Annotated in this window: 51 protein-coding genes, 1 pseudogene and 2 riboswitches (2 of these 54 only partly in view); of the genes and pseudogenes, 19 read left to right on the forward strand and 33 right to left on the reverse strand. The window is 73.8% G+C overall.

The window, feature by feature from the left end; all coding sequences use genetic code 11:
- Together ACN20G_RS05735 and ACN20G_RS05740 are read right to left on the reverse strand one after the other, a co-directional pair.
- Window positions 1-2350 carry the 5' portion of a diguanylate cyclase domain-containing protein gene (locus tag ACN20G_RS05735; protein WP_424211628.1) on the reverse strand. It extends 671 nt beyond the left edge of the window, so 2350 of the gene's 3021 nt are visible here — the first part of the coding sequence; the start codon lies at window positions 2348-2350; its stop codon lies beyond the left edge, outside the window.
- A gap of 341 nt (window positions 2351-2691) precedes the next feature.
- Window positions 2692-3672 (reverse strand): 2-hydroxyacid dehydrogenase, encoded by a 981-nt coding sequence (locus ACN20G_RS05740; protein ID WP_424211629.1) that lies wholly within the window; start codon window positions 3670-3672, stop codon window positions 2692-2694.
- A gap of 119 nt (window positions 3673-3791) precedes the next feature.
- On the opposite strand from ACN20G_RS05740, the gene ACN20G_RS05745 reads away from it, so the two are divergent.
- The 3 genes from ACN20G_RS05745 to ACN20G_RS05755 all read left to right on the forward strand — a co-directional run bounded on the left by ACN20G_RS05745 (window position 3792) and on the right by ACN20G_RS05755 (window position 6479).
- Window positions 3792-4805, forward strand: a complete 1014-nt coding sequence (locus ACN20G_RS05745) for an aldo/keto reductase (RefSeq protein ID WP_424211630.1) — start codon at window positions 3792-3794, stop codon at window positions 4803-4805.
- 234 nt (window positions 4806-5039) lie between these two features.
- Window positions 5040-6182, forward strand: a complete 1143-nt coding sequence (locus ACN20G_RS05750; RefSeq protein WP_424215384.1) for a PQQ-dependent sugar dehydrogenase — start codon at window positions 5040-5042, stop codon at window positions 6180-6182.
- 72 nt (window positions 6183-6254) lie between these two features.
- Window positions 6255-6479 carry a DUF6191 domain-containing protein gene (locus ACN20G_RS05755; RefSeq protein ID WP_424211631.1) on the forward strand — a complete coding sequence of 75 codons (225 nt, stop codon included), beginning with the start codon at window positions 6255-6257 and terminating at the stop codon, window positions 6477-6479.
- A gap of 19 nt (window positions 6480-6498) precedes the next feature.
- Here ACN20G_RS05755 and ACN20G_RS05760 read toward each other — a convergent pair whose 3' ends face one another.
- The 6 genes and pseudogenes from ACN20G_RS05760 to ACN20G_RS05785 all read right to left on the reverse strand — a co-directional run.
- The gene (locus ACN20G_RS05760; RefSeq protein WP_424211632.1) at window positions 6499-9522 is read right to left on the reverse strand and encodes a helix-turn-helix transcriptional regulator; all 3024 of its coding nucleotides are present in this window, start codon (window positions 9520-9522) and stop codon (window positions 6499-6501) included.
- 109 nt (window positions 9523-9631) lie between these two features.
- On the reverse strand, window positions 9632-9811 hold the full coding sequence (locus ACN20G_RS05765) for a hypothetical protein (RefSeq protein ID WP_424211633.1): 180 nt from the start codon (window positions 9809-9811) through the stop codon (window positions 9632-9634).
- A gap of 263 nt (window positions 9812-10074) precedes the next feature.
- Window positions 10075-10668 carry a hypothetical protein gene (locus ACN20G_RS05770; protein WP_424211634.1) on the reverse strand — a complete coding sequence of 198 codons (594 nt, stop codon included), beginning with the start codon at window positions 10666-10668 and terminating at the stop codon, window positions 10075-10077.
- 82 nt (window positions 10669-10750) lie between these two features.
- On the reverse strand, window positions 10751-11305 hold the full coding sequence (locus ACN20G_RS05775; protein WP_424211635.1) for a GNAT family N-acetyltransferase: 555 nt from the start codon (window positions 11303-11305) through the stop codon (window positions 10751-10753).
- A gap of 29 nt (window positions 11306-11334) precedes the next feature.
- A complete protein-coding gene (locus ACN20G_RS05780) occupies window positions 11335-13605 on the reverse strand; it encodes an MMPL family transporter (protein WP_424211636.1) in 2271 nt (756 codons plus the stop codon).
- Window positions 13606-13879: 274 nt separating this feature from the next.
- Window positions 13880-14245 (reverse strand): annotated as a pseudogene (locus ACN20G_RS05785) (signal peptidase I); the annotation flags it as partial.
- 55 nt (window positions 14246-14300) lie between these two features.
- On the opposite strand from ACN20G_RS05785, the gene ACN20G_RS05790 reads away from it, so the two are divergent.
- The 3 genes from ACN20G_RS05790 (at window position 14301) to ACN20G_RS05800 (ending at window position 16341) form a co-directional block, all read left to right on the forward strand.
- On the forward strand, window positions 14301-15140 hold the full coding sequence (locus tag ACN20G_RS05790; protein ID WP_424211637.1) for a GNAT family N-acetyltransferase: 840 nt from the start codon (window positions 14301-14303) through the stop codon (window positions 15138-15140).
- A gap of 98 nt (window positions 15141-15238) precedes the next feature.
- A complete protein-coding gene (locus ACN20G_RS05795; protein ID WP_424211638.1) occupies window positions 15239-15778 on the forward strand; it encodes a DinB family protein in 540 nt (179 codons plus the stop codon).
- Window positions 15775-16341, forward strand: a complete 567-nt coding sequence (locus tag ACN20G_RS05800) for a hypothetical protein (RefSeq protein WP_424211639.1) — start codon at window positions 15775-15777, stop codon at window positions 16339-16341. Before ACN20G_RS05795 ends, ACN20G_RS05800 begins: the two co-directional genes overlap by 4 nt.
- A 14-nt stretch (window positions 16342-16355) precedes the next feature.
- Here the strand turns inward: ACN20G_RS05800 and ACN20G_RS05805 are convergent, their stop codons facing one another.
- From ACN20G_RS05805 to ACN20G_RS05865, 13 genes are all read right to left on the reverse strand, one after another.
- Window positions 16356-17156 carry an alpha/beta fold hydrolase gene (locus ACN20G_RS05805; RefSeq protein WP_424211640.1) on the reverse strand — a complete coding sequence of 267 codons (801 nt, stop codon included), beginning with the start codon at window positions 17154-17156 and terminating at the stop codon, window positions 16356-16358.
- Between the two features lie 92 nt (window positions 17157-17248).
- Window positions 17249-17608 carry a MerR family transcriptional regulator gene (locus ACN20G_RS05810; RefSeq protein WP_424211641.1) on the reverse strand — a complete coding sequence of 120 codons (360 nt, stop codon included), beginning with the start codon at window positions 17606-17608 and terminating at the stop codon, window positions 17249-17251.
- Between the two features lie 24 nt (window positions 17609-17632).
- On the reverse strand, window positions 17633-18406 hold the full coding sequence (locus ACN20G_RS05815) for an SDR family NAD(P)-dependent oxidoreductase (RefSeq protein ID WP_424211642.1): 774 nt from the start codon (window positions 18404-18406) through the stop codon (window positions 17633-17635).
- Window positions 18407-18524: 118 nt separating this feature from the next.
- Complete coding sequence (gene gatB / locus ACN20G_RS05820) at window positions 18525-20039, reverse strand: Asp-tRNA(Asn)/Glu-tRNA(Gln) amidotransferase subunit GatB (protein WP_424211643.1); 1515 nt, start codon at window positions 20037-20039, stop codon at window positions 18525-18527.
- Between the two features lie 16 nt (window positions 20040-20055).
- Entirely contained in the window at window positions 20056-20304 is a 249-nt protein-coding gene (locus tag ACN20G_RS05825) for a hypothetical protein (RefSeq protein ID WP_424211644.1), read from the reverse strand.
- Window positions 20301-21794, reverse strand: a complete 1494-nt coding sequence (gatA, locus tag ACN20G_RS05830) for an Asp-tRNA(Asn)/Glu-tRNA(Gln) amidotransferase subunit GatA (protein WP_424211645.1) — start codon at window positions 21792-21794, stop codon at window positions 20301-20303. Before gatA ends, ACN20G_RS05825 begins: the two co-directional genes overlap by 4 nt.
- Window positions 21795-21799: 5 nt before the next feature.
- Complete coding sequence (gatC, locus tag ACN20G_RS05835; RefSeq protein WP_424211646.1) at window positions 21800-22096, reverse strand: Asp-tRNA(Asn)/Glu-tRNA(Gln) amidotransferase subunit GatC; 297 nt, start codon at window positions 22094-22096, stop codon at window positions 21800-21802.
- Window positions 22097-22245: 149 nt separating this feature from the next.
- Window positions 22246-24438 carry a putative bifunctional diguanylate cyclase/phosphodiesterase gene (locus ACN20G_RS05840; protein WP_424211647.1) on the reverse strand — a complete coding sequence of 731 codons (2193 nt, stop codon included), beginning with the start codon at window positions 24436-24438 and terminating at the stop codon, window positions 22246-22248.
- A 323-nt stretch (window positions 24439-24761) separates the two neighbouring features.
- Window positions 24762-26972, reverse strand: a complete 2211-nt coding sequence (gene ligA, locus ACN20G_RS05845; protein WP_424211648.1) for an NAD-dependent DNA ligase LigA — start codon at window positions 26970-26972, stop codon at window positions 24762-24764.
- A 41-nt stretch (window positions 26973-27013) separates the two neighbouring features.
- Complete coding sequence (locus ACN20G_RS05850) at window positions 27014-28000, reverse strand: methionine synthase (protein ID WP_424211649.1); 987 nt, start codon at window positions 27998-28000, stop codon at window positions 27014-27016.
- Entirely contained in the window at window positions 27997-28689 is a 693-nt protein-coding gene (locus tag ACN20G_RS05855) for an SDR family oxidoreductase (RefSeq protein WP_424211650.1), read from the reverse strand. The genes ACN20G_RS05850 and ACN20G_RS05855 overlap by 4 nt, the downstream gene beginning before the upstream one ends.
- Window positions 28690-28741: 52 nt before the next feature.
- Window positions 28742-29089, reverse strand: a complete 348-nt coding sequence (locus tag ACN20G_RS05860; RefSeq protein ID WP_424211651.1) for a DUF1330 domain-containing protein — start codon at window positions 29087-29089, stop codon at window positions 28742-28744.
- Between the two features lie 107 nt (window positions 29090-29196).
- The gene (locus tag ACN20G_RS05865; RefSeq protein ID WP_424211652.1) at window positions 29197-30261 is read right to left on the reverse strand and encodes a GlxA family transcriptional regulator; all 1065 of its coding nucleotides are present in this window, start codon (window positions 30259-30261) and stop codon (window positions 29197-29199) included.
- Window positions 30262-30385: 124 nt separating this feature from the next.
- Between ACN20G_RS05865 and ACN20G_RS05870 the strand changes: the two genes are divergently transcribed.
- On the forward strand, window positions 30386-31312 hold the full coding sequence (locus tag ACN20G_RS05870) for an NADP-dependent oxidoreductase (protein ID WP_424211653.1): 927 nt from the start codon (window positions 30386-30388) through the stop codon (window positions 31310-31312).
- Between the two features lie 47 nt (window positions 31313-31359).
- On the opposite strand, the gene mnmA is transcribed toward ACN20G_RS05870, so the two are convergent.
- Complete coding sequence (mnmA, locus tag ACN20G_RS05875; protein WP_424211654.1) at window positions 31360-32490, reverse strand: tRNA 2-thiouridine(34) synthase MnmA; 1131 nt, start codon at window positions 32488-32490, stop codon at window positions 31360-31362.
- 68 nt (window positions 32491-32558) lie between these two features.
- Here mnmA and ACN20G_RS05880 point away from each other — a divergent pair, with 68 nt between their 5' ends.
- Window positions 32559-33257 (forward strand): N-acetylmuramoyl-L-alanine amidase, encoded by a 699-nt coding sequence (locus tag ACN20G_RS05880; RefSeq protein WP_424211655.1) that lies wholly within the window; start codon window positions 32559-32561, stop codon window positions 33255-33257.
- 34 nt (window positions 33258-33291) lie between these two features.
- Here the strand turns inward: ACN20G_RS05880 and ACN20G_RS05885 are convergent, their stop codons facing one another.
- The 11 genes from ACN20G_RS05885 to ACN20G_RS05935 form a co-directional block, all read right to left on the reverse strand.
- Window positions 33292-34455, reverse strand: coding sequence for a cysteine desulfurase family protein (locus ACN20G_RS05885; protein WP_424211656.1), 1164 nt, complete (start codon window positions 34453-34455; stop codon window positions 33292-33294).
- 85 nt (window positions 34456-34540) lie between these two features.
- Window positions 34541-35404 carry a thioesterase family protein gene (locus tag ACN20G_RS05890; RefSeq protein ID WP_424211657.1) on the reverse strand — a complete coding sequence of 288 codons (864 nt, stop codon included), beginning with the start codon at window positions 35402-35404 and terminating at the stop codon, window positions 34541-34543.
- 39 nt (window positions 35405-35443) lie between these two features.
- Window positions 35444-36118: a trimeric intracellular cation channel family protein gene (locus tag ACN20G_RS05895; RefSeq protein WP_424211658.1), complete on the reverse strand. Its 675-nt coding sequence runs from the start codon at window positions 36116-36118 to the stop codon at window positions 35444-35446.
- A gap of 86 nt (window positions 36119-36204) precedes the next feature.
- Complete coding sequence (locus ACN20G_RS05900; RefSeq protein ID WP_424215385.1) at window positions 36205-37365, reverse strand: ABC transporter ATP-binding protein; 1161 nt, start codon at window positions 37363-37365, stop codon at window positions 36205-36207.
- Window positions 37335-38396: an ABC transporter ATP-binding protein gene (locus ACN20G_RS05905; protein WP_424215386.1), complete on the reverse strand. Its 1062-nt coding sequence runs from the start codon at window positions 38394-38396 to the stop codon at window positions 37335-37337. The genes ACN20G_RS05900 and ACN20G_RS05905 overlap by 31 nt, the downstream gene beginning before the upstream one ends.
- Before the next feature lie 26 nt (window positions 38397-38422).
- Window positions 38423-39424 (reverse strand): ABC transporter permease, encoded by a 1002-nt coding sequence (locus ACN20G_RS05910; RefSeq protein ID WP_424211659.1) that lies wholly within the window; start codon window positions 39422-39424, stop codon window positions 38423-38425.
- 222 nt (window positions 39425-39646) lie between these two features.
- Entirely contained in the window at window positions 39647-41422 is a 1776-nt protein-coding gene (locus ACN20G_RS05915) for an ABC transporter substrate-binding protein (RefSeq protein ID WP_424211660.1), read from the reverse strand.
- 132 nt (window positions 41423-41554) lie between these two features.
- Complete coding sequence (locus ACN20G_RS05920; protein WP_424211661.1) at window positions 41555-42547, reverse strand: ABC transporter permease; 993 nt, start codon at window positions 42545-42547, stop codon at window positions 41555-41557.
- A gap of 660 nt (window positions 42548-43207) precedes the next feature.
- Window positions 43208-43948, reverse strand: coding sequence for an enhanced serine sensitivity protein SseB C-terminal domain-containing protein (locus ACN20G_RS05925; protein ID WP_424211662.1), 741 nt, complete (start codon window positions 43946-43948; stop codon window positions 43208-43210).
- 86 nt (window positions 43949-44034) lie between these two features.
- On the reverse strand, window positions 44035-44772 hold the full coding sequence (locus ACN20G_RS05930; protein WP_424211663.1) for an enhanced serine sensitivity protein SseB: 738 nt from the start codon (window positions 44770-44772) through the stop codon (window positions 44035-44037).
- Between the two features lie 88 nt (window positions 44773-44860).
- Window positions 44861-45619 carry an AAA family ATPase gene (locus ACN20G_RS05935; RefSeq protein WP_424211664.1) on the reverse strand — a complete coding sequence of 253 codons (759 nt, stop codon included), beginning with the start codon at window positions 45617-45619 and terminating at the stop codon, window positions 44861-44863.
- 197 nt (window positions 45620-45816) lie between these two features.
- Window positions 45817-45916: riboswitch (glycine riboswitch) on the forward strand.
- 162 nt (window positions 45917-46078) lie between these two features.
- Here ACN20G_RS05935 and gcvT point away from each other — a divergent pair.
- The 11 genes from gcvT to ACN20G_RS05990 form a co-directional block, all read left to right on the forward strand.
- A complete protein-coding gene (gene gcvT, locus ACN20G_RS05940) occupies window positions 46079-47194 on the forward strand; it encodes a glycine cleavage system aminomethyltransferase GcvT (protein WP_424211665.1) in 1116 nt (371 codons plus the stop codon).
- Window positions 47195-47285: 91 nt separating this feature from the next.
- On the forward strand, window positions 47286-47669 hold the full coding sequence (gcvH, locus tag ACN20G_RS05945; protein WP_424211666.1) for a glycine cleavage system protein GcvH: 384 nt from the start codon (window positions 47286-47288) through the stop codon (window positions 47667-47669).
- 183 nt (window positions 47670-47852) lie between these two features.
- Window positions 47853-49109 carry a serine hydroxymethyltransferase gene (glyA, locus tag ACN20G_RS05950; protein ID WP_424211667.1) on the forward strand — a complete coding sequence of 419 codons (1257 nt, stop codon included), beginning with the start codon at window positions 47853-47855 and terminating at the stop codon, window positions 49107-49109.
- A gap of 261 nt (window positions 49110-49370) precedes the next feature.
- Entirely contained in the window at window positions 49371-51047 is a 1677-nt protein-coding gene (locus ACN20G_RS05955) for an APC family permease (protein WP_424211668.1), read from the forward strand.
- Between the two features lie 182 nt (window positions 51048-51229).
- Window positions 51230-52612 (forward strand): L-serine ammonia-lyase, encoded by a 1383-nt coding sequence (locus ACN20G_RS05960; RefSeq protein ID WP_424211669.1) that lies wholly within the window; start codon window positions 51230-51232, stop codon window positions 52610-52612.
- Between the two features lie 542 nt (window positions 52613-53154).
- A complete protein-coding gene (locus ACN20G_RS05965) occupies window positions 53155-53463 on the forward strand; it encodes a hypothetical protein (RefSeq protein ID WP_424211670.1) in 309 nt (102 codons plus the stop codon).
- Window positions 53464-53794: 331 nt separating this feature from the next.
- Window positions 53795-54340 (forward strand): AMIN-like domain-containing (lipo)protein, encoded by a 546-nt coding sequence (locus ACN20G_RS05970; protein ID WP_424211671.1) that lies wholly within the window; start codon window positions 53795-53797, stop codon window positions 54338-54340.
- Window positions 54341-54446: 106 nt separating this feature from the next.
- Window positions 54447-54642, forward strand: a riboswitch (cobalamin riboswitch).
- Window positions 54643-54672: 30 nt separating this feature from the next.
- Window positions 54673-55389: an energy-coupling factor ABC transporter permease gene (locus ACN20G_RS05975; RefSeq protein ID WP_424211672.1), complete on the forward strand. Its 717-nt coding sequence runs from the start codon at window positions 54673-54675 to the stop codon at window positions 55387-55389.
- The gene (locus tag ACN20G_RS05980) at window positions 55386-55754 is read left to right on the forward strand and encodes an energy-coupling factor ABC transporter substrate-binding protein (protein ID WP_424211673.1); all 369 of its coding nucleotides are present in this window, start codon (window positions 55386-55388) and stop codon (window positions 55752-55754) included. The genes ACN20G_RS05975 and ACN20G_RS05980 overlap by 4 nt, the downstream gene beginning before the upstream one ends.
- Window positions 55755-55757: 3 nt before the next feature.
- Complete coding sequence (cbiQ, locus tag ACN20G_RS05985; protein ID WP_424211674.1) at window positions 55758-56510, forward strand: cobalt ECF transporter T component CbiQ; 753 nt, start codon at window positions 55758-55760, stop codon at window positions 56508-56510.
- Window positions 56507-57075, forward strand: partial view of an energy-coupling factor ABC transporter ATP-binding protein gene (locus ACN20G_RS05990; RefSeq protein ID WP_424211675.1) — the 5' portion only. The gene runs 271 nt beyond the window's last position; 569 of the gene's 840 nt are visible here — the first part of the coding sequence; the start codon lies at window positions 56507-56509; the stop codon falls past the right edge of the window. Before cbiQ ends, ACN20G_RS05990 begins: the two co-directional genes overlap by 4 nt.

Raw genomic sequence — 57075 nt, forward strand, 5'->3', positions numbered from 1 at the left:
GGCGGGCCAGTTCGGAGGCATCGCGCGGGAAGCCGGCGGGAGGGTCGGGCGAGGGCTCGGGGGCGAGCGACCGGCCGGAGCGGTCCTGGGAGCGCAGGAAGTCGGCGGGGGTGAAGAGGATGCCCTGGGTGGAGCGCCACCGGGGCTGGGCGGCGATCGCGGTGACCTGCCCGTCGGCGAGGGCGACCACCGGCTGGTGCAGCAGCGTGAACTCGCCCTCGGGCAAGGGTGGTCGGCCGGGGGCGGGACGGACCCGGGCCACCGTGCCGGCGCCCCCGTGACCGGTGGGGCCGCCGGGGCCCGGCCGGCCCGGCAGGCGGGAGGCGGAGCGGCCGACGGCCGCGAGGGCGGGGCCGCGGGCCGCGCCGCGCTCGGGGACCCGGGGCAGGGTTTCGGCGCCGAGGCCGGGCCGGTGCATCTCCACCCGGTCCTTGCCGCCGGCCTTGGCCCGGTACATGGCGAGGTCGGCGTTGCGCATGAGGTCTGCGGGGGTGATGCCGGGGTCGGCGAACGCGACGCCGATGCTGGCGGCGACCCGGACCTCGGTGCCGGCGATCCGGTACGGGCGGGAGAGGGCCAGCCGGAGCCGGTCGGCGATCTCCCCGACCTGCGCCTCGCGGGCCGGCCGGTCGGTGCCCGGGTCGCCGAGGACCAGGGCGGCGAACTCGTCGCCGCCGAGCCGGGCGGCGGTGTCCCCGGTGCGCAGGGAGTCCTGGAGCCGGCGGGCGGCCTCGACGAGGAGTTCGTCCCCGGCCTGGTGGCCGATCGTGTCGTTGACGGCCTTGAAGCCGTCGAGGTCGATGAAGAGCACCGCCGTGTGCGCGTCCCCGGCCCGGCGGCCCGAGAGGGCCCCGCGCACCCGCCGGGTGAACAGGGAGCGGTTGGGCAGGTCGGTGAGGGCGTCGTGTTCGGCGCTGTGCTGGAGCTGGGCCTGGAGGCGGACCCGTTCGGTGACGTCACGACTGTTGAGGAGCAGCCCGCCCTGGTGCCGGTTGATGGTGGATTCCACGTGCAACCAGGCGCCCGCGCCCGATTCGAAGCGGCACTCGACGCGGGTGGTCGGCTCCTCCGCGGCGGGGGCGGCGAGGAAGCGGCGGATCTCGTGGACGAAGGGGCCGAGGTCCTCGGGATGGATCAGCGCGGACAGTTCGGTCCCGACCAGGTCCTCGGCCTCGCGCCCGTAGACCCCGGCGGCGGCCGGGCTCACGTAGCGCAGGGTGCCGGTGGGCGCGGCGATCATGATGACGTCGCTGGAGCCCTGCACCAGGGAGCGGAAGTGGTTCTCCTTCTGCGCCAGCTCGTGGGCCAGGCCCATGTTCTCGAACAGGGTGATGCCCTGCCGCACCAGCAGGGCGAGCACCACGGTGCCGGCCGCGAAGAGCACCACCCGGTCGATCTTGCGGCCCTCCACGGCGTTGAAGAGGATCCCCAGGACGCACACGGCGGCGGCCGCGTAGGGGGTGAGGGCGGCGGGCGAGAACCGGCGCGGGTGCGGCACCGGGCGCGAATGGGGCCGCTCCACCGGCACGAGCGGACCGGCCGGGTGTCGGCGGGCCCCCCAGGGGGCGTAGGCGAGCAGCAGGGCCCCCGCGAACCAGCCGGCGTCGAGGAACTGGCCCGAGTGGTAGGAGGCGCGCAGCAGCGGCGAGGTGAACAGGGCGTCGCTGAGCACGGTGAGGGCGAGGGCGGCGATGGCGGTGTTCACGGCGGAGCGGTTGGCGGCGGAGCGCCGGAAGTGCAGCACGAGCACGGTGGAGACCAGCGCGATGTCGAGGATCGGATAGGCCAGGCCGAGGGCGGCCTGGGGGACGCTGCCGGTGAGTTCCTCGCTCGCGGTGCGGGCCGTCTGCGCGAGGGCCAGGCTCCAGGACAGCGTGATCAGGGAGCCGGCGATGAGCCAGGAGTCGAGGGCCAGGCAGACCCAACCGGAGCGGCTGACCGGGCGTTTGGCCAGCATGAGCAGGCCGACGATGGCGGGGGGCGCGAAGCAGAGGAAGGCGAAGTCGGCGAGCGAGGGCGAGGGCACGGCCTCGTCGAGGATCACCTCGTGCCAGCCCCAGACCGCGTTGCCGAGGCTGCCCATGAGGGAGGAGAACGAGAAGAGCAGCCAGGCGGGTTGTTCGCGCCCGGGGCGGGTGCGCGCGTACACCCCGCACGAGACGGCGGCCAGCAGGCCGGCGGCACTGAGCCCGAAGTCGCCCATGACCTGGGCCAGGTCCCGGGAGCCCCAGCCGACCGCGGCGCCGACCGCGTAGCCGGCGCTGACCACGGCGAGGGCGAGCTGGACGGCGATCCCCTTGGAGCCCGCCGTGAGGGGCGAGGGGGCCGACAGCGCCCCTGGGGCGCTCACCGGGTCTCCCCCGCCGGATTCGGCCCACCCCATCGCTGCCTCCGACGCCCGTGCCGTGTCGGGTTGTTCGTCCATTGGCCGTGCATCCGTTGGCCGCGCATCGCCCGTCGCCCCCAAGCTGTTCGATCATCCGCGCCCGGTGTGCAGGGCGCGGCCCCTGAACCGGACGATACACCACTTTCGTCACTCAGGGACATAGCGTCTCTACGCTCCGTGACGATCAGCGGAGTCGTGGACACGCCCTGCGCACGTTCGCACACGCATGGTGCGCACGGCGTCCCGTTTCGATCCGAAACGGTCCGACCGGGTGATTCGCGAGGTTCGTCGGGCCGGCCGGCGGATCAGCCGGTCACGTGCACGACGTGCTCGGGCTCCAGCCCCTCGGCGAACCGGGTCAGCTGGCGGGCGATCAGCCGCTTGGCGCGCGGTTCGAAGGCGGAGCTGCTGCCGCCGACGTGCGGGGTGATCAGCACGCCCGGGGCCGACCACAGCGGGTGGCCCGGGGGCAGCGGCTCGGGGTCGGTCACGTCGAGCGCGGCCCGCAGCCGGCCCGAGCCCAGCTCCGCGAGCAGGGCGCCGGTGTCCGCCACCGGGCCCCGGGCCACGTTCACCAGCAGGGCCCCGTCGCGCATCGCGGCCAGGAACCGCGCGTCGGCCAGTCCCCGGGTCGCCTCGGTGAGCGGGGTGGAGAGGATCACCACGTCGGCGCGCGGCAGCAGATCGGGGAGGTCCGCGAGCGCGTGCACGGGCCCGTGCGCGCCGGTGCGCGCGCTCCGGGCGACTCGAAGCACTTCGGCGCATTCGAAGGGGCGCAGACGCTCCTCGATGGCCTCGCCGATGGCCCCGTACCCCACGATCAGGACGGTGCGGTCGGCCAGCGCCCCGTAGAAGCCCCCGCGCCACTCCTCGCGGTCCTGGCCGCGCACGAGCTCCGGCAGCTCGCGCAGGGCGGCGAGGGTGAGCAACAGCGCGAGTTCGGCGGTGCTCGCCTCGTGCACCCCCCGGGCGTTGCAGAGCCGCACGCCGGCGTGCACGTCCCCGAGTCCGTCGCGGACGTGGTCCACGCCCGCCGTGAGGGTCTGGATCACCGACAGGCGGGACATCCCGGCCACCGGGCGCAGCGTGGTCTCGGGGGACTTCATGTAGGGGGTGACGTAGAAGACGCAGTCGGCGGGATCGGCGGGGAACTCGGGCTCGCCGTCCCAGGTGCGGTACGCGAAGCCCGCCGGCAGGCCGGGGACCTCGGCGGCGGGATAGGGCAGCCAGACCTCGGGGAGGCGGGCCGGGTCGGCGGGCGGCGGGGCGGGGTGCGTCGCGTTCATGATCACGAGGCTATGCGAGGCCCGGGACGCACAGCGGTTAGTTTTGACCCCCGAGACGGTGGGGCCCGGGACGCGCGCGTCCGTGCGCGGCCCCCGGGGCCGGTGGACGAGGGGACGCGGTGGAGCGCAGGTCGGTCGGTGCGGGCGCGCTGCGAGTGGGGGCGATCGGCCTCGGCTGCATGCCGATGAGCTGGGCGTACGCGGCCGACGAGCGCGACGGCGAGGAATCGGTGCGGGCCGTGCACCGCGCCCTGGACCTGGGCATGAACCTGCTGGACACGGCCGACATGTACGGCCCGTTCACCAACGAGCTGCTGCTGGGCCGGGTGCTGCGCGAACGCCGCGCCGACGCCTTCCTCGCCACGAAGGTGGGGCTGCGGGTCGGGGAGGCGCACGTGGTGGCCACCGGCCGGCCCGGGTACGTGCGCCGGGCCTGCGATTCCTCGCTGCGCCGGCTGCGGACCGACGTCATCGACCTCTACCAGTTGCACCGGGTGGATCCCGAGGTGCCGGTGGAGGAGACCTGGGGGGCGATGGCGGAGCTGGTGGCGGCGGGCAAGGTCCGCGCCCTGGGCTACAGCGCGCTCGGCGCGGGCGCCGGGCCGGGGACCGGGCGGACCGGGGACCGGCGGTACGGGGCCACGCTGCGGGTCCTGGAGCGGATGCAGCAGGTGTTCCCGGTCTCGGCCGTGCAGGCCGAGCTGTCGGTGTGGTCCCCGGAGGCCCGGGAGGCGCTGTTGCCGTGGTGCGCGGCGCGCGGGGTGGGGGTGCTGGCCGCGATGCCGCTGGGCAGCGGGTTCCTGGCCGGGCGGCTGCGGCCGGGCGCGGGTTTCGAGCACCGCGACGTGCGGGCCCGGCACCCGCGTTTCACGGCGGACGCGATGGCGGGCAACCAGGTGGTGATAGCGGGGCTGCGGCGGGTGGCCCGCCGGCACGGGCCGCGGGTGACGGCGGCGCAGGTGGCGCTGGCGTGGGTGCTGGCGCAGGGGCCGCACGTGGTGCCGGTGGCGGGGAGCGGGCGGGAGCGGTGGGTCGCGGAGAACGCGGAGGCGGCGGGGCTCGCGCTGACGGGGGCCGATCTGGACGAGATAGCGGCGTTGCCGATCGACGGCTGGGGGTACGGGTGGGACTGAGGGCGCGGGCGCCCTACCCCGGCGATCCGGGCGCGAACTCACTCGATCGAGTGTACGAACACCGGAACCGCGGGCCGGGCCCCTGGTGTTGAACGGTTACGGGTCGACGGGGCCCGGGACGTGAGGGGAGCGGTCGTGGACCAGGGCGTGCGGTGGAGGGTGGGCCCGCCGGCGGGGGCGGCGCGCGGGCTCGGGGGGCCGGGCCTGGCCCGGTGGGCGCGCGGGGCGGCGGGCGTGGTGGCCCTGCTGCTGTGCGGGGCGCTGGTGGCGGGCTGCGCGTCGGGGAGCGACGGTCCCCGGGCGGGGGCGGGGACCTCCTCGGGCGGGGCCCCGCCGCCGGATCCCTCGGGCGGTACGGCGCGCACCCCGTCCGCACCGCCCGCGCGGGGCGCGGTGACGGTGCTCGGGGAGACGGCGAAGGGGCTGTCCTCGCCGTGGGGCCTGGCCCCGCTGCCGGACGGGGACCTGCTGGTGGGTTCCCGGGACCGGGGCACCATCTCGCGGGTGGCCCGGGAGGGCGGGGCGGTGGAGGTGGTCGGCGAGGTCACCGGGGTCGCGCCGGCCGGTGAGGGCGGTCTGCTGGGCTTGGCGCTGTCCCCCTCGTTCGCGGCGGACCGGCTGGTGTACGCGTACTTCACCACCGAGTCCGACAACCGGATCGCGCGGCTGCGCTACGACGAGCGGCGGCCGGCGGGGCAGCGGCTGGGGGCGCCGGACGTGGTGTTGCGGGGAATCCCCAAGGGGTTCACGCACAACGGGGGCCGGTTGGCCTTCGGCCCGGACGGGATGCTGTACGCGGGCACGGGCGAGACCGGGAACCGGGCCCTGGCCCGTGATCCGAGGTCCCTGGCGGGCAAGATCCTGCGGATGACCCCGGACGGGCGGCCCGCGAAGGGCAATCCGGACGCCGGCTCGCTCGTCTGGTCCCGGGGGCACCGGAACGTGCAGGGGCTGGCCTGGGACCCCGAGGGGCGGCTGTGGGCGTCGGAGTTCGGCCAGGACACGTGGGACGAACTGAACCTGATCGAGCCCGGCGGGGACTACGGGTGGCCGGAGGTCGAGGGCACGGCGGGCCGACCCGGTTTGCGGGACCCGGTGGCGCGGTGGCGCACCTCGGAGGCATCGCCGAGCGGGATCGCCTGGGCGAACGGGTCGATCTGGGTGGCCGGGCTGCGGGGCGAGCGCCTGTGGCGGGTGCCCTTGGCGGGGACCCGGGCGGCGGCCCCGCCGCAGCCCTTCCTCCAGGGCGAGTACGGCCGACTGCGGACCGTGCTCGCGGTGGGGCCGGAGGAGCTGCTGCTGGTCACGAGCGAGACCGACGGCCGCGGCTCCCCCGGCCCGGAGGACGACCGGATCCTGCGGCTGACCGTCCGCTGACCCCGCGCGGGCGCAGAATGGAACGCAGGCACGAACGCAGGCACCGGCACACGGCGAGGGACGGGGTTTGGGATGTTCAACCTGATCAACGAGCTGTTCGCGCCCGGACGGCGGCACACCGACGAGGAACACAAGCGCCTGGAGCTGACCCGGGTGGACGTCAACGACGGCGACCCGGGGCGCGGACCGATAAACCTGGACTCCGGCCAGGTCGTCATACGCCTGACCCCGGACACCCCGGCCACCCCGGAACCCCCCACGGTCCCCACCAAACGCGACACACCACCCCCGAAGTGACCCACCCCCGGCCCCGGACTCAGGCGGCGGGGGTGAAGAGGCGGAGGCGGTGGGCCAGGGCGGCGGCTTCGCCTCGGCCGGAGACGCCGAGTTTGGCCATCATGTTGGAGACGTGCACGCTGGCCGTCTTCGGGGAGATGAACAGTTCCTCGGCGATCTGCCGGTTGCTGTAGCCGGTGGAGACCAGGCGGAGCACCTCGCGTTCGCGGCCGGTGAGGCCGAGTTCGGCGGCCGGGTCCGGGATCGGGTCCCGGACGGGCCGGGGGTCGGCTTCCGCGGTGAGGGAGAGGCGGGCCCGGGCCGCGAGGAGGTCGAGTTCCTCGGCGAGGGTGCGGGCGCCCAGGGTCTCGGCCGCGCGGCGGGCACGGCGCAGCAGGTCGGCGGCGCGGTCCCGGTCGATTCCGGCCGTCAGCAGGGCCTCGCCGAGTCGGCGGCGGGCCCTGGCGTGGAGGTAGGGGCGTTCCAGGGGGCGGACGGCGAGTTCGACGGCCTCCCAGTCGGCGGGGGTGTCCACGCCCTCGGCGCGACGCAGTTCGGCGCGGACGAACTCGGCGTGCGCGGTCCACAGCGGGACCGGGGCGTGCAGGGTCCGGGCGGCCCCGCGCAGGACGGCCACGGCCCGGTCGCGGTCGGCCTCGGCCGCGGGCAGGCCCCGGAAGTCGGCCTCGGCGGTGGCGGCGGCGAGCAGCAGGGGCCAGGCGTAGCGGTGCTGGCCGAGGGGGAAGCCGGCGGCGATGGCCGCGTCGATCTCGGCGCGGACCTCGGCGATCCGGCCGTGGCCGGCGGCGATGCCCACGGCGAGCCGGTGCAGGGGGATGTCGTGCTGGGGTTGGACGCTGTGCCGGCCGAACAGGTTCCGGGCCTCGGTGAGGGTCTCCTCGGCCCGGGGCAGGTCCCCCCGGGCGACGGCGAGGTAGGCAAGGCGGGACCAGGCGGCGGCGCTGGGGGCGGCGCTCTGGCCGACGGCGATGGTGCTCAGCGCCGTCTGTTCCGCCTCGTCCCAGCGGCCGAGGCTGTAGAGGCTCTCGGCGAGGTTGCCGCCGATCCATGCCTCGGTGTCCAGGAGCCGGGCGCGCCGGGCGAGTTCTATGCCCTCCCGGCCGAGTTCGACGGCTTCGGCGGAGCGGCCGTGGCCTTCGAGGTGGGAGGTGATGTTGACGTGGGCGCGGCCGACGACGGCGCGGTGGCCGCGCGCGGCGGCGGTGTCCCTGACCTCGGTCATGAGAGCGAAACCGGCCTCGCGGTCGCCGCTGTCGACGAGGAGGACGCCGACGGTGAGGCGGGCGTTGAGTTCGATCTCCTCGGAGCCGACCATGTGGGCGTACTCGACGGCGCGTTCGGCGTCCGCGAGGTTCTGCGGGCCCGGGTCGTGGAGCATGCCCCATCCGGCGGCGTACATGAGGACGGCCGCGTGCACCCGGGACGGGGGCAGGCCCCGGACCAGGTTCTGGGCCTCGGCGAGTTCGGCCCAGCCGTCGCTGCGGCCGAGCGCGATGACGAGTCGGGAGCGTTCGGTCCAGAACCAGGCGGCGCGCAGCGGGTCCTCGCGCTCGGCGAGGAGCCGCAGGGCGGTCTTGGCGAGTTTCAGGGCCCGTTCGCGTTCGCCGCCGAGGCGGGCGGCGGTGACGGCCTCGGCCATGAGGTCGATGCGGCGCACCGGGTCGGTGGCGCGGCGGCCGTCGCACAGCGGGTACGCCTCGATGTGCTCGGCCGGGCGCAGTCCGTCGCGGACCTCGTCGGAGACGCTGTCCCACAGGTCCAGGGCGCGTTCGAGGAAGCGGAGCTGTTCGGAGTAGGCGTGCCGGCGGTGGGCGGCGACGGCGGCGAGGAGCACGGCGGGCAGGGCGCGGGCCGGGTCGTTGGCCTGGTACCAGTGGCTGGCGAGGCGGACGGCGCGTTCGTCGGCGCGGACCAGGCCCGGGTCGGCTTCGAGGGCCTCGGCGTAGCGGCGGTGCACGCGGGCGCGTTCGCCGGGCAGGAGGTCCTCGCCGACGGCCTCGCGGACCAGGGCGTGCCGGAAGCGGTAGGCGCCGTCGTCGCCGGCGAGGAGGATGTTCGCCCCGACGGCGGCGCGCAGGGCCTGGATGAGGGTGTCCTCGCCGAGCCGGGTGACGGCGGCGAGCAGGGCGTGTTCGACGGTGGAGCCGCCCTCGGCGGCGATCCGGACCACTTCCTGGGCGGTGTCGGGGAGGACTTCGACCCGGACGAGGAGCAGGTCGCGCAGGGAGGTGGTCATGCCGGAGGAGCAGCCGCTGGTGTGGCTGACGGCGAGTTCCTCCACGAAGAAGGCGTTGCCGTCGGAGCGTTCGAAGACGGAGTCGACGAACCCGTCGTCGGGGCGGGTGTCGAGGATGCCGGTGAGCTGGCTGCGGACCTCGTCGTGGGTGAAGCGGGAGAGTTCGACGCGGCGCACGGTGCGCAGTCGGTCGAGTTCGGCGATCAGGGGCCGCATGGGGTGGCGGCGGTGGATGTCGTCGGAGCGGTAGGTGGCCAGGAGCAGCAGCCGGCCGCCGACGAGGGTGCGGTACAGGTAGGACAGCAGGTGCCGGGTGGAGGTGTCGGCCCAGTGCAGGTCCTCCAGGACGAGGACGACGGTGTGCCGGCGCGCGATGGTCTCCAGCAGCCGGCCGGTGAGTTCGAAGAGTCGGGCGGTGCTGCCCTCGTCGTGGGGGCCGCGGTCGACCTCGCCGAGTTCGGGCAGGATGCGGGCCAGTTGCTCCTCCTGTCCGCACGCGGCCTCGGTGAACTCCTCGGGGAGGCCGCGGGCGAGGGCGCGCAGGGCCGCGGAGAAGGGGGCGTAGGGGAGTCCTTCGGCGCCGATCTCGACGCAGCCGCCGAGGGCGACGACGGCGCCACGACGAGCGGCCTCGTCGAGGAACTCCTCGACGAGGCGGGTCTTGCCGACGCCGGCCTCGCCTCCGAGGAGGACGGCCTGGGGCTCGTCGGCCGCGGCGGCGGTCAGGGCGTCGGTGAGCAGGGCCAGTTCGGCGGCACGGCCGACGAACACCGGGCTGACGGATCTGGTCTCCACGGGGACGAGCATCGCACACCCGTCCCCGGCCGGGGCACTGGTTATCGGACCGGCGTTCTCGCCGGTGGGGCGGTGGGCGTCGGGCACGGCGACGTCACTCGGGCGGGGTCGGGCGGGCCGGTCAGGCGGCCTTGGTGAAGCGGTCGCGGTCCTCGGGCCGGGTGCCGTCGGCGGCGCGGCGGCCGAGGAGTCGGCCGATGAGGCCGGTGTGCCCGGCGCGGGCGGCCCGCACGAGGCGGAACTCCTCGGCCTCGCGCAGCAGCTCGTCGTGGCGGGCGGTGGCGATCTCGTACTCGAACACGGTGGTGTTCCCCCCTGGGTGAGCGTCCCTTCCGTTCGGGCCGCTCTCGGTGTGTCCTCAGACTCCGTTCCCAGGGGCCGGCCGCGCATCGGGCGGATCCCTCAACCTCGGGTCCGGCCCGCCTTAGGCGGGCCGGCGGCGGGGGCGGGCGGCGGTCGGGCCGGCCCGCCGGCGTCCGGTCCGTCCCGGTTCGTCGGTGCCCGCCCTCGGCTGCCGGCCGGGGGGCCTTAGACGGTCCCCGGCCGGGGCCTCAGACGGCCCGTTCAGACGGCCTTGGGGGTGGCGGCGAGGACGTCGAGGTACATGAGGCCGAACATCAGGACGCCGAACAGGCCGAGGGCGAGACCGGCCCAGCCGAGGGCCTTGACCCAGGTCGGGTGCTCGCGGTCGGGGGCGCCGAAGGCGGGGGCGAGGAGCACGAAGAGGCCGACGAGGAGGGCGACGGCGGAGACGCAGCCGTTGGCCAGGGCCTGCACGTGCCAGGCGTCGACGTAGATGGCCTGGATCTTCTCGGCGGCGCCGGGGGCGTTGCTGCTGGAGATCTGCCCGACGAGGGTCTGGCGTTCGCCGAGGACCCGCCCGAACCAGGTGCCGCCGAGGGCCACGAGGGCGAGGGCGACGGAGATCACGGCGGCGGCGGCCGAGCCGACGCCGGTGGAGCGGGTGACGGGGGCGATCTCGGCGAGGTCCTCGTCGTCGAACTCGTCCTCGTCGACCGAGTCGACCTCGGCGGCCTCGGCGGGCTCGGTGGTCTTCGTGAGGTTCGCGGGCTTCGCCGCGGCCACGGCGGCGGCCTCCTCCGTCCCGGCGGGGGTGGTGGGTTCGGGGCCGGCGTCGGCGGTCTTCGTGGTGTCCATGCGGGGCACCGTAGGCGGCCTGTCTGAGAAAGGGCTGAGGAGCCGGCGCCCCCGCGCCGGCCCCGACCCGGCCGCCCGGCCGTCAGCGGTCGGCCGCGGCCTTCCACTCGGGGGCGAGCACGGACCAGATCTCGGTGTCCTGGCGCACGCCCCGGTACAGGTACTGCTCGCGCAGCACGCCCTCGCGGGTCATGCCCAGCCGGCGGGCGACCGCGATGCTGGGCGCGTTGGCGGAGGAGACGTGCCATTCGACGCGGTGTATGCCGCGTTCGTGGATCGCGTGGTCGATCAGGACCCGGCAGGCCCGGGTGATCAGGCCCCGGCCGGTGGCGGTGGGCTCCAGCCAGCAGCCGACCTCGGCGACGCCCTGGGCCGCGTCGAAGGCGGGGTAGAGCACGCCGCCGACCAGGGTGCCGGCCAGCCGGATGCCGAAGAGGCGGGGGCCGTCGGCGGCGGCCTTGAGGGCGTTGTCGGCGAGGAGGGCCCGGGCGCTGTCGAGGTCGGTGGCCCGGTTGGGGAAGTTCACGTGCTGCCCGATGAACTCGCGGCCGCGGTCGAGGTGGGCGAGGAACTCCTCGGCGTGCCACACCTCCAGCGGGAAGAGTTCGGCGTCGTCGGTGAGGGCCAGAGAGAACATGCTGTCGTCCTTCGTGCGGGTGGGTGCGGTCACCGTGCGGCGGACGGGGTTCGGGCGGGCTCGCGGGGGCTGCCGTCGCCTTCGTCCTCGTGCGGCCGCTGCGCCGGAAGTGTCGCACGTCCGTGCGCCCCGTCGGGGGGTTCGACGCTGATGCGGGGCAGCACCCGGTCCAGCCACTTCGGTATCCACCAGTTGGCGCCGCCGAGCATGTGCATGAGGGCGGGCACGAGGAGGGTGCGCAGGACGAAGGCGTCGAGGGCGACGGCGGCGGCGAGCGCGATGCCGAACATCGCGATGAGCCGGTCCCCGCTGAGCACGAAGGCGAGGAACACGGAGATCATGATGACGGCCGCCGAGTTGATGACGCGGCTGGTCTCGGCGAGGCCGATCCGCACGGCCCGTTTGTTGTCGCCGGTGGCGAGCCATTCCTCGTACATCCGGCTGACCAGGAACACCTGGTAGTCCATGGAGAGCCCGAAGAGCACCGAGACCATGATCACGGGCAGGAAGGGCTCGATCGGGCCGGCGCTGCCCAGGCCCAGGGGTTCACTGCCCCAACCCCACTGGAACACGGCCACGACCACGCCGAAGGAGGAGATCACGGCCGCCACGTTCATCAGCGCGGCCTTGATCGGGATCCCGAGGGAGCGGAACGCGAGCAGCAGCAGCGCGCAGCCGAGCGCGACGACCACCCCGACGAACAGCGGCAGCTTGCAGACGATCACGTCGGCGAAGTCGTCGTAGCCGGCCGTCATCCCGCCCACGTACACCCGGGGGGTGCCGTCGTCGCTCCCGGCCTTCGCCGCGAGATCGGCGCGGATCCGGTCGACGAGCCGGCTGGTGTCCTTGGACTGCGGGGAGGAGTCGGGGACGACGGTGAGGAAGGCGGTGTCACCGGCCTCGTTGAGGACGGGCGGGGCCGCCGAGGCCACGCCCGGGGTGGCGCGCAGGTCGGCCGCGAGCCGGTCGAGGGCGGGGCGGGCGGCGGCGGGGTCGGCGCCGTCGAGGCGGGCCACGAGGGTCAGCGGCCCGTTCATGCCGGGGCCGAAGCCGTCGGCGAGCAGGTCGTATGCCTTGCGGGTGGTGGAGGAGGCCGGGTTGTTGCCCTGGTCGGAGGTGCCCAGGTGCAGGGAGAGCGCGGGCAGCGCGAGGACCGCCATGACCAGCACGGCCAGCAGCCCGAGGGTCTTGGGTCGGCGTTCGACCAGCGCGGACCAGCGGGCCGCGAAGCCGGTGCGGGCCTCGGGGCGGGGCCCGTGCTCGGCCAGTTCGCGGCGTTCGCGCCGGGACAGGGCCCGGGGGCCGATGTAGGCGAGGAGGGCGGGCAGCAGGGTCACGGAGGCGGCGACGGTGAGGACCACCGTCACCGAGGCGGCTATCGCGACCCCGTTGAGGAAGTTCAGGCGCAGCACGAGCATGCCGAGCAGGGCGATGCAGACGGTGGCGCCGGCGAAGACCACGGCGCGGCCGGTGGTGGCGACGGCGTTCTCGGCGGCGTCCGGCACGTCGAGTCCGCGGCGCAGGCCGGTGCGGTGCCGGGTGACGATGAACAACGCGTAGTCGATGCCGACGCCGAGCCCGATGAGGGTGCCGAGCATGGGGGCGAAATCGGCCACGGCCATGGCGTGCCCGAGCAGGCTGATGCCCGCGTAGGCGGTGCCGACGCTGACCAGGGCGGTGGCGATCGGGACCAGGCTGGCGGCGAGGGAGCCGAAGGCGAGGAAGAGGACGACGGCGGCGACGGCCACCCCGATGGCCTCGGCCACGTGCGAGGTGGGGGCCTCGGTGAGGCCGATGGCCCGGCCGCCGAGTTCGACCTGGAGGCCGTCCTTCTCGGTCGCCCCGTTCTTCGCGGTCTCGACGACGGCGCGGGCCTGCTCCTTGGGGACGGCGTCGGCCTGCTTGTCGAAGGTGACCACGGCGTAGGCGGTCCGGCCGTCGGCGCTGATCATGGCCGCGCTCTCGGGGCCCGGTCCGTAGGGGCCGGCCACGGAGCCGACGCCGGGGAGGGCGCCGACCGCGTCCAGCGCCAGACCCATGCGCCGCTCCACCTCGGGTTCGCGGACGCTGTGCCCCTCGGGAACCCGCCAGACCACGGTGTCGGTGTCGCCGCCGAGACCGGGGAAGCCCTCGCGCAGCAGATCGGCGGCGTGCCCCGACTCGGTGCCGGGGACCTCGTAGTCGTTGGAGAAGGCGGAGCCGGCGACGGTCGCGGCGAGTCCGGTGCCCAGTAGCGCCGTGAGCCACAACAGGACGGTCGCGAGGCGGTGTCGCATACACCAGCGGGCAAGTGCGGCCAACGGAGGTGCTCCCGGGTGGGTGGTTCGGCGGGCGGTGGCGCGGACGGGGATTCGAGGGGGGATCACCCCGTTCGTCCCGGGCCCCACGATCTCAGTGTTCCGTGATCGTCGGTCCGCTTCGTGGGCAGGGTCACAGCCCCTCGGACCCTCCCGGGACTTTGGGTCCGGGCCGGTCGGCAGGGGTGCGGGGAGCGGCGGGGGCCTTGGGTCGGGGGTGCGCGGGACGTGCGTCTTCCGGTTCCGGTTCGGCCGGTCCCGGTTCGGCCGGTCCCGGTTCGGTCGGTGCGTCGGTCCGGTAGCCGGGGACGGAGGGCCAGCGCACGGTCAGGACCACGCTCTCCTCCTCGGCCCGCCAGGAGTGGTCGACCTCCCTGCCCCACACCACGTAGTCCCCGCGCTCGGCGAGGGTGACGTCCCGATCGGGGAAGCGCATCGTGAACCGGCCCTCGATCAGCACGAGGAGGGCGGTGCGGCGTTCCCCGCGCACCCAGGTCGCGCGTTCCTCACCCCGCGGGTGCACCCCCCATTTGATCTCCACGTCGGTGCTGTGCCGGACGTCCCCCGGGTCCTTGAAGTGCCCGAGCAGCCAGCCCCGGTCCAGGGCCGCGTCCGGTCCGGCCTTGCCCACGTGGATCTCCATGGGGGCGAGGGTAATCCGGTTGCCGGGCCCGTCCGACCCTGGTCCCCTGGGCGGGATGAGAAACGAGAACACGACGCCGGGGCCCGAGGGCCTCGCCGCGCTCCGCGCCCGCTTCGACCGCGAGATCCGCCGCGAGGCCGTGCCCGATTCACCGGGTGCCCGGATCGAGACCTCCGCCGACGGCCGGGTGGTGCGCCAGGTGGCCGCGCCGGGCGAGGGCTGGTCGGGGGTGCTGTGGTCCGATCTGGACGAGGCGGGCGCGGACGCCGCGATCGCCGGCGAACTGGCCCGCTGCCGGGAGCTGGGGCTCGCCGAGTACGAGTGGAAGACCTACGGGCACGACGGGCCGGCCGACCTGGGCGCGCGCCTGTCGGCCGCCGGTTTCGTGGCCGACACCCGGGAGACGGTGCTGATGGGCGCGGTGGAACGGGTGCTGGACGAGGTGGGCGAGGCCCCGCCGCCGGCCGGGGTGACCCTGCGGGAGATCACCTCACCGGGGGACGTGGACCTGCTGGCGCGGGCCCACGAGGCCGCGTTCGGACGGGTGCGGCCCGCGCTGATGGCGGAGGTCCGGCACCGGCTGGAGACCGATCCGGAGCACCTGGTCGTGGTGGTGGCCATGGCCGGGGAGCTGCCGGTGTGCGGGGCGCGGATGGAACTGCGGGAGGGCACGGGCTTCGCGGGCCTGTGGGGCGGCGGCACCCATCCCGACTGGCGGGGTCGGGGGATCTACCGCTCGCTGATCGCGCATCGGGCGCGGATCGCGGCGGCGCGCGGGGTGGAGTGGTTGCAGGTGGACGCGTCGGAGGACTCGCGGCCGATCCTCCAGCGGCTGGGCTTCGCGGTGCTGGGGACGACGACCCCGTACGAGTGGACGGCCCCGACGGCCCCCTGACCGGCGGGGCGGCGGCGGGGCGGCGACCGGACGGCGGGGCGGGCGGCGACTTGGGGGCCCGTCTTTCCCCCGGGACCGTTCCGGGGCAGGATGCGATCATGACCGAAACCTCGCGGCCCCGGCCCGTTCCCAGCCCGGAGCGGGTCGCGCCGCCCCTCGTCGCCGACGAGCCGACCACGCTCCTCGGCTTCCTGGACTTCCAGCGCGCGACCCTGGAGCTGAAGTGCTCGGGGTTGACGGCGGAGCAGTTGCGACGCCCCGCGAGCCCGCCCTCCACGCTGAGCCTGCTGGGGCTGCTGCGGCACCTGGGCGAGGTGGAGCGCCAGTGGTTCCGGCGGGTGCTGGGCGGCGACGAGGAGGTCGGGCACCTGTGGTCCGACAGCCGCGATTTCCAGGCCGCCTACGAGGCGGCCGGGGCCGATCCGGTGGAGGCGTACGCGGCCTGGCGGGCCGAGGTGGCGCACTCCCGGGAGGTCGCGGCGCGGCTCGGCTCCTGGGACGAGACGGTGGACGTGCCGCGCTGGGGCGGGCCGGTCTCGGTGCGGGCGGTCCTGCTGCACGTGACCCTGGAGTACGCCCGGCACAACGGTCACGCGGACCTGGTGCGCGAGGCCGTCGACGGAGCGGTCGGCGCGTGACCGGGGCCGGGGCCGGGGCCGTCGGTGGGCGCGGGCGCGGGTCCGGTGACGGCGGCGAGCCGCGCGGCGAAACGTTCACTCTGCTCGCCCCTCCGCCCGGACCCCACCCCGGCTCCGCGCCCGGTCCCGTCCCCGGCCCGGACCCGGACCAGGCCCGCGCCGAGGACCTGCTGCGGGGCTGCGTGGGGCACCGGCTGGCCGGCGTGACCTTCGACGGGTTCGGCCCGGAGTCCGAGGCCCTCGTCACCCTCGGGCTCGACTCCGAACGCCCCCGGGTACGGCTCGCGCTGACCGGGGTGCGCGAGTTCCGCGTGACCCGCCCGCACCCGGGGGCCGGCGCCTCCGTGCCACGGCTGTGCGCGTCCGCCGTCCTGCGGGTCCCCTCGGACCTGGTCTTCTCCCCCGCCCCCGAGGGCGCGGCGCCCCTGCCCGACCTCGTGCGCACGGTCCTGAGCTGCGACGACGGGGGCAGCGTGGTGGTGACGGCGCGGGCCCTGCGCGTGGAGGTGCTGCCCGGCCTGGTGGAGGCCCCGGGCGGCCGGCCCCCGCACGGGCGTCGGTAGCCCGGGGCGTCGGTTCAGACCGCCGTCCGCAGGAAGTCGGCGATCAGCGCGGCCCATCGGGCCGGCGCCGTCGCGAACGGCAGGTGTCCGGTCGCCAGTTCGGCGACCTTCGCACCCGGCACGGCCGCCGCCAACTCCCGTTGCAGCGCGGGCTGCGCGAGCTCGTCCTCGGTGGTCACGATCACGAGCGTCGGCACCCGCACCCCGGCCGCCTCCGACCGCAGGTCCGCGCCGCGCACCAGCGCCGCGTGGTCCCCGGCCCCGGGCGGGAAGGAGCCGGCCGTGGCCTCCTGCACGGCCGCGAGCTCCGCCGCCGACAGCCTCCCCAGCGTGGGTTCGCCCAGCACCAGGGGCGTCAACAGCCTGGACAGCGCGGCCCATTCCCCGCGCCGCGCGAACACCCGCCACAGTTCGGCGATCGCGTCCAAGCGGGCGTCGGCGCGCACGAAGGAGGCACTGAGCACGAGGGCCGTGACCCGCTCCGGGTAGCGGGCGGCGAGGCGCAACGCGACGTTCCCGCCGAGCGAATAGCCGTGCACCGCGAAGGTCTCCAGGCCCTCGGCGTCGGCGGCGGCCACGAGTTCGTCCGCGAGTTCGTCGAGCGCGAGCGGTCGCTCGGACCTCGGGGTGCCCCCGGTGCCCGGGTAGTCCACGGCCACCACGCTGAACTCGCGGGCCAACTCCTCGAGCACCGGACCGTAGTTGGCCTCGACCGAACCGCCGCCGCCGTGCGCGAGCAGCAGCCCCGGCCCGCCACTCCCGGTCCGCACCGTCCGCGCGTACCCCGCGCGCACCGCCACCTCGGCCTCGACCATGACGTCCCCCTCCACTCCACACTCTTGTAGCGGTCGCTACGAAAAGAACCCTAACGCCTTTTCGTATCGACCGCTACAAAAATCTGCGCCCCCTACCCCTCCCCCAACGCCCGCGCCAGGCGCTCCCGCACCGCCGACTGCGCCGCGATCCGCGCGTCCAGCACCGCGAGCCGCTCCCGCGCCACCCGCACCCCCGCCGCCGACGGCCCCCCGGGACCCGCCGCCGCCCCGAACACGTCCCCGTCCAGGCAGGGCAGGAACACCCGCACGTCGTCCAGCGTCAACCCCACCCCCAACAGCGCCCGGATGTTGGCCACCCGCGCGAGCGTCGCCGGACCGTAGTCGCGGTAGCCGTTGGCCTCCCGCGTCGACTCGATCAACCCGGCCGCCTCGTAGTGCCGCAAGGACCGCACCGACACCCCCGCGCGCCGCGCCACCTCACCGATCCGCACCGCCCCACCCCCACGCTCCACCGCTCAGGCGACCACCGCGCCCCCGTCCACCGCCAGGATCGCACCCGTCACGAACGAGGCCCCGGGCTCCGCCAACCACCGCACCGCGCCCGCCACTTCCTCCGGCCGCCCGATCCGCCCCAGCGGGGTGCGCGCGAGCTGCCAGGCCCGGACCTCCGCCATCCGTCGCGGCCCGAGCCCCTGGTGCTCGCCGATCGGGGTGTCCACCGCGCCCGGCGCCACCCCCACCACCCGCACCCCCCGGGGCGCGAGTTCCACCGCCCAGCTGCGGGTCAGCGTCTCCAGGGCCGCCTTCGTGGCCGCGTACACCGAGGAGCCCGGCCAGGCCCGGCCGGCCACCGCCGTGCTCAGGTTCACCACCACCGCGGCCGGCGACCGCTCCAACAGCGGCAGCGCGGCCTGGGTGAGCAGCACGGGGGCCACCAGGTTCGTCGCGAGTTGTTCGGCCACCCCGGTCGCCCCGATCCCGCCCAGGGCCCCGGCCCGCACCACGCCCGCGTTGTTGACCAGCACGTCCCACCGGCCGTACCGCTCCCCGACCGCCGCCGCCACCCGCGCGGGCCCGTCCGTCGCCGTCACGTCCAGCGCGAGGGTGTCGATCCGCGGGTGTCCGGCGGCCGTCTCGGTGAGCGGTCCGGGACGCCGGCCGAGGACCAGCACCCGCTCCCCCGCCTCGGCGAAGGCCCGCGCGGTGGCCCGCCCGATGCCGGTCCCGCCGCCCGTCACCACGACCACCCGGGCCGGCCGGCCCTCGTGCACACGCTCGTTCTCGTTCATGGCCCCATGCTCGAACCCTGTCACCGGTGTCAGGGTCAAGCGCCGGCGGGCACGCGAAGAGGGCGGTGCCCCGGCCCTCTCGGACCGGGGCACCGCCCTCGGGTGCGCGTGGCGCGGATCAGCCCTCGGAGACGCCCAGGCGTTCCAGGATCAGTTCCTTCACGCGGGCCGCGTCGGCCTGCCCGCGCGTCGCCTTCATGACGGCGCCGACCAGCGCGCCGACCGCCGCGACCTTGCCGCCGCGGATCTTGTCGGCGATGCCGGCGTTGCCCGCGATGGCCTCGTCCACGGCGGTGCCGAGCGCGCCGTCGTCGGAGACCACCTTCAGGCCGCGCTTGTCGACGACCTCGTCCGGGGTGCCCTCGCCGGCCAGCACGCCCTCGATGACCTGGCGGGCCAGCTTGTCGTTGAGCGCGCCCTCGGCGACCAGCGCCGCGACCCGCGCCACGTCGGCCGGGGTGATGGGCAGCTCGTCGACGACGACGCCCTGCTCGTTGGCATTGCGGGCCAGCTCGCCCATCCACCACTTGCGGGCGGCGGTCGAGTCGGCGCCGGCCTCGATGGTGGCGACGATGGAGTCCACGGCGCCCGCGTTGAGGATCGACTGCATGTCGTGCTCGTTCACGCCCCACTCCTCGCGGAGCCGGTTGCGACGCACGCGCGGCATCTCGGGCAGGCCCCCGCGCAGCTCCTCCACCCACTCCCGGGCCGGCGCCACGGGCACCAGGTCGGGCTCGGGGAAGTAGCGGTAGTCCTCGGCGTTGTCCTTGATGCGGCCGGCCGTGGTGGAGCCGTCCTCCTCGTGGAAGTGCCGGGTCTCCTGCACGATGCTGCCGCCGGAGGAGAGCACCGCCGCGTGGCGCTGGATCTCGAAGCGGGCCGCGCGCTCGACCGAACGCAGCGAGTTCACGTTCTTGGTCTCGCTGCGGGTGCCGAAGGTCTCGGTGCCGTGCGGGCGCAGCGACAGGTTCACGTCGCAGCGCATCTGGCCCTTGTCCATCCGGGCCTCGGAGACGTCGAGGGCCTTGATGACCTCGCGCAGCTCCGCCACGTACGCCTTGGCGACCTCGGGGGCCCGCTCGCCGGCGCCCTCGATCGGCTTGGTGACGATCTCGATGAGGGGGATGCCGGCGCGGTTGTAGTCCAGCAGCGAGTGGGAGGCGCCGTGGATGCGGCCGGTGGCACCGCCGACGTGCGTCGACTTGCCGGTGTCCTCCTCCATGTGGGCGCGCTCGATCTCGACGCGGAAGACCTCGCCGTCCTCCAGCTGCACGTCGAGGTAACCGTTGAAGGCGATCGGCTCGTCGTACTGGGAGGTCTGGAAGTTCTTCGGCATGTCCGGATAGAAGTAGTTCTTCCGGGCGAACCGGCACCACTCGGCGATCTCGCAGTTCAGCGCGAGGCCGATCTTGATCGCGGACTCGACGCCGATCGCGTTGACGACCGGCAGCGAGCCGGGCAGGCCGAGGCAGGTGGGGCAGGTCTGCGAGTTGGGCTCGGCGCCCAGCTCGGTGGAACAGCCGCAGAACATCTTGGTCCGCGTGCCCAGCTCGACATGGACCTCAAGGCCCATGACGGGGTCGTACGACGCGAGGGCGTCCTCGTACGACAGCAGTTCGGTGAAGGTGGTCACGGTGAAACTTTCCCTCTCAGCCCAGCAGGACGTCGTCGTCGCCCAGGCGCTTCAGCTCGCGGTACAGGATCGCGAGGCCGGTGACGATGGCGGCGGCGGACACGACGGCGTCGACGAGCTGAAGCGTGTCGTTGTCGGTGCGGGCCTTGCGGGCCTGCTTGATCACGCTGATCGCGCCGAAGGCGGTGGTGCCGATCGACAGGTAGGTGCCGGACTTCGACTTCTTGAAGCCCTTGGCCTTGGACAGTGCGCTCTTGGTGCTCACAGGGACGGTGCCTCCTCCAGCAGCGGGTGACCCCAGCGCTCGACGAAGGCGGCCTCGACGGCGGCACCGACCTTGTACAGCCGGTCGTCCTTCATCGCCGGGGCGATGATCTGCAGCCCGACCGGGAGGCCGTCCTCCGGCGCCAGGCCGCAGGGCAGCGACATGGCGGCGTTGCCGGCCAGGTTGGTCGGGATGGTGCACAGGTCCGCGAGGTACATCGCGAGCGGGTCGTCGGTCCGCTCGCCGATGGGGAACGCGGTGGTCGGGGTCGTCGGGGAGACGATCACGTCGACCCGCTCGAAGGACTTCTCGAAGTCCTGCGTGATGAGCGTGCGGACCTTCTGGGCCGAGCCGTAGTACGCGTCGTAGTAGCCGGAGCTGAGCGCGTACGTGCCGAGGATGATGCGGCGCTTGACCTCGTCGCCGAAGCCGGCCTCACGGGTGAGGGCGGTGACGTCCTCGGCGGACTTGGTGCCGTCGTCGCCGACGCGCAGGCCGTAGCGCATGGCGTCGAAGCGGGCCAGGTTGGACGATGCCTCGGACGGCGCGATCAGGTAGTACGCGGCCATCGCGAGGTCGAAGGAGGGGCAGTCGAGTTCGACGATCTCGGCGCCGAGCTCCTTGAGCAGCTCCACCGACTCGTTGAACCGCTGCACGACGCCGGCCTGGTAGCCCTCGCCGGCGAACTGCTTGACGACGCCGACGCGCATCCCCGCGACGGACCCGTTGCGGGCCGCCTCGACCACCGGCGGGACCGGGGCGTCGATGGAGGTGGAGTCGAGCGGGTCGTGGCCGGCGATCACCTCGTGCAGCAGGGCCGCGTCCAGGACCGTGCGGGCGCAGGGGCCGCCCTGGTCGAGGGAGGAGGAGAAGGCCACCATGCCGTAGCGGGAGACCGAGCCGTAGGTGGGCTTGACGCCCACGGTGGCGGTGACGGCGGCGGGCTGCCGGATGGAGCCGCCGGTGTCGGTGCCGATGGCCAGCGGGGCCTGGAAGGAGGCCAGGGCGGCGGAGGAGCCGCCACCGGAGCCGCCGGGGATGCGGGTGAGGTCCCACGGGTTGCCGGTGGGCCCGTAGGCGCTGTTCTCGGTGGAGGACCCCATGGCGAACTCGTCCATGTTGGTCTTGCCGAGGATGACGACGTCGGCTTCCTTCAGCTTGCGCGTCAGGGTGGCGTCGTAGGGCGGGATCCAGCCTTCGAGGATCTTCGAGCCCACGGTGGTCGGGACCCCGATGGTGGTGAAGATGTCCTTGAGGGCGAGCGGGACGCCGGCCAGCGGGCCCAGCTTCTCGCCGGCGGCGCGCTTGGCGTCGACGGCGCGGGCCTGCGCGAGGGCGCCCTCGCGGTCCACGTGGAGGAAGGCGTGCACCTTCTCGTCCACGGCCTCGACGCGGGCCAGGTGGGCTTCGGTGACCTCGACGGCCGTGAGCTCGCCGGAGGCGATCTTGGCGGCGGTCTCGGCGGCGGTGAGCCGGATGATGTCGGTCATGGGTGTTAGTCCTCCCCCAGGATCTGCGGCACCTTGAAACGCTGCTGCTCCTGCGCGGGCGCGCCGGACAGCGCCTGCTCGGGGGTGAGCGAGGGACGGACCTCGTCCGCGCGCATGACGTTGGTCAGCGGGAGCGGGTGGGAGGTCGGCGGGACGTCTTGGTCGGCGACCTCGGAGACGCGGGCGACCGCGCCGATGATGTCGTCGAGCTGACCGGCGAAGTGTTCGAGCTCCGCGGGCTTCAGCTCCAGACGCGCCAGCCGAGCGAGGTGGGCGACCTCCTCGCGCGTGATGCCAGGCATGCAGCGATCCTCTGAGGGTGGTGAGCGAGTGGGTGTTTTCCGCTCAATCCTAGGGGGCGGGCGGAGGAGGGCGTGAAACGGTTTCCCCCGTCCGCCTCCGCCCGCCCGCGATCACCCGCCCCCGGCCGCCCGCCCGGCGGCCCTCCCGGTCAGGTCCGGGGGGCCGGGGAGAGTTCGGCGACCCCGCCGGTGCCGGGGGCGCCGGCCGCCTCGGCGGCCTCCTCGGAGGGCCTGCGCCAGCCGCGTTCGCCCCGGGCCAGCAGCCAGGCGGTGGCCTCGGCGGGCGGCATGGCGGCGGCCACGAGCCAGCCCTGCACGGCGTCGCAGCCCAGGTCCCGCAGCCGCTCCCAGGTCTCGTCGTCCTCCACGCCCTCGGCGACGACGAGCAGGCCCAGGGAGTGGGCGAGGTCCAGGGTGCAGCGGACGATCTCGGCGTCCTGGGGGTCCACGGCGAGCCGGGCCACGAAGGAGCGGTCGATCTTCAGTTCGCTGACCGGGAGCCGGCGCAGGTGGACGAGGGAGGAGTAGCCGGTGCCGAAGTCGTCCAGGGACATCTTCACCCCGTGCCCGGTCAACCCGGCCATGGTGTCGGCGGCCCGCTGCGGGTCCTCCAGCAGCACGTGCTCGGTGATCTCCAGTTGCAGGGCCCCGGCGGGCACCCCGTGCCGGGCGAGGCGGGCGGCCACGGCCCCCGCGAACCCGGGGGTGTGCACGTCGCGCGGGGAGACGTTGACGGCGACGGGCACCTTCAGGCCCTGGGCGCGCCAGCGCGCCACCTGGGCCAGGGCGGTCTCCAGCACGTACTCGGTGAGGTGCGGCATCAGCCCGGAGGACTCGGCGATGGCGATGAACTCGTCCGGGGGGACCCGGCCGCGTTCGGGGTGCACCCAGCGGACCAGGGCCTCCAGGCCGGCGACCTGCCCGTCGAAGCGGACCTTGGGCTGGTAGTGCAGTTCCACCTCGCCGGCGTCCAGGGAGCGGCGCAGGTCGCCGAGGAGGCCGAGCCGGTCGGGGGTGTTGCTGTCGCGTTTGGACTCGTAGACCTCCACCCCGGTGCGGTCGCGTTTGGCCTGGTACATGGCCACGTCGGCCCGGCGGAGCAGGCCCTCGGCGTCGAGGGCGTGGTCGGGGAAGACGGCGAGGCCCGCGCTGGCCTCCAGGACGAGGGTGAGCCCGTCGAGGTCGAGGGGGGAGCCGAGGGCGGAGACCAGTTGTCGGGCCACGCGCTGGGCGCTGGTGGTGGAGTCGGCGAGCGGGAGGAGGACGGCGAACTCGTCGCCGCCGAGTCGGGCGGCCTCGGCGTCGGGCGGCAGGGCCTGGCGGAGCCGGTCGGCGATCTGGAGCAGCAGCCGGTCGCCGGCGAGGTGCCCGAGGGTGTCGTTGACGGCGCGGAACCGGTCGAGGTCGATCAGGACGAGGGCGGCGCGGGTGCCGAGGTCCTCGGCCTGGTCGAGGGCGCTCCAGGCCCGCTCCAGCAGCCATTGGCGGTTGGGGAGCCCGGTGAGGGGGTCCTTGAGCTGTTCCTCGGCGCGGGCGCGGGCGATCCACAGGGTGGAGTCGAGGGCGATCAGGGGCACGGCGAACAGCGGCAGCAGGATCGGCATGGCCACGGCGATCACGCTGATCAGGGGGGCCAGGCCCAGCAGGGCGCCGGCCACGAGGGCCTGGCGGACCAGGGCGGTGCGGGTGGCGGTGGGCACGCCGCCGGAGGTGGGGGCGACGGCCGCCCACAGCAGCAGCCGGGTGAGGGCGAGGTAGGCGAGGGCGGCGAGGATCACCTCGGGGACGGTCGCGGGGGACCAGTCGCGGAAGGTCCAGGGCCGCTCCACGCTGGGGGCGTCGCCGAAGAGGACGAGCACGAGGGCGCCGGCGGCGATGCCGAGGACGTCGACGGAGCCGTACAGCAGTCCTTGGCGCCAGCGGTGTCGGCGGGCCGCGCCGACGAGGAGGACCACGGCCAGGGAGACCAGGGTCGCCGGTATCCAGCCGTAGAGGAGGAGGACGCCGAGGGTGAGGGCGGAGCCGGAGCCGGTCCCGCCCCACCAGCGGTCGCGGCCCAGGGCCACGAGGTGGCCGACGATGACGCCGGTGAGCAGGGCGAGGCCCCAGCCGGGGGCGCCGGCCGGGAACAGGGCGTGGCCGGAGCCGACGGCGTGGGCGACGCCGAGGCCGAGGAGGGCGGCGGCCAGGGTGACGGTCGCGTACGGCAGGACCCCGGAGGCGCGCAGGCCGGGGCGGGAGGGTTCCTCGCCGGGGCGGGGCGGGGCGCCCGACCGCTCTCGGCGCGCGGCGGGCCTCGGTCCGCGCCGGCCCGTGGGGGCGGCACTCTCTTTGGGCTTCATACCGTCCCTCTCACAGCCGGCGGAGCCGATGCCTCGTGACGGATCCGGTGTCGGGGCGTCACGGCCGAGGAGGGCCGACGTGACCGGGCACGACGGCGACCCCCGTCACCACAGTAGGCCGCGACCGGTGTCCCGGGGCAGCGGTCGGGGGCGGTTGCCCGATCCCGACCCGGCCATCCTCATCAGTACGGTATCCGCCGATGGGGTGAGTCGGCCCCAAGACCCTGCGATCACCCGTCAGATGATCCGACAGGGTTTCGGTCGTGGTACAGGCGGGTACCGGCCGTTCTCCGCTCCGGCGCCGAACTCCCCCGCCCCGGGGCTCACTCGGCGGCGTCCTCCGCGAGTGGCTGTTCGAGGGGTTGGGCGACCTCGCGGGCGGCTTCGGGGCCGCGTTCCAACAGCACGTCGAAGCCGTCGTCGTCGAGGATCGCGAGCTTCAGCTGCACGGCCTTGTCGTACTTGGAGCCGGGGTTGTCGCCGACCACCACGAACGAGGTCTTCTTGGAGACCGAGCCGGTCACCTTGGCGCCGCGGCTCTGCAGGGCCTCCTTGGCCCCGTCCCGGGTGTGCCGGGCCAGGGTGCCGGTGACCACGACGGTGAGGCCCTCCAACGGGCGCGGCCCGCTGTCCTCCTCCGTCTCCTCCTCTTCGACGCGGACCCCGGCGGCCCGCCACTTGCGGAGGATCTCGCGGTGCCAGTCCACCGCGAACCATTCCTTGACGGAGGCGGCGATGATGGCGCCGACCCCTTCGGTGGCGGCGAGTTCCTCCTCGGTGGCCGCGTCGATGCGGTCGATGGAGCGGAACTCGCGGGCGAGGGCGGCGGCGGCCACCGGGCCCACGTGCCGGATGGAGAGGCCGTTGAGGATCCGGGCCAGCGGCCGGTCCTTGGCGGCGGCCAGGTTCTCCAGCATGGCCAGGGCGTTCTTGCGGGGTTCGCCGTTCTGGTTGGCGAAGACGGTGACGATCTTCTCCTCGCCGGTCTTCGGGTCCCGCTTGGGCAGTCCGCTGTCCGGGTCGAGCACGTACGCCTTGATCGGCAGCAGTCGCTCGATGGTGAGGTCGAAGAGGTCGCCCTCGTCGAGCAGCGGGGGTTCGGCGGGCTCCAGGGGCGCGGTGAGGGCGGCGGCGGCCACCTTGCCGAAGTTCTCCACGTCCAGGCTCTGCCGGCCGACGAGGTAGAAGAGGCGTTCGCGCAACTGGGCGGGGCAGGTCTGCGCGTTGGGGCAGCGCAGGTCGATGTCCCCCTCCTTCATGGCGCGCAGGGGGGTGCCGCACTCGGGGCAGTCGGCGGGCATGACGAACTCGCGTTCGGTGCCGTCGCGCAGGTCGACCACGGGGCCGAGGATCTCGGGGATCACGTCGCCGGCCTTGCGGAGCACGACGGTGTCGCCGATGAGCACGCCCTTGGCCTTGACGACCTCCTGGTTGTGCAGGGTCGCGAACTCCACCTCGGAGCCGGCCACGGTGACCGGTTCCACCTGGGCGTAGGGGGTGACCCGGCCGGTGCGCCCGACGCCGACCTTGATGTCGATCAGCTTGGAGTTGACCTCCTCGGGCGGGAACTTCCACGCAATGGCCCAGCGGGGGGCGCGGGCGGTGGAGCCGAGTCTGCCCTGGAGGGGGATCTCGTCGAGCTTGACGACGACCCCGTCGATCTCGTGCTCCACGGAGTGCCGGTTCTCGCCGAAGTGGGTGATGAACTCGCGGACCTCGGCGAGGCTGCCGACCACCTTGTTGTGGCGGGCCGTGGGCAGGCCCCATTCGCGCAGCAGCTCGTAGGCGTGGCCGAGGCGGTCGATGTCGAAGCCCTCGCGGGCGCCGAGCCCGTGCACCACCATGCGCAGCGGTCGGCTCGCGGTGACCTTGGGGTCCTTCTGGCGCAGGGAGCCGGAGGAGGCGTTGCGCGGGTTGGCGAAGGGCTTGTCGCCGGCCTCCACGAGCCGGGCGTTGAGCGCCTCGAACTCCTCCATCGGGAAGTAGACCTCGCCGCGCACCTCGACCAGTTCGGGGATCCGGTCCCCGGCGAGCCGGTCCGGCACCCCGGCGATGGTGCGCACGTTGGCCGTGACGTCCTCGCCGGTGCGCCCGTCGCCCCGGGTCGCGCCGCGCACGAGCCGGCCGCGTTCGTAGGTGAGGTTGACGGCGGTGCCGTCGACCTTCAGCTCGCACAGGTAGTGGAAGTCCGGGGTGCCCACGTCGCGGGCCACCCGGTCGGCCCAGGCGGCGAGTTCCTCGTCCTCGAAGGCGTTGTCCAGGGACAGCATCCGCTCGCGGTGGGCGACCGAGGCGAAGTCGGTGACGTAGCTCCCGGCCACCTTCTGGGTCGGCGAGTCGGGGGTGCGCAGTTCGGGGTACCGCTCCTCCAGGGCCTCCAGGGAGCGCAGGAGCACGTCGAACTCGGCGTCGCTGACCACCGGCCGGTCGTTGACGTAGTAGCGGAAGCGGTGCTCCTCCACCTGTTCGGCGAGCGCCGCGTGCTGCTCGCGCACGGCCGCCGGTACGGTCGTGTCCTGCTGTTCGGCTGCCATCTGCCGTGTCCTCCCGTGGGTCCGTCGGGACCGTTCATCCGTCACTCAGGGTTGTCGGCGAGGGATCTCGCCGCCTTGACGCACTGCGCCAGGGCCGCACGCGCGTACCCGGGCGAGGCGCCCGCCAGGCCGCAGGCGGGGGTGAGCACGACGGAGTCCGCGAGGATCCCCGGGGACAGTCCCAACCTGCGCCAGAGCTTCCTGACCGGCATGACGCTACCGCCCGGGTCGGACAATGCCCCGTCGGTGGTGGGCACGATTCCCGCGTACAGCCGCACCCCGGATTCGACGCTCTCGCCGATGGCGTCGTCCTCGCGCTCCGTGAGCAGCGAGAAGTCGAGGGAGATTGCGTCGAATCCGGCGCGGCGCAGCAGGGCGAAGGGCACGTCGGGGGCGCACGAGTGGAGGACGGTCTCCCCGTCGTGGATCCCGCGCAGCTCGCGCAGGGTCGCCTCGACCACCTGCCGGTCCACGGCCCGGTAGGTCCGATAGTCGCTGGCGGTGCGGACCCGGCCGGTGAGGACGGCGGTCAGCGAGGGTTCGTCGAGCTGGAGGACGATCTCGGCGCCCGGGATCCGCTTGGCGACCTCCGCGAGGTGGCCGCGCAGGCCCTCGGCCAGCGAGCCGGCGAGGTCGCGGCAGGCGCCGGGGTCGCGCAGGAATGCCTCGCCGCCGTGCAGTTCGAGGGCGGCGGCCAGGGTCCAGGGGCCGACGGCCTGCACCTTGAGGGGGCCCTCGTAGCCCTGGGTGAACTCCTCCAGCGCGTCGAGGTCCTCGCCGAGCCAGGAGCGGGCGCGGCGGGTGTCGCGGCCGGGCCGGTCGGAGATCCGCCAGCCGCTGGGCTCCACGTGCCCGTACAGGTCGACGAGGAGGCCGAGGGTGCGGCCGATCATGTCGGCGCCGGGTCCGCGGGCGGGCAGTTCGGGCAGGTGGGGGTAGGTCTCGAAGCTGCCGACGACGGTCTTGGCGGCCTCGCGGGCGTCGCCGCCGGGCAGCGAGCCGACGCCCGTGGCCCCGCGCGGGCTCATCGGGCGCCCGGGCGGACGGTGAGGTCGTTGACCTCGGCGTCCCGGGGCAGGTCCACGGCCATCACGATGGTGGTGGCCACGGATTCGGGGTCGATCCAGTCGGTCGGGTCGTAGCCCTCGCCCTCCTGGGAGCGGACCTTGGCCTGCATGGGGGTGGCGGTGCGGCCGGGGTAGACGCTGGTCACCCGCATGCCGTGGGGGCGTTCCTCGTGGCGCAGGGAGTCGGCGAGGGCCTTGAGCCCGTGCTTGGAGGCGGCGTAGGCGGACCAGTCGGCGTGGGCGGCCAGGCCCGCGCCGGAGTTGACGAAGACCACGTGCCCCTTGGCGGCGCGCAGGGAGGGCAGCAGCAGCCGGGTCAGTTCGGCGGGGGCGACGAGGTTGGTGTTGAGCTGCTGGTGCCAGGTCTTGGGCCGCAGTTCGCCGACGGGCCCGAGGTCGACGACGCCCGCCACGTGCAGGAGGCTGTCGAGCCGGTCGGGCAGGGCCTGGTGGGAGAGGGCCCAGGAGATCCGGTCGGGGTCGGCGAGGTCGGCGACGAGGGCGCGGCTGCCGGGGTGGCGGGCGGTGAGCTCCTTGCCGCGGGCCGCGTCGCGAGCGAGGAGGATGAGCTGGTCGCCGCGGGCGTGCAGGCGGGCGGCGACGGCGGCGCCGATGCCGGAGCCGGCGCCGGTGATCAGGTGAGTGGGCATGGTCCCTATGCTCGCACCCGCCCACGGGCCCGGCCGCGCCCGTGGGCGGGGCTCAGCCGGTGGTGGTCGCGGCGCGCATCGCGGCGGCGGTGGCGGCCGGGTCGTAGCCCTCGGGGACGCCGGGCAGGAGGGCGACGGTGCAGGGGATGTTCTTCGTGCGCAGCGGCAGGATCCGCTGGTACCCCTCGCTCGCGTACCAGGCGCGGGCGGCCTCGATGTCGGGGAAGCCGATGAGGACGATGTCGCCGTCCCAGGGGCCTTCGAGGACCTCGGGGCGGACGCCGTGGACGAGGAAGCGGCCCTGGAAGGGGTCGAGGGTGGCCTGCATCCGCTCGATGTAGACGAAGACCTCCTCGGTGAGGGTGCCGGGGGTGAGGTGGGCGATGGCGTAGGCGGTCACGGTGGTCTCCTGTCGGGCAGGGCGCGGGCGGGGCCGGCGGTGCGGGCCGCCGTCGTCGTGGACACGATCCTGCCGGGGTCGGCGGGCGCCCGCGATTACCCGGGAGGTCATGCGGACAGCGGGCGGTTCCGGTGCTCGGGCGCGGGGTCCTCGGCGGGGCGGAAGGCGCGGCGGTAGGCGACGGGCGAGGTGCCCAGGGTGGTGCGCATGTGGGCGCGCAGGGAGGCGGCGGAGCCGAAGCCGGCGCGGTGGGCGACGAGGTCCACGGGCAGGTCGCTGGTCTCCAGGAGGTGGCGGGCCAGGTCGAGGCGTTGGGCGGTGAGCCATTGGCCGGGGGTCATGCCGGTCTCGTCGCGGAAGCGGCGGGTGAAGGTCCGTTGGCTCATCCGGGCGTGGCCGGCGAGTTCGGCCAGGCCCAGGGCTTCGCCGAGGTGTTCCAGGGCCCAGGCGCGGGTGGCGGTGGTGGTGGCGACGGTGGGTTCGGGGACCGGCCGGTCGATGTACTGGGACTGGCCGCCGTCGCGCCAGGGCGGCACGACGCAGATGCGGGCGGCCCGGTTGGTGACGGCGGTGCCGTGGTCGCGGCGGATCAGGTGCAGGCACAGGTCGAGGCCGGAGGCGACGCCGGCGGAGGTGAGCAGGTCGCCGTCGTCCACGAACAGCACCTCCTCGTCGAGGGCGACGCGGGGGTAGGTGCGCCGGAAGTGGGGGGCCAGGTTCCAGTGGGTGGTGGCGGGGCGGCCGTCGAGGAGGCCGGCGGCGGCGAGCACGTTGGAGCCGCTGCAGATGGAGACCAGGCGGGTGCCGGGGCGGATGCGGGCGACGGCGGCGGCGACCTCGGGGGGCAGGGGGGCGCCGTCGAGCAGCTCGGGCATCGCGTGGGTGGGCGGGATGATCACGGTCTCGGCGGTTTCGAGGGCCTCGGGGCCGGCCTCCGGCTGGAGGGTGAACCCGGCGTCGCTGCGGACGGGGCCGCCGTCGACGGTGCAGACGACCACCCGGTAGAGCGGCCGGCCCCGTTCGTCCAGGGCGCTGCCGAGGACCCGGGAGGGGATGCCCAGCTCGAAGGGCGGGAAGCCGGGCAGGGCCAGGACGGCGACCCGGTGTCGTCGGGGGGCGTCCGGGTCCTGCGGATGCTCGGGGTCGGTCGCGTCGCGCCAGGGATCGTCCATGGCCGGATCCTGACAGATGATGGCCGTCCGGCCAACACCGGGCGGCCTCGTCCGGGGCGAGATTGGGGTGTGCCGTCGGGAGGGACCCGGCGGCGAGGACGGGACGAGAGACGAGGCGGCGACGATGCGCGCGATGGTCGTGAACGAGTGGGGCGGTCCGGAGCACCTGGTGGAGCGCGAGGTGGCGCGCCCGGAGCCGGGGCTGAACGAGGTGCTGGTGCGGGTGCGGGCGGCCGGGGTGAACCCGGTGGACTGGAAGACCCGGGCCTCCGGCGGGCTGATCTCCTGGGGGCCGGTCCCGGCGGTGGGCTGGGACGTGTCCGGGGTGGTGGAGGCGGTCGGTCCGGGCGTGGGGCACCTCCGGCCGGGCGACGAGGTCTTCGGGATGCCCTCGTTCCCGGCGCAGGCGGGCGCGTACGCCGAGTACGTGGTGGGGCCGGCGCGGCAGTTCGCGCCGAAGCCCGCCGGCCTGGATCACGTGGCGGCGGCGGCCCTGCCGCTGGCCGGGCTGACCGCGTGGCAGGCGCTGGTGGACACGGCCGGGGTGGGTCCCGGGACCCGGGTGCTGGTGCACGCGGCGGCCGGCGGGGTGGGGCACCTCGCGGTGCAGATCGCGAAGGCGCGCGGGGCGTACGTGATCGGGACGGCGAGCGCGGGCAAGCACGGGCTGGTGCGGGAGCTGGGCGCGGACGAGGTGGTGGACCACCGCGCGGTGCGCTTCGAGGAGGTCGTGGCGCCGGTGGACGTGGTGCTGGACGCGATCGGCGGGGAGAACGCCGAGCGGTCCCTGCGGGTGCTGCGGCCGGGCGGCCGACTGATCGTGCTGCCGGGCCCGGACGCGGTGCCGGCGACGGTACCGGCCGGGGTCACGGCCCAGTGGGTGCTGGTGGAGCCCGACGGCCTGGGGCTGCGGGAGCTGACGGCGCTGGTGGACGCGGGCCGGCTGCGGCCGGTGGTCGAGGAGGTGCTGCCGCTCGCGCAGGCCCCGAAGGCGCACGAGATCGGCGAGCGGGGCCGGGTGACGGGCAAGCTCGTGCTGAGCGTGTCCTGAACCGACCCCGCCCCGCCGTCGGGCCGAAACGAGACGGGCCGGACGGGTTAGACGGTGGCGGCGGCCCGGGTGGTGCCCGCGATGGTGGCGGAGCCGACCACGCGGGTGCCGTCGTAGAGGACGATGGCCTGGCCGGGGGCGACCCCGCGCACGGGTTCGGCGAAGTCCACCCGCAGTTCCCCGTCGACCATCTCGGCCCGCACCGGGGTCTCCCCGCCGTGCGCCCGCAGCTGGGCGGTGTAGTCGGCGGGGCCGGTGGGGGCCGGGCCGCACCAGCGGGGGCGGATGGCGGTGAGGGCGCCGATGTCGAGGGATTCGACGGGGCCGACGGTGACGGTGTTGGTGACCGGGGAGATGTCGAGGACGTAGCGGGGCTTGCCGTCGTCGGCGGGGTGTCCGATCCGCAGGCCCTTGCGCTGGCCGATGGTGAACCCGTACGCGCCGTCGTGGCCGCCGAGGCGGTTGCCGGCCTCGTCGACGATGTCCCCCTCGGCCGTGCCCAGGCGGCGGGCGAGGAAGCCCTGGGTGTCGCCGTCGGCGATGAAGCAGATGTCGTGGCTGTCGGGCTTCTTGGCCACGGCCAGGCCGCGCCGTTCGGCCTCGGCCCGGATCTCGCCCTTGGTGGTGAGGGTGTCGCCGAGCGGGAAGAGGGCGTGCGCGAGCTGGCGTTCGTCGAGGACGCCGAGCACGTAGGACTGGTCCTTGGCGGCGTCGGAGGCGCGGTGCAGGGCGCGGGTGCCGTCGGGGTTCTCGACGACGGTGGCGTAGTGGCCGGTGCAGACGGCGTCGAAGCCGAGGGCGAGGGCCTTGTCGAGGAGGGCCGCGAACTTGATCTTCTCGTTGCAGCGCAGGCACGGGTTGGGGGTGCGGCCGGCCTGGTACTCGGCGACGAAGTCCTCCACGACGTCCTCGCGGAAGCGGTCGGCGAGGTCCCAGACGTAGAAGGGGATGCCGATGACGTCGGCCGCGCGACGGGCGTCCCGCGAGTCCTCGATGGTGCAACAGCCCCGGGCTCCGGTGCGGAAGGACTGGGGGTTGGCGGAGAGCGCGAGGTGCACGCCGGTCACGTCGTGGCCGGCCTCGGCGGCGCGGGCGGCGGCGACGGCGGAGTCCACGCCGCCGGACATGGCGGCCAGGACGCGGAGGGGGCGGGTGGTGCGCGGCAGGGTGTCAGTCATAGCGCCTTCCAGGGTACGGGGGAACCGGTCGGGCTCACAGCGCGTTGTGATCGTCGGGGGGTGAGCGCATGGGCGCGGAAGAGGACACGGCGGCCGGCCCGGGGTCGGGGCCGAAGCGGCGCACGGGGCGGCGGGTGGTGCTGCTCGGGGCGCTCGCGCTGGTCGGGGGCGCGGCGGTGTGGGGCCGGGACGAGATCGGGCGGCTGTGGTGGGCCCTGCCCGGGGTGGACCGGCCGCGCAAGGAGGGTGAGCTGGACCACGCGGGGGCGGTGTGGACGGCGGCCTCGCCGGCGAACTGGCGCCGGGCGGACCGGCCGGCGGACTACACGGTGGACCGGATCGTGGTGCACGTGACCCAGGGTGGCCTGCAGGGGTCGGTGGACGCGTTCCGCAATCCGCTGCACAAGGCGTCGGCGCACTACATCGTGGCCCAGGACGGCCGGGTGGTGCAGTTGGTGCGGGAGCTGGACGTGGCGTTCCACGCGAACAACCGGCAGGTCAACGAGCGCAGCGTGGGCATCGAGCACGTGGGCTTCGTGGACCGGCCGCAGGACTTCACCCCGCGGATGTACGCGGCCTCGGCGCGGCTGGCGGCCGGGATCTGCCGGCGCTACGGGATACCGGTGGACCGGCGGCATTTCCTGGGGCACTCGGAGGTGCCGGGCGCCGACCACACCGATCCGGGGCCGCACTGGGATTGGGACCGGTACCTGGAGCTGGTGCGCCGGGCCCTGGCCGAGCCGTCCCCGGGGGCCTCGGCACGCTGAGCGCGTCGACCCGCCCGGGGTTCTCGGGGTGGGCTCAGACCAGACCGGCGGAGCGGGCGCGGGCCACGGCGGGGCCGATGGCGGCGGCCACGGCGGCCACGTCCTCGGCGGTGGAGGTGTGCCCGAGGGAGAACCGCAGGGTGCCCCGGGCCAGCTCGGGGTCGGTGCCGGTGGCCAGGAGCACGTGGCTGGGCTGGGCGATGCCGGCGGTGCACGCGGAGCCGGTGGAGCACTCGATGCCCTGGGCGTCCAGGAGCAGCAGCAGGGAGTCGCCCTCGCAGCCGGGGAAGGCGAAGTGGGCGTTGGCGGGGAGCCGGTCGACGGGGTCCCCGCCGAGGACGGCGTCGGGCACGGCCTCGCGGACGGCGGCGATCAGGGTGTCGCGCAGGGCCCCGACCTCGGCGGCGAACGCGGCGCGGCGGCGGGCGGCCAGCGCGCCGGCGACGGCGAAGGCGGCGATGGCGGGCACGTCGAGGGTGCCGGAGCGCACGTGCCGTTCCTGGCCGCCGCCGTGCAGGATCGGCACGGGGCTCTGGTCGCGGCCGAGCAGCAGGGCGCCGACCCCGTAGGGGCCGCCGACCTTGTGGGCGCTGACGGTCATGGCGGCCAGGCCGGAGGCGGCGAAGTCCACGTCGAGCTGGCCGAATGCCTGGACGGCGTCGGAGTGGACGGGGACGCCGTGCTCGGCGGCGACGGCGGTGAGTTCGGCGATCGGCATGACGGTGCCGATCTCGTTGTTGGCCCACATCACGGTGACCAGTGCGACGGAGGCGGGGTCGCGGGCGATGGCCTCGCGCAGCGCCTCGGGGTGCACCCGGCCGTGGTGGTCCACGGGCAGGTACTCGACCCGGGCGCCCTCGTGTTCGGCGAGCCAGTGCACGGCGTCGAGGACGGCGTGGTGCTCGACGGGGCAGGCCAGGACCCGGGTGCGGGCGGGATCGGCGGCGCGGCGAGCCCAGTAGAGGCCCTTGACCGCGAGGTTGTCGGCCTCGGTGCCGCCGGCGGTGAACACGACCTCGCTGGGGCGGGCGCCGAGGGCCTCGGCGAGGCTTTCGCGGGCCTCCTCGACGGCTCGGCGGGCGCGCCGGCCGGCGGCGTGGAGGGAGGAGGCGTTGCCCGTCTCGGCGAACCGGGCGGTCATCGCCGCGACGGCCTCCGGCAGCATCGGGGTGGTGGCGGCGTGATCGAGGTAGACCATGGTGCCCCGATTCTACGGGTGCCCGGGGCGCCGCCCGCCCGGCCCCGGTCGAGGGCGGATCGACCGGGGCCGGCAGGGCGTGGGCTCAGGGGCGCGGCGGGCGCGGGGCGCGGGCCAGTTGTCGGGACTGGGCCACGAGTCGGTCGGCGCTGTCCCAGACCTCGGCGTCCTCTTCCAGGAAGCCGCCGGCGAGGTTGCGGGTGGTGATCGAGACCCGCAGCGGTCCGGGGGCGGGTCGGCAGCGGACGTGGGTGGTGAGCTCGACGGTGGGGGTCCAGCCCATCAGTCCGAGGTCGAAGGAGGTGGGCGGGAGGGCGTCCACGACGAGCAGCAGCGAGAGCGGGTCGGCGTCGCGGCCGTCGGCGAACTCGAACCAGGCCCGCATCTCGCCCTTGCCGGAGGGCGCGCCCAGGGCCCAGCCGGCGGTGTTCGGGTCCAGCCGCAGGCTCAGCCGGTCGACGATGGCGGAGCTGCCGGGGACGGGCGAAGGGCCGGCGTCGGCGCTGAAGCACTCCGCGTAGGGGGTGACGGCGGGCGGCCGGGCGCTGGTGCGCACCTCGTCGGAGAGCGCGTCCAGGGCTCCGTAGGAGGCGAGGACGCGGATCCGCTCGACCTCGTGGCCGTCCTCGTCGAACTGGTACAGCGATGCCTGGCCGGTGCTGAGGGTGTTGCCTGCGCGCACGAGGGTGGTGCGCACGACGGCGGGGCCGGGGGTGGAGGAGGTGAGGTAGTGGGCCGATACCGTGAACGGGTCGGGGTGCGGCAGCGCGAGGGAGAGGGCGCGGCCGACGAGGGCGAGCAGGTAGCCGCCGTTGACGGCGGAGATGATCGTCCAGCCCGCCGAGAGGTGGGCGTCGTACACGCCGGGTTCGTCCGCGCGCGGGGTGAGGGCGGTGTCGCGGTCGAATTCGCTGTCGCCGATGGAGGCGGCCATGGCTGCGTGAGACATGGTCCGACGGTACACCGACAGGCTACTGAGCGGTAGCTTTCAGAGCTCGGCCTCCTGCGCCTCCCGCTCCGTCACCGCCGACCTCCGGTTCCACGCCAGCGGGGCCCGCCAGTGGTAGGTCATGGCCAGCAGCCGCAGCACGAAGGTGGTGACCACCGCCAGGCCGCTCGTGTACGCGTTCAGGGCGTCGAAGGCGAGGAAGACGGCGACCATCGCGGCCCCCACGACCGCCGGCACGGCGTACATCTCGCGGTCCCGCAGCAGCGAGGGCACCTCGTTGACCAGCACGTCGCGCAGCACGCCCCCGCCCACCGCCGTGGCCAGCCCCAGGGTGGCCGACGCGGTCAGCCCGAGCCCGTACTCGTACGCCTTCGTGGTGCCGGTGACGCAGAACAGCCCCAGGCCCGCCGCGTCCAGCACGTTGATGGCCCGGTTGATCCGCTGCACCTCGGGGTGGAGGAAGAACACGATCAGGGCCGCGATCAGCGGGGTCACGAAGAAGCCGAGCTCGGCGAAGGCCGCCGGCGGCACCGCGCCGATCACCAGGTCGCGGAAGAGACCGCCGCCCAGCGCCGTGACCAGCGCGAGCACGGCGATACCGAACACGTCGAAGTTCTTGCGGACGGCGAGCAGCGCGCCGGAGAGGGCGAAGACGAAGATGCCCGCGAGGTCCAGCGCGTACTGGATTTCGGGCGGGAAGAGATCGTGGAGCACGCCTCATTGTGCCGCGCCCGGACGGGGCTCGGGGCCCGGGCGCGGTGGGGGTCGCGTCCGGGCCCCGAGGTCCGGGGGCCGCCGGGTCAGTCCTCGGCGGACGCCTTCGGCGCGGCGCCGGGCGCGGCCGCGGCGGCCGGTTCGGCCGGGGTGAGGCCCTCGGCGTTCTCCGGGTGGTGGCAGGCCACCTGGTGCCCCGGCTTCAGCGTGAGCAGCGGCGGGTCCTGGGTGCCGCAGACCTCCGTGGCCTTCCAGCAGCGGGTGTGGAAGCGGCAGCCGGGCGGCGGGGCGATGGGCGAGGGCACGTCGCCCTTGAGCAGGATCCGGCCGCTCTTGGCGCCCCGCCGGCGCGGGTCGGGCACCGGCACGGCCGACAGCAGCGCGTTGGTGTACGGGTGCATGGGCGAGGTGTAGAGCGAGGTGCGGTCGGTCAGCTCCACGATCTTGCCGAGGTACATCACCGCGATCCGGTCCGAGACGTGCCGGATCACCGACAGGTCGTGCGCGATGATCACGTAGGTCAGGCCGAGCTCCTCCTGGAGGTCGTCCAGCAGGTTCACCACCTGCGCCTGGATCGACACGTCCAGCGCGGAGACCGGCTCGTCGGCCACCACCAGCTTCGGCTTGAGGGCCAGGGCCCGCGCGATGCCGATGCGCTGGCGCTGCCCGCCGGAGAACTCGTGCGGGTAGCGGTTGTAGTGCTCGGGGCTCAGGCCGACCAGCGACAGCAGCCGCTGCACCTCGGCCTTCAGCCCGCCCTCGGGGTTCACCCCCTGGAGCCTGAACGGCGCGCCGACGATGGTGCCGACGGTGTGCCGGGGGTTCAGCGACCCGTACGGGTCCTGGAAGATCATCTGGATGTCGCGGCGCAGCGGGCGCATCCCGGCGACCCCGAGGTGGGTGATGTCCCGGCCCTCGAACTCGACGGTGCCGCCGGTGGGCTCCAGCAGCCGCGTGATCAGCCGGCCCATGGTCGACTTGCCGCAGCCGGACTCCCCCACCACGCCCAGGGTCTCGCCGCGCCGCACGTCGAAGTCGATGCCGTCCACGGCCTTGACCGCGCCCGCCTGCCGGCGCAGCAGGCCCTTGGTGATCGGGAAGTGCTTGACCAGGCCGGTCACCCGCAGCAGCGGCTCGGCGGTCGCGGTCTCGCCGCGCGCGGCGCTCTCGGCGCTCTCGGCGCTCTCGGCGCCCTTGGAAAACTCCGGGGACTCGCTCACAGCTTCGGCGCAATCTCTTCGGTCCAGATCCGGGTCCGCTGCCCGGCGTCCATGTGGCATGCCGACCAGTGCCCGGTCTCGGTCTCGGCCAGCGCGGGCCGCTCGGTGCGGGTCACGTTCCCCTCCGGCAGGTCGGCGTAGGGGCAGCGGGGGTTGAAGGCGCAGCCGCTCGGGATGTTGATGAGGCTGGGCGGGGAGCCCTTGACCGGGATCAGCCGCTCGGTCTGTTCGCGGTCGATCCGGGGCATCGAGCCGAGCAGCCCCCAGGTGTAGGGGTGCCGGGGCTCGTAGAACACCTTCTCGGCGGTGCCGCGCTCCACGCACCGGCCGCCGTACATCACGAGGATGTCGTCGGCCATCTCGGCGACCACCCCGAGGTCGTGGGTGATCATGATGACGGCGGAGCCGAACTCGCGCTGGAGGTCCCGGATCAGGTCGAGGATCTGGGCCTGCACCGTCACGTCGAGGGCGGTGGTCGGCTCGTCGGCGATCAGCAGCTCGGGGTTGTTGACCAGCGCCATCGCGATCATCGCGCGCTGGCGCATGCCGCCGGAGAACTCGTGCGGGTAGGCGTCCACGCGCTTGCCGGGCTCGGGGATGCCGACCCGGTCGAGCATCTCCACCGCGCGCTTGCGGGCCGTCTTCTTGTCCACGTCGTGGTGGGTGCGGTACGCCTCCACGATCTGGTGGCCCACCGAGTAGTACGGGTGCATCGCAGACAGCGGGTCCTGGAAGACCATGGCCATCTTGCGGCCGCGCAGCCGGCGCACCGCGTCCGGGTCGGCGGTGACCAGGTCCTGCCCGTCGAGCAGCACCTCCCCGGAGATCCGCGGCCGGTTGCGGACCTGCCCGGCCCGGTGCAGGCCCATCACGGCCAGCGAGGTCACCGACTTGCCGGAGCCGGACTCGCCCACGATGCCGAGGGTCCGGCCGCGCTCCAGGTCGAAGGAGAGCCCGTCGACGGACTTCACCAGGCCGTCGTCGGTGGGGAAGTGCACCTTGAGGTCACGGACGGAGAGGAAGGCCCGCCCGTCGGCGTCGCCGCCCTGCGCGGGCACGAACGGGGGCGGGGTCGGGTTGTCGGTCACGAGAGCCTCACGCGCGGGTCGATGACGGCGTACAGCATGTCCACGATCAGGTTGGCGGCCACCACGAAGAACGCGGCGAAGAGGGTCACGCCCATGATCACCGGCAGGTCGCCGGCGCTGATCGCGGCCACGGCCGCCGTGCCCAGGCCCTGGAAGTTGAACGTGGTCTCGGTCAGCACCGCGCCGCCGAGGAGGCCGCCGAGGTCCAGGCCGAACATGGTGACGATCGGGGTGAGGGTGGAGCGCAGCGCGTGCTTGCGGATGACCACGCCCTCGGTGAGGCCCTTGGCCCGCGCCGTGCGGATGTAGTCCTCCCCCATCACCTCCAGCATCGTGGCCCGGGTGATGCGCGCGTAGGTCGCGGCGAACAGGAAGGCGAGGGTCACCCACGGCAGGATCAGGCTGTTGAGCCAGGCCGCCGGATCCTCGCTCAGCGGACGGTAGTCCGAGACCTCCAGCCAGCCCAGGCCGTAGACGAAGATGGCCGGGGCCACCATGCCGGTGAAGAAGATGGGCAGCGAGACGCCCGCGAGGGCGCCGACCATCACGGTGCGGTCGATCATGGTCCGGCGTTTGAGGGCCGAGATCACGCCGGTGGCCACGCCCGCGATCACCCAGATGACCGCCGCGCCCAGGGCCAGCGAGAGGGTGACGGGGATCCGGTCGAGCATCAGCTCCCACACCGGGGTCTCGTTCTTGAACGAGTACCCGAAGCAGGGGGCCGGGCAGTGCGTGACCTCGCTGCCGGTGTCGTAGTCGCGACCGGCCACGATGCCCTTGACGAAGAGCAGGTACTGCTCGGAGATCGGCTTGTCGAAGCCCATCTTGACGCGGATGCCCGCCAGGGCCGTCTCGTTCGTCTCGCGACCGGCGTACATCAGGGCCGGATCGGAGCCGGTGATCTTCGGCACCGCGAAGAAGATGCCGAAGGTGACCACGGAGACCACCAACAGCGTGGCGACGACGTTGAACAGTCGCCGTATGAGGTAGACGAGCACTGCAGTCGGCCGCCGGACGGGCGCCCGGCCCCGGGTGGGGGCCGGACGCCGCCCGCGGCCTTCACCTGCCCTTCGGACTAGCGCATGTGCGGTGAAGGCGCGAGGCAGAACCCCGCTGGGCTGCGGTCCGCCTCCGGGGCGACCCGCGCGCCGCCCGGTGGGGCGGGGGCGCGGGTCCTCCCGGTCGACGGTCGGGGGCGCGGGCCGGGGCCCGGGACCCCGTTACTTCTTCGAACCGCCGGCGATGCCGATGGTGGCGAGGTCGATCTTGCCCATCGACTCGTTGAAGTAGACGTTGGTCAGCCGCGGGTTGTGGTAGACGAATGCCTTGTCGAAGTTGATCGGCAGGTAGAGCGCCTTCTCCATGACCTTCTTGTTGATGTCCGCGTAGATGGCCGCGGCCGCCTCCGGGCTCGCCGCGCCGGCCGCCTTGTCGAACAGTTCGTCGATCTCCTTGTCACGGAGCTCGGTGTAGTTGTTGTTGCCGTTCGGCAGGATGAACGCGGAGTCCACCAGCGGCTGGAGGAAGCCCGCGCCGGAGTTGTAGTCGGCGCCCCAGCCCATGACGATGATGCCGTAGCCCTTCTTCTTCACGTTCTCGGGCGAACCGATCACGGAGGAGGAGAGCTTGCCGTCGAACTGGTCGATCTTGGCCTTGATGCCGACCTTGGCGAGCGATGCCTGGAGGGACTCGGCCGTCTTCACCTCGGGGGCGCGGTTGTTGCGCACGGCGATGGTGGTCTCGAAGCCGCCAGGCTTGCCGCACGCGGCGAGGGCCGCCTTCGCCTTGTCCTCCTGCGGCTTGCCCGCGGTCAGACCGAAGGGGTCGTACTTCTTGTCCGAGCCGGGCACGCCGGGCGGCAGCATGTTCGCGCCGAGGTCACCGGAGGTCGGGCCGCCGCGCGCGGTCTGCAGGGACTTGGGGTCGGCCGCGTAGATGACGGCCTTGCGGCACTCGATGTTGTCGAAGGGCGCGACCGTCTGCGGGAAGGCGAAGTAGCGGATGTAGCCGGTGAACGGGTTGTCCGCCGACGCCTTCAGCTTCGGGTCCTTGAGGACCTTGTTCTTGCCGGCCTGCTGCATGCCCGTGCCGTCGACGGCGAGGTCGATGTCCCCGCTGATCAGGCGCTGGTCCATGTCGTCGGGGTTGGTGGTGTACGTGTACGTGACGGTGTCCGGCAGGGCCGTGCGGATCTTGTCCGTCTTCGGGTCCCACTGGTCGTTGCGCACGAACTTCGCGCCCTTGGAGGCGGTGAAGCTCTCGATCTTGTACGGGCCCGTGGCCACCGGCTTGTTGGTGTACGTGGCCCCGTTGTCCTTGGCCTTGGGCACCGGCGAGGAGGTCGGCATGGCCAGCAGGTACGGGAAGTCGGAGTTGGCGGTGGCCAGGTTGAAGACGATGGTCTTGTCGTCGGGGGTCTGCACCGACTTCAGGCCCAGCTTGTCCGGGTCGGTGTCCTTGTAGGGGCCCGGGTACTTCTGACCCTGGTCGAGGATGTCGATCAGGTACGTGGGACCGCCGGAGAGCACGTCCTGGGCGAAGGTCCGCTCGATGCCGTACTTGACGTCCTTCGAGGTGATCGGCGTGCCGTCCTCGAACTTGACGCCGTCCTTCAGCTTGAGCGTGTAGGTCTTGCCGTCGTTGCTGACCACGGGCAGGGCCTCGGCGAGGTCGGGCACGACCTTGGTGCCGTCCTTGCCCGGCTTGCTGTCGTAGGCCAGCAACTGGCGCACGTAGAGCCGCTGGAGGTTCCAGACCCAGCCGTAGTAGGCGCGCGCCGGGTCGAGGTAGTCCACGTCCTGCGGGCTCCACAGCCGCAGGTCGCCGCCCTTCTCGGTGGACGGGTTGGCCACGGCGTTCACGGCCGCGTCGAATCCGGGACCCTTGGGGGCGCCCTTGGAACCGCCGTCGGAGTCGCCACCGCCACACGCGGTGGCGGTCAGGGCGAGGGCGGCGGCGACGGCGGTCGCCGCGAGCACCTGCTTTCTGCGGATCACGAGCGTTCAACCTCCTGGGATGACACGGGTGTCACGGCCCGCACACGGGGTGTCGGGCGTGGGTGGTGCGGACGGAGCGTGCGGGGGGTGCGTGCGAGGGGTGCCGCCCGGCCCCGGAAGGCCGGGGGAGGGTCAGTTGCCCTTGGGGTCGAGGGCGTCGCGCAGCCCGTCCCCGAAGAGGTTGAAGGCGAGCACGGTGACGAAGATCGTCAGGCCGGGCACGATCATGTACATCGGGTCGTCCTGGTACACCGGGACGGCGTCGGCGAGCATCTTGCCCCAGGAGGCCGTCGGCGGCTTGACGCCGGCGCCGAGGAAGCTGAGGGCCGCCTCCGTGAGGATGTTTGTCGGGATGATCAGGGTCGCGTAGACCAGGATCGGGGCGACCAGGTTCGGCAACAGCTCCTTGATCAGGATGTGTCCGCGCCCGGCGCCGAGGCTGCGGGCCGCCTCCACGTACTCGCGTTCGCGCAGCGAGATCGTCTGGCCCCTGACGATGCGTCCGATGTAGGGCCAGCCGAAGAAGCCGATCACGAGGATCAGCACGCCCATCCGCACGCCCGAACCCTCGAACCCCCAGATGGAGTTGGGGACCACCGAGACCAGGGCGATGGTGAACAGCAGCTGCGGGAAGGCCAGCAGCAGGTCCATGACCCGGCTGATGAGGCCGTCGACCCAGCCGCCGAGGAAGCCGGCGAGGGCGCCGAGCAGGGACCCGATGACCACCGAGACGAAGGCGGCGAGGAAGGCCACGACCAGGGAGATCCGGGCGCCGTAGACGATCCGGCTGAACACGTCGCGCCCGTTGGTGGGTTCGACGCCGAACAGGTGCTCCGAGCTCATCCCGCCCCAGGCCCCGAGCGGGGTGCCCAGGTCCGGGTCGAGCAGCTCCTCGTGGAACTCGTTCGGCGGGTGGCCGAGCAACTTGACGATCAGCGGCGCGAAGACCGCGACGAGGATCAGCAGGATCACGACGATGCCGCCGGTCAGCGCGATCTTGTCGCGCTTGAGCCGGGTCCAGGCGATCCGGCCGGGCGAACGACCTTCGATGGCCTTGGCCGGAACGTCGGCCACGACCACCGGGGCGGGCGTTTCCGCGCTCGTGTCGTGCAGTGGTGCCGTCATCGTGGTGGGGACCCCTCTCGGCCGACGGGTGCGTCGGCCCATGCCCGCCGCGCGGGGCGGCGTGGTGGTGCGGCGTTGGTGCGTGGGTGCGGGAGGTGCGTGGTGCGGGACGCGGGTGCCCCGTGCGTCGTCCTCGGCAGCGGGGCGCGCCGGGGACGGGCGGGGCGTGGTGCGGTGGTGCCGGTGGTACGGGCGTGCAGGCGGTGCCGTGGTGCGGGCGGTGCGAACGTGCAGGCGGTACGGGTGGTGCCGGCGGTGCGTGTGGTGCGCGGGAGCGGTCCGGAGGGCCGGTGCGCGGGACTCGTGTCGACTTCTCGACGTGACCCACCGCTCTTGGGTGGGGAGTCTTCATGCCTGCCCGGAGCAACCACCAGAGCCGCCCGCGAATGGATGCCCAACCGTAATATCCGGCCCCGGTCCCCGGTATCCGAACGAAGGGGTCGGCTCAGCGGAGCAAGAGCGGTCGTTCGGCCCCAATCGGACATCGGCGTCGAGCCGGGCGTGCGGGGCGCGTTCGGGCACGCCGCGAGCGGTGCGGACCGTTGGTTTCCGGACATGACGGAGGCCGCGGCCGACGGTGGGTCGGCCGCGGCCTCGGGCGCGCGTCTCGGGATGCGGGCAGCGGCCCGCGCGGTGCCCCGGCGGTCCGGGGCGGGGGTGTCACCAGCCGGGGGCCTGGCCCTCGCGGTCGTAGAACGGGCGGGCCTGGGCCCGCATCCACATGGCCACCGGGTCGTGTTCGTCGCCGAGGGCGACGGTGCACACGGGCACCCCCTCCGGAACCACGCCCACGGACTGGCGCATCATCTCGCGCACCGATTCCAGGGCCGGAGCGGAGGCGTCGTAGAGGTCGAGGCCGACGGCGAGGTACGCCTGGCCGAGGGCGGGTTGCACCCAGGCGCGGCGCAGCGAGCGGACGGCCGGGGTGCGGTGGGCGTGCTGGGCCAGCAGGGCGTAGAACCGGGGCAGTTCCAGGGCCGGGTCGGAGAGCCGCAGCGGTCCGGCGGGCATCCGGTCGAGGCCGGTGGCGATGCGGCGCAGGTCGGCCCAGGGCACGCCGACGCCGCCGCCCCGGGCGTGCGGATTCAGCCACAGGCCCCAGCGGTCGGGGTAGAGGGCGCGGGCGATGTCGCGGCCGGTGACCACCTCGTACTCGCGGCTCCAGCCGCTGGCGTCGAGTTCGCGCGGGGAGGTGACGCAGGGCGCGTAGCCGAGCCCCTCGACCTCCATGCCGCCGTACTGCGCCTCCGGGGAGCCGGGGCGGCCGTGCCACAGGAGCATCCACAACCGGCCCTCGGCGAGGGCGCCGAGCAGCCGCTCGTACCCCTCCCAGCCCCCGGGGGTCACCTGACGCATGGCGTCCTCGACCTGTCCGGCCGCGGCCGTGCCCGACGCACTCACCCGGTACCCCTCTTCGTCCGCCCGTCGTCCCACACACGCGCCCGGGCACACACGAGTGCCCGGGAACGAGTCCAGCTTAAGGCGCGCTACCGCTGGTGGAAGGGGCGTACGCGCGACCCGAGCCAGTCGGTCATCGGATCGCGGACCGCGTCGAGGTCCACGAGCTGTACCGGCCAGGGGGCCGGGACCCGGCCCAGGGCGCGGCCGAGGGCGTCGAGGGCGAGTTCGCGCAGGTACGGGTCGGGGCCCTCGAAGCGGACGCCGACGCACAGGTTGGCCTCGTCCCCCTCCACCGAAACCAGGCAGCGGTGGGCGACGAGGATGCCGGGCAGGGCCCGGAACTCGGCGCTCGCCGCGTTCAGGAACTCGACCGGGTCCTCCTGCCAGTACGGCTCCCAGAGGCGGACCCGGCCGCCGCCGGGCCCGTCGAGTTCGGTGCGGTCGGCCCGGCACAGCAGGGCGACGGCGGGCGGCGGCAGCGGGACGCCGACCACCCCGTCGGGGTTGACGGCGATGCCGAGCTGCGGCGGCAGGCCGCGGGCGAATTCGACGGCGGGGGCGACGGTGAAGCCCATGTGGTCGCCGACGCAGATCCGGAACTGGCTCTCGGAGCTGTAGACGGGCACGTAGGGCAGGCCGCCGATGTCCATCGTGGGGAGGGTGAGCGAGGGGCTCTGCGGGCCGCCGCCGGCGGGCAGCGGGACCCACACGTGGGCCCGGGCCAGGGCGGCGACGATCCGTTCGCCCGCGTCGGGGCGCTCCAGGTTCTCGCCCAGCACCTGTTCCAGTTCGTTGGCGGGCCAGCCGCCGCCGTCGCCGAGCATGTGGTCCTCGTTCTGTCGTGTGCCGGCGTGCCCCGGTCGGCGCGCGCGGCCCGGTCGTGCGTGCCGCCTCCGAGGCTAACCCGCCCCGTCAGGGACGGAATTCCAGGGGGCCGAGGCCGTCGGCGGCCCGGCGGTCCACCAGCAGGGTGGAGGCGCAGCCGGGCGGGACCCGGCCGGCGCGGGCGGCGGCGAGGAGCCGTCCGGTGGCGGCCCGGTGCCGGGCGAAGGCGGCCGCCGAGACCCCGCGGCCGCGGGCGGCCTGGCCGGCGAGGGCCTGGGCCGGGTCCACGTCGAGCAGCAGCAGGTGCAGTTCGCGCCCGCGCCGGCGGGCGGTGCGGGCGAGCAGGGCGCGCACCCAGCTGTGGGTGCCGCAGTCGTGGACGACGAGGGAGCGGCCGGTGCGCAGGGCCCGCCACAGGCCGGCGTAGTGGGCGAGCCGGACCAGCGGGCGGTAGACCTCGTAGGGGAGGCCGGCCGGGATCCGGCGTTCCCAGCGTTCGCGGGTGTCCTGGGAGTCGACGACGCGGCCGGCGGGCACGGCGCGGCGCATCAGGGTGCTCTTGCCGCCGCCGGGCAGGCCGGAGACGACGATCAGGTCGCCCTCGCGGAAGCCGAGCGGGCCGGGGACGCGCCCGCGCAGGTCGCGGACGGGGCCGGCGGGCCGGGGTCGGGCGTGGGCTTGCGCGGGCACCCCGGGCACCGGTTCACGGTCCGTCACGGCGCGCGCCGTCGGGTCCGCCGTGCGCGCCGTCTCCCCCTCGGCCTCGTGTCGTTCCTCGGTCGCCGTCCGAAATCCCCACACCGTGATCGCCTCCCCCGTCTCAAGGGTCTTTCGACCCTCTCCCATCAAATGTAAAGGGACGGTAATGTGCCGCCCCCGGTTCCCCGTCTCGTACCCATCCGGCCCCCCTCGGACCCGGGTCGCCCGCAGTGCCCCGATTCGCCCGAAACCGTTTTCGGCCCGGACCCCCACGGGCGGGTCCGGCGTGCAATGATGTGCGCGAGTCGGCCCGGCCGGCTCGACCCAATTGCATACCGGCCGCTTGAATCCGCGCGGGAGAGTTCCGGGCACCTGTGGTGTGCCGGGCGCCGAAGGAGCAAGACCCTCCCTTGAATCTCTCAGGCCCCGCACCGCACGGATGAGGCAGATCTGAAAAGCGAGCGCCGCCCCTCGGGACGCGCGCTCCACCCAAGGTGCAAGCCGTGGCGCGACACGCCCGGCGAACCTCTCAGGTTCCGATGACAGATGGGGAGGATCGTCCTCGTCACGTCCTGTCGTCGCCTTGGCATTTTGGGAGCCCCACCCATGAGCAACGCCCCCCGTCTGACCGCCCTCGACGCGCTGCACCGCTCGCTCGGCGCGACCATGACCGACTTCGCGGGGTGGGACATGCCGCTGCGGTACGGCAGCGAGCGCGACGAACACAACGCGGTGCGCACCAAGGCCGGTCTCTTCGACCTCTCGCACATGGGCGAGATCACCGTCACCGGCCCGCAGGCCGTGAACCTGCTGGACTTCGCGCTGGTCGGCAACATCTCCACGGTGGGCGTGGGCCGGGCCCGTTACACCCACATCTGCCGGGCCGACGGCGGCATCCTCGACGACCTGATCGTCTACCGCCTCGGCGAGACCGAGTACATGGTGGTGGCCAACGCCTCCAACGCGCAGGTGGTGCTGGACGCGTTGACCGAGCGCGCGGCCGGCTTCGAGGCCGAGGTCCGCGACGACCGCGACGCCTACGCGCTGATCGCCGTACAGGGCCCCGAGTCCCCCGGCATCCTGGCCTCCCTCACCGACGCCGACCTCGACGGCCTGAAGTACTACGCCGGTCTGCCCGGCACCGTGGCCGGGGTGCCGGCGCTGATCGCGCGCACCGGGTACACGGGCGAGGACGGCTTCGAGCTGTTCGTGGCCCCCGAGCACGCCGTGGAGCTGTGGCAGGCGCTGACGAAGGCCGGCGAGGGCGTCGGCCTGGTCCCCTGCGGCCTGTCCTGCCGCGACACGCTGCGCCTGGAGGCGGGCATGCCGCTGTACGGGCACGAGCTGACCACCGAACTGACCCCGTTCGACGCGGGGCTGGGCCGGGTCGTGAAGTTCGAGAAGGAGGGCGATTTCGTGGGCCGCGCCGCCCTGGAGGCCGCCGCCGAGCGCGCCGCCGAGCGGGCCCCGCGCAAGCTGGTCGGCCTGGTCGCCGAGGGCCGCCGGGTGCCCCGCGCGGGCTTCCCGGTGGTCGCCGACGGCGTGGTGATCGGCGAGGTCACCTCGGGCGCCCCCTCCCCCACCCTCGGCAAGCCGATCGCGATGGCGTACGTGGACGCGAGCCACGCCGCGCCCGGGACGGCCGGTGTCGGCGTGGACATCCGCGGTACCCACGAGCCCTACGAGGTCGTGGCCCTGCCGTTCTACAAGCGTCGGAAGTGACGCCGGCGGGCCCGTCGCGTCCGTCACATCCGTCTCGTCCCACGGGACCGTGGTTCACCAGCACTCCCCCGCGTACAGGAGAATTCAGCTCATGAGCACCCCGCAGCAGCTTCGTTACACCGAGGAACACGAGTGGGTCACCGAGGGTGACGCCGAAGGCGTCGTCACGGTCGGGATCACCGAGTTCGCCGCGAACGCCCTCGGCGACGTGGTCTACGCCCAGCTGCCCGCCGTCGGCGACACCGTGACGGCCGGCGAGACCTGCGGCGAGCTGGAGTCCACCAAGTCGGTCAGCGACCTGTACGCCCCGGTCTCGGGCGAGGTCGTGGCGGCCAACGAGGAGGTCGTGAACGACCCGGCGCTGGTGAACACCTCCCCCTTCGAGGACGGCTGGCTGTTCAAGGTGCGCGTGGTGGAGGGCGGCGAGGACAAGCTGCTCACCGCCGAGGCGTACGCCAAGCTCACCTCCGGCTGAGTCCGCTTTCCTCGGCCTTCCCGGCACCACCCCGTCGCGCGCGGGGCGGCCGGCCCCGGCTCTCGTCCCGGGTCGGCGCCCCCCGCGCGACGCGCCCGCCCGGGACCGCACCCCCGGCGCGGCGGGTCGGGCACCGGGCGCCCGATCGACAGCGATGAACCAAAACATCCCAGGGAGCCCCTGATGTCTGTTCTGAACACCCCTCTGCACGAGCTGGACCCGGACGTCGCCGCCGCCGTCGACGCCGAGCTCGCGCGTCAGCAGTCCACCCTGGAGATGATCGCGTCGGAGAACTTCGCTCCGGTCGCCGTCATGGAGGCCCAGGGCTCGGTGCTCACCAACAAGTACGCCGAGGGCTACCCGGGCCGCCGCTACTACGGCGGCTGCGAGCACGTGGACGTGGTCGAGCAGATCGCGATCGACCGGATCAAGGCCCTGTTCGGCGCCGAGGCCGCCAACGTGCAGCCGCACTCGGGCGCGCAGGCCAACGCCGCCGCGATGTTCGCGCTGCTGAAGCCGGGCGACACGATCATGGGCCTGAACCTGGCCCACGGCGGTCACCTGACCCACGGCATGAAGATCAACTTCTCCGGCAAGCTCTACAACGTGGTCCCGTACCACGTGGACGAGACCGGCCAGGTGGACATGGCCGAGGTCGAGCGCCTGGCCAAGGAGTCCAAGCCGCAGCTGATCGTCGCGGGCTGGTCCGCGTACCCCCGTCAGCTCGACTTCGCCGCCTTCCGTCGGATCGCCGACGAGGTCGGCGCGTACCTGATGGTGGACATGGCCCACTTCGCCGGCCTGGTGGCCGCGGGCCTGCACCCCAACCCGGTGCCGCACGCCCACGTCGTGACCACCACCACCCACAAGACCCTGGGCGGCCCGCGCGGCGGCGTCATCCTCTCCACCCAGGAACTCGCCAAGAAGATCAACTCCGCGGTCTTCCCCGGCCAGCAGGGCGGCCCGCTGGAGCACGTGATCGCGGCCAAGGCCGTCTCGTTCAAGGTCGCCGCCTCCCCCGAGTTCAAGGAGCGCCAGGAGCGCACCCTGGCCGGCGCGAAGCTGATCGCCGAGCGCCTGGTGCGCGAGGACGTCAAGGCCGTGGGCGTGGACGTGCTCTCGGGCGGCACCGACGTGCACCTGGTCCTGGTGGACCTGCGCAACTCCGAGCTCGACGGCCAGCAGGCCGAGGACCGCCTGCACGGCATCGGCATCACCGTCAACCGCAACGCGATCCCGAACGACCCGCGTCCGCCGATGGTCACCTCCGGCCTGCGGATCGGCACCCCGGCCCTGGCCACCCGCGGCTTCGGGGACGAGGACTTCGCCGAGGTCGCCGACATCATCGCCGAGGCCCTCAAGCCGAGCTACGACGCCGAGGCCCTGGCCGCCCGGGTCTCCGCCCTCGCCGCCGAGCACCCGCTGTACCCCTCGCTCTGAGCCCCGCGCGCCGGGGCCGGCAGCGGGCCGTACGGGCCCGCCGCCGGCGCCGGCGCGGGGAGCGGCGTGACGGTGCGCACGCGGTCGGTTCCGGCACGGGGCCGTTGTCCACAGGGGTCCGAGCCCCTCGTGACGATGGTCCCGCGGTCCTGCTGCCCTTTGCCCGGTCTTGACCCGGTGTGCGGCACGTAGCCTCCAGGTAAGGATCCGCGGCAACGGAGCCCACGCCACGTTTCCCCCTCAGGACGGACACGCCCTCCCATGGACATGAGCGCAGCGAATCGCAAGGGCCTCGGGCTCTTCGCGCTGATCATGATCGGTATCGGTTCCATCTTCGGCTCCGGCTGGCTCTTCGGCGCCGGCACCGCCGCCCAGGTCGCCGGCCCCGCGGCCCTCGTCGCCTGGGTGATCGGCGCGGTCTTCATCGGCATGATCGCCATGTCGTACGCGGAGGTCGGCGCCGCCTACCCCATCCCGGGCGGCATGGCCCGCTACGGCCACCTCTCGCACGGCCCGGTGCTCGGCTTCGTCACCGGCTGGGCGGTGTGGATCGCGGTGGCCTCGCTGATCCCGATCGAGTCCATCGCGGCCACCCAGTACATGTCCTCGTGGAGCTTCGGCTGGGCCAAGGACCTCGTCGACCCGGCCTCGCACCACCTGACCGGCTCCGGCATGGTGGTGGCGCTGCTGCTGACCGTGCTGCTGTGGCTGTCCTGCTACTGGTCGGTGCAGCTGCTGGCCCGCGTCAACGCCGCCCTGACCCTGGTGAAGTTCGCGATCCCGGTGCTCGCCGTGATCGCCCTGATCGCCTCCGGCTTCCACGTCGAGAACTTCAGTGCGCACGGCGGGTTCGCCCCGCAGGGCTGGACCGCCGTGCTGACCGCGGTCACCACCTCGGGCGTGGTCTTCGCGTTCAACGGCTTCCAGGCCGTGGTCAACCTCGGCGGCGCCGCCAAGAACCCCGGCCGGGCCATCCCGATCGCGCTCGCCGGCGCCCTCGGCCTCGGCCTGGTCATCTACCTGGCCCTCCAGGCCGCCTACCTCGGCTCGGTCCCGCCCGAGCACCTCGCGCAGGCCGGCGGCTGGTCCGGGGTCAACTTCAACTCCCCCTTCGCCGAGCTCGCCAAGCTGCTGATGATCCACTGGGTCGTGGTGATGCTCCAGTTCGGCGCGTTCATCTCCCCGGCCGGCTCCAACATCGCCAACGTGGCCTCCGCCGCTTACATGGTCCGCAACCTGGCCGAGACCGGCTTCTTCCCGCGCCGGCTCAAGGACACCCACCCGGTCTACGGCACCGCCCGTCCCGCGATGTGGCTGAACCTGGGCTTCTCGGTGCTGCTGCTGGTGACCGTCGGACACAGCTGGAAGACCCTCGCGCCGGTGATCTCGGCCGCCATGGTGATCTCCTACCTGATCGGCCCGATCGCGGTCGGCGTGTTCCGGATCACCAAGCCGGGGCTGCGCCGCCCGTTCCGACTGCCGATGGCCGGCCTGCTGTGCCCGCTGACCTTCGTCTTCGCCGCCCTCGCCCTGTACTGGTCGAAGTGGCCGAACACCGGCGTGGTCACCGCCCTGGTGCTGCCCGCCGCCCCGATCGCGATGCTGGTGCTGATGCGCCGGGGCACCCGCAACCTGGCCCGACAGTGCGCGCCCGCCGCGTGGATCGTGGTCTTCCTGATCGGCCTGTCCCTGATCTCCTGGCTCGGCGACCCGGCCTTCGGCGGCCGGGGCCTGGTCTCCGGCGGGCTGGACGCCGTGCTCGTCGCGGCCCTGGCCCTGGGCACGTACTTCTGGGCGGTCCGCGCGGGCGTCCGCGCCCACCACGCCGGTCTGCCCGGCCCGGAGCCCGTGATCGAGGGCGCCGAGCCGACCCCGGCGGCCTCCGAGTCGGCCACGAGCCCCGCCCGTGAGGATGCCGGTGCGCTGACCCACGCCTGAGGTCACCCGCCTGGCGGGCGGCGGACCGGGCACGTGATCCGTGACCGGTCCGCCATCCTCCCGAGACCCGCGACGGACGAGCCGTTCACGCACACGCGATAGGCTCGTCCGTCGGGACAAAATCCGCGAAACACCACCTCTCCTGCCCCTCCCACCCACGAGCAGACAAGGGAGTCTCCCCCGTGGCCATCTCCGTCTTCGATCTCTTCTCGATCGGCATCGGTCCCTCCTCCTCCCACACCGTGGGCCCGATGCGCGCCGCGCGCATGTTCGTGGCCCGACTGAAGAAGGACGGGCTGCTCGCCCAGACCGCCTCGGTCCGGGCCGAGCTGTACGGCTCCCTCGGCGCCACCGGGCACGGCCACGGCACCCCCAAGGCCGTCCTGCTCGGCCTGGAGGGCCACTCCCCCCGCACCGTGGACGTGGAGAGCGCCGACGACGAGGTGGAGCGGATCCGCTCCACCGGTCGACTGCGCCTGCTGTCCACCGAGATAGGGGACGCCCACGAGATCGCGTTCCACGAGCCCACGCAGCTGATCCTGCACCGGCGTCGTTCCCTGCCCTACCACGCCAACGGCATGACCCTCTTCGCCTACGACGAGGCCGGCGCCCCGCTGCTGGAGAAGACCTACTACTCGGTCGGCGGCGGGTTCGTCGTCGACGAGGACGCGGTGGGCGAGGACCGCATCAAACTCGACGACACCCCCCTCAAGCACCCCTTCCGCACCGGCGACGAGATGCTCCGCCTGACCCGGGAGACCGGGCTGTCCATCTCCTCGCTGATGCTGGAGAACGAGAAGGCATGGCGCACCGAGGAGGAGATCCGGGCCGGGCTGCTGGAGATCTGGCGGGTCATGCAGGCGTGCGTCGGCCGCGGCATGTCCCGCGAGGGCATCCTCCCCGGCGGCCTGCGGGTCAAGCGCCGCGCGGCCTCCACCGCCCGGCAGCTGCGCACCGAGGGCGACCCGATGATGCACCGCTCCGAGTGGACCACCATCTACGCGATGGCCGTCAACGAGGAGAACGCGGCCGGCGGCCGGGTCGTGACCGCCCCCACCAACGGCGCGGCCGGGGTCCTGCCCGCCGTCCTGCACTACTACGTGAACTTCGTGCCCGGCGCGGACGAGGACGGCGTGGTCCGCTTCCTCCTCGCCGCCGGCGCCATCGGCATGCTGTTCAAGGAGAACGCCTCCATCTCGGGCGCCGAGGTCGGCTGCCAGGGCGAGGTCGGCTCGGCCTGCTCGATGGCGGCCGGCGCCCTGGCCGAGGTCCTCGGCGGCACCCCGGAACAGGTCGAGAACGCCGCCGAGATCGGCATGGAGCACAACCTGGGCCTGACCTGCGACCCGGTCGGCGGCCTCGTCCAGATCCCGTGCATCGAACGCAACGGCATGGCCGCCGTCAAGGCCGTCACGGCCGCGAAGATGGCCATGCGCGGCGACGGCAGCCACAAGGTCTCCCTCGACAAGGTCATCAAGACCATGAAGGAAACCGGCGCCGACATGAAGATCAAGTACAAGGAGACCGCCCGCGGCGGCCTCGCGGTCAACGTCATCGAGTGCTGAGCACGCCCCCTCCCGCGCACGCCCCGTCGGACCCTCCGGCGGGGCGTGCGCGCGTTCGCGGGGAGGTCACGGGTGGGGGGACGGGTCCGCCCGGGCGGGGGACGTCGGGGGCGCGGGCGTGCGCATCGCGGGCCGGCGTCGTTGAACCGGGTGCCTCGTGTGTGCGGTGGGGCGGTTGGGGCTGGTGGGACAACGCGGGACGCGTCCATCCGGGGAGCGGATTCTCGCCGTGGCCCGGCCGATTCCGGCCATGGGTGCCCTGGTTGGCGGAAGGCCCCAAGAAGCCCTGGAAGTAACGGTACTTCCCTTTGTGGGCACGGGTCGCGTGAGTCGCGAAGAATGTCCAACGTCCGTACCCACCCTCCGGTAACGGCAAGTTCAGGCCGTTTCACCCGGGTTGGGGTTTGAAACCGGTTGGTCACGCTTCAGTGGGAAGAAGCCGCTCTGAGGTGGTTGGCGATGATCCACATGCGTCACAGTTGTCACACGCGACGTCGCAGTCACCCCCACCTTTGGTTTTCTCGTCCTTGGAGGACAAGAACATGGCAAGCATCCGCACCACCCGCGTGCTGTCGGCCCTCGCTTCGATCCCGTTCGCCGTCGCCGCCTTCGCGGGCGTGGCGCAGGCCGACAACGGCGCCGGCGCGGCCAACGCGTCCAACGCGACGGTCGCCAGCCTCGTGGGCAGCGGAGTCGGGGGCAACAACCTCGGCAACTCCGGCACCGTGCAGCAGGGTGCGACCGGTTGGGGCGCCTCCAACCAGAACAACACCGCCCAGGCCAACGGCTCCGGCTTCACCGCGATCGGCCAGTCGAACAACAACGACTCCGTGGCCGTCAACGTCCCGTAATCGTTGCCCGGAAGCCCTCTCGGGCTGCCGTTCTCGGTCGGCCGTCGGCCGGGGGTCCGCCCCCCGGCCGGCGCCGCCGCCCGATCGGGCCCGCCGCGTCCACGGGAGACGGACACAGCACGCTCCACCCCTTCGGAGACCTCCCCTCCCGGCCGCGGCCCCGGCCCACCCCCGCATCGCGTCCTCCGCACTCGTGCTCGGAGGGCGCGTTCGCGCGTCGCGGCCCGGGGAACCGGCCGGCGCGGATCGGTGTCATGGTGGACAGAGTCCTCTGTCCGTGCCGGGAAGGGCCCGGCCCTCGGTGAGGACCCGGTCCCCAGGGGAGTGCCTCATGTACAGCACCATCGGACGACGCCGCGCCATCGCCGCGGTCACCGGCGCCCTGCTCACCGCCTCGGTGGCCCTCGCCGCCCCCGCCGGCGCCTCCGATCGCGAGACCGGCACGGTCAAGCCCGCCGCCAAGGCCGCCGCGAGCTTCTCGCCCCTGGTGGTCAACGCGCGCACCGGCTCCCACTGCACCTACGACCGGCTCGTGATCGACGTGCAGGGCACGAGCGTGCCCGGGGTCTCCATACGCCCGGTCGACAAGCTCTACCACGACGGCTCCGGCGAGCCGGTGAACCTGCCGGGCAAGTTCTTCCTGGAGATCCGGCTGAACCCGGCCCAGGGCCACACCGACGAGGGCCAGAACGCCTACCAGGGCCCGCGCCTGACCACGCTGCCGTACAACAAGCTCAAGGGCCTGGCCTACACCGGGGACTTCGAGGGCTACGTCACCTTCGGCACCGCCTTCGCGACCAAGCCCACCTGGAGCACCTTCACCCTGGACAACCCCAAGCGGATCGTCGTGGACTTCCCGCACGCCAAGACCTGCTGACCCCGGCCCCCCGTTCGCACCCGCGACAGCCGCCCCGCCCCCGACCCGGCCCCGCCCCGACCTCCGGTCCCGGCCGGGGTCGGGTTGTGACCTGCCCGAACGCCCACTAGTGTCATCGGGCCTTGGTGTACGGGAAACCGGTGGAGAACCGGTGCGGCCCTCGCCACTGTGAACGGGAAGTCCGGCTCCATTCCTGCGGGAGGCCACTGGGCGGCCGCGGGAGACCGTGCGCTGCCCGGGAAGGCGGAGCCAGGGCATCAGCACCCGTGAGCCAGGAGACCGGCCGAGGCGCGTCGTCCATCCACGAGGTGCTGGAGAGGTCTCACCGAATCATGCACATAGCCGAGGGGTTCCTGCCCCCCTTGCACGCGGTCGCCTGGGGCGCCGCGTCCGCCCCGTTCGTCGTCCACGGCGTCCGGGCCCTGACCCGGGAGGTCCGGGCCAATCCGGAGAGCACCCTGCTGCTCGGGGCCTCCGGGGCCTTCACCTTCGTCCTGTCCGCGCTGAAGATCCCCTCCGTCACGGGCAGTTGTTCCCACCCGACGGGCACCGGGCTCGGCGCGATCCTGTTCCGGCCGCCGATCATGGCGGTGCTCGGCACGATCACCCTGCTGTTCCAGGCCCTGGCCCTCGCGCACGGCGGGCTGACCACCCTGGGCGCCAACGTGTTCTCCATGGCCATCGCCGGGCCCTGGGCCGGGTACGGGGCCTACCGCCTGCTGCGCGGCTGGAACGTGCCGCTGATGGGCTCGGTCTTCGTCGGCGCCTTCCTCGCCGACCTGGTCACGTACTGCGTGACCAGCGTGCAGCTCGCGCTGGCCTTCCCCGACCCCAGCGGCGGCTTCCTCGGCTCGCTGGCCAAGTTCGGCGGGATCTTCGCCGTCACCCAGATCCCGCTGGCGATCAGCGAGGGGCTGCTGACGGTGCTGGTGATGCGCCTGCTGATGCGCTCCAGCAAGTCCGAGCTGGTGCGGCTGGGCGTGGCCCGGCTCACCGGAAGGTCCGACGCGGCCGCGACCGCCGTCACGACGGAGGCGAGCGCCCGGTGAAGCGCGACACGAGGATCAACGGGCTGCTGCTGCTGGTGGTGGCCGCGCTGGCGGTGCTGCCGGTGGCCCTGGGGCTGGGCGAGGGCAAGGAGGAGCCGTTCGCCGGGGCCGACGCCCAGGCGGAGGCGGCGATCACGGAGCTGAGCCCGGAGTACGAGCCGTGGTTCAGCCCGTTGTACGAGCCGCCCTCGGGTGAGATCGAATCGGCGCTGTTCGCGCTCCAGGCGGCGGCCGGCGCGGGGGTGCTGGCCTATTACTTCGGGGTGCGGCGCGGCCGGCGCCAGGGTCTGGCGGCAGCGGCGGCCGAGGCCCGGGAGGTCGGGGCGGGCGGCGCCGAACGGCCGGTGACGGGTTCGGAGACGTAGCCGGTGCTGCCGATCGACGCGGCGGCGCACACCAATCGGTGGCGCCGCCGGCACCCGTTGGAGAAGGCCCTGTTGGGCGTGGGGCTCACGGTGTCGGCGGTGTCGCTGCCGCCGTGGCCCGGGGCCCCGCTGGTGGGGCTGGCGACGCTGGTGGTGCTGTTGGGGCCCGCGCGGGTGCCGGGCCGGCTGCTGTGGCGGGCCTTCCGGGTGCCGTGGGGTTTCTGCGTGACGGGCGCGCTGCCGCTGTTGGTGAGCGTGGGCGGGCCGGCCGGGCCGCTGTCCTGGGCCCCGGACGGGCCGCGGCAGGCGGCGGAGTTGCTGGCCCGGACCTCGGTGGCCTCGCTGGGGCTGCTGCTGTTCGCGTTCACCACGCCGGTCTCGGACGTGCTGCCGCGGCTGGTGCGGGCCGGGGTGCCGGCGCCGGTGGTGGACGTGGCCCTGGTGATGTACCGGATCGGGTTCCTGCTGTGGGACGCGGTGGCCCGGGTGCGGCGCGCCCAGGCGGCGCGGCTGGGGCACACGAGCCGGGCCGCGGCCTGGCGTTCGCTGGCGGGACTGGCCGCGACGGCCTTCGTGCGGGCCTTCGACCGGGCCGCGCGGCTCCAGGTGGGGCTGGCCGGGCGCGGGTACGACGGGACCCTGCGGGTGCTGGTGCCCGAGTCCCGGGTGTCGTGGCGGTTCCTGGCCGCGACGGTGGTGTTGACGGGCGGCCTGATCGGGGCCACGTACGGAGTGAGGGTGTGGTGGGCGGCATGAGCGCCGTGGTGGGGCTGTCGGGGGTGTCGTTCGCGTACGAGGACGGGCCGCCGGTGTGGTCGGGGGTGGACTTCGGGATCTCGGCGGGCCGTTCGCTGGCGCTGTTGGGGCGCAACGGCAGCGGCAAGACCACGTTGATGCGGCTGCTCAGCGGGGGGCTGCGACCCTCGGGCGGCGGTGTGGTGCTGGACGGGGAGCCGGTGCGTTTCGACCGGGCGGGGTTGACCCGGCTGCGGCGGTCGGTGCAGTTGGTGACGCAGGACCCGGACGACCAGTTGTTCGCGGCCTCGGTGGCGCAGGACGTGTCCTTCGGGCCGTTGAACCTGGGTCTGCCGGAGCCGGAGGTGCGCGAGCGGGTGGCGGCGGCGCTGGCCGCGCTGGACATCACCGGGCTCGCCGACCGGCCCACGCACCTGCTGTCGTACGGGCAGCGCAAGCGGGCGGCGATCGCGGGGGCGGTGGCGATGCGGCCCCGGGTGCTGATCCTGGACGAGCCGACGGCGGGTCTGGACCCGGACGGTCAGGAGCGGCTGTTGGCGGTGTTGGACGGGCTGGCGGACACCAC

Origin of the sequence: Streptomyces dryopteridis (assembly GCF_049606955.1) — a bacterium.
Lineage (GTDB): Bacteria > Actinomycetota > Actinomycetes > Streptomycetales > Streptomycetaceae > Streptomyces.

Coding starts and splice junctions, on each gene's coding strand:
- glyA (WP_424211667.1), top strand. CDS start 47,853: ATGTCTGTTCTGAACACCCCTCTGCACGAGCTGGACCCGGACGTCGCC.
- gatC (WP_424211646.1), bottom strand. CDS start 22,096: ATGCCTGGCATCACGCGCGAGGAGGTCGCCCACCTCGCTCGGCTGGCG.
- ACN20G_RS05865 (WP_424211652.1), bottom strand. CDS start 30,261: ATGGACGATCCCTGGCGCGACGCGACCGACCCCGAGCATCCGCAGGAC.
- ACN20G_RS05890 (WP_424211657.1), bottom strand. CDS start 35,404: ATGTCTCACGCAGCCATGGCCGCCTCCATCGGCGACAGCGAATTCGAC.
- mnmA (WP_424211654.1), bottom strand. CDS start 32,490: ATGACTGACACCCTGCCGCGCACCACCCGCCCCCTCCGCGTCCTGGCC.
- ACN20G_RS05755 (WP_424211631.1), top strand. CDS start 6,255: ATGTTCAACCTGATCAACGAGCTGTTCGCGCCCGGACGGCGGCACACC.
- gcvH (WP_424211666.1), top strand. CDS start 47,286: ATGAGCACCCCGCAGCAGCTTCGTTACACCGAGGAACACGAGTGGGTC.
- ACN20G_RS05935 (WP_424211664.1), bottom strand. CDS start 45,619: ATGGGAGAGGGTCGAAAGACCCTTGAGACGGGGGAGGCGATCACGGTG.
- ACN20G_RS05815 (WP_424211642.1), bottom strand. CDS start 18,406: ATGAACGAGAACGAGCGTGTGCACGAGGGCCGGCCGGCCCGGGTGGTC.
- ACN20G_RS05740 (WP_424211629.1), bottom strand. CDS start 3,672: ATGAACGCGACGCACCCCGCCCCGCCGCCCGCCGACCCGGCCCGCCTC.
- ACN20G_RS05850 (WP_424211649.1), bottom strand. CDS start 28,000: ATGAGCCCGCGCGGGGCCACGGGCGTCGGCTCGCTGCCCGGCGGCGAC.
- ACN20G_RS05795 (WP_424211638.1), top strand. CDS start 15,239: ATGACCGAAACCTCGCGGCCCCGGCCCGTTCCCAGCCCGGAGCGGGTC.
- ACN20G_RS05870 (WP_424211653.1), top strand. CDS start 30,386: ATGCGCGCGATGGTCGTGAACGAGTGGGGCGGTCCGGAGCACCTGGTG.
- ACN20G_RS05930 (WP_424211663.1), bottom strand. CDS start 44,772: ATGCTCGGCGACGGCGGCGGCTGGCCCGCCAACGAACTGGAACAGGTG.
- ACN20G_RS05965 (WP_424211670.1), top strand. CDS start 53,155: ATGGCAAGCATCCGCACCACCCGCGTGCTGTCGGCCCTCGCTTCGATC.
- ACN20G_RS05970 (WP_424211671.1), top strand. CDS start 53,795: ATGTACAGCACCATCGGACGACGCCGCGCCATCGCCGCGGTCACCGGC.
- ACN20G_RS05790 (WP_424211637.1), top strand. CDS start 14,301: ATGAGAAACGAGAACACGACGCCGGGGCCCGAGGGCCTCGCCGCGCTC.
- ACN20G_RS05805 (WP_424211640.1), bottom strand. CDS start 17,156: ATGGTCGAGGCCGAGGTGGCGGTGCGCGCGGGGTACGCGCGGACGGTG.
- ACN20G_RS05955 (WP_424211668.1), top strand. CDS start 49,371: ATGGACATGAGCGCAGCGAATCGCAAGGGCCTCGGGCTCTTCGCGCTG.
- ACN20G_RS05775 (WP_424211635.1), bottom strand. CDS start 11,305: ATGTTCTCTCTGGCCCTCACCGACGACGCCGAACTCTTCCCGCTGGAG.
- gatA (WP_424211645.1), bottom strand. CDS start 21,794: ATGACCGACATCATCCGGCTCACCGCCGCCGAGACCGCCGCCAAGATC.
- ACN20G_RS05885 (WP_424211656.1), bottom strand. CDS start 34,455: ATGGTCTACCTCGATCACGCCGCCACCACCCCGATGCTGCCGGAGGCC.
- gcvT (WP_424211665.1), top strand. CDS start 46,079: ATGAGCAACGCCCCCCGTCTGACCGCCCTCGACGCGCTGCACCGCTCG.
- ACN20G_RS05840 (WP_424211647.1), bottom strand. CDS start 24,438: ATGAAGCCCAAAGAGAGTGCCGCCCCCACGGGCCGGCGCGGACCGAGG.
- ACN20G_RS05920 (WP_424211661.1), bottom strand. CDS start 42,547: ATGACGGCACCACTGCACGACACGAGCGCGGAAACGCCCGCCCCGGTG.
- ACN20G_RS05880 (WP_424211655.1), top strand. CDS start 32,559: ATGGGCGCGGAAGAGGACACGGCGGCCGGCCCGGGGTCGGGGCCGAAG.
- ACN20G_RS05760 (WP_424211632.1), bottom strand. CDS start 9,522: ATGCTCGTCCCCGTGGAGACCAGATCCGTCAGCCCGGTGTTCGTCGGC.
- ligA (WP_424211648.1), bottom strand. CDS start 26,972: ATGGCAGCCGAACAGCAGGACACGACCGTACCGGCGGCCGTGCGCGAG.
- ACN20G_RS05975 (WP_424211672.1), top strand. CDS start 54,673: ATGCACATAGCCGAGGGGTTCCTGCCCCCCTTGCACGCGGTCGCCTGG.
- ACN20G_RS05855 (WP_424211650.1), bottom strand. CDS start 28,689: ATGCCCACTCACCTGATCACCGGCGCCGGCTCCGGCATCGGCGCCGCC.
- ACN20G_RS05770 (WP_424211634.1), bottom strand. CDS start 10,668: ATGGACACCACGAAGACCGCCGACGCCGGCCCCGAACCCACCACCCCC.